49 protein-coding genes, 1 tRNA gene and 1 pseudogene (1 of these 51 running past the window's edge) are annotated in these 57,671 nt (G+C 49.3%); 32 read left to right on the top strand and 19 right to left on the bottom strand.

The window, feature by feature from the left end; translation table 11 throughout:
- From FDX04_RS14130 to tkt, 4 genes are all read right to left on the bottom strand, one after another.
- On the bottom strand, positions 1–208 hold the 5' end (the start) of the coding sequence (locus FDX04_RS14130) for a zinc-binding dehydrogenase (protein ID WP_137371095.1). Its footprint begins 1,070 nt before the window's first position; only the first 208 of its 1,278 coding nucleotides appear in the window; it begins with the start codon at positions 206–208; the stop codon falls past the left edge of the window.
- Positions 209–229: 21 nt separating this feature from the next.
- Positions 230–1,609, bottom strand: coding sequence for a PTS mannitol transporter subunit IICB (locus tag FDX04_RS14125; protein ID WP_137360717.1), 1,380 nt, complete (start codon positions 1,607–1,609; stop codon positions 230–232).
- A gap of 27 nt (positions 1,610–1,636) precedes the next feature.
- The gene (cmtB, locus tag FDX04_RS14120) at positions 1,637–2,080 is read right to left on the bottom strand and encodes a PTS mannitol transporter subunit IIA (protein WP_137371094.1); all 444 of its coding nucleotides are present in this window, start codon (positions 2,078–2,080) and stop codon (positions 1,637–1,639) included.
- Between the two features lie 316 nt (positions 2,081–2,396).
- Positions 2,397–4,388, bottom strand: coding sequence for a transketolase (gene tkt / locus FDX04_RS14115; protein ID WP_137360718.1), 1,992 nt, complete (start codon positions 4,386–4,388; stop codon positions 2,397–2,399).
- A gap of 279 nt (positions 4,389–4,667) precedes the next feature.
- Between tkt and FDX04_RS14105 the strand changes: the two genes are divergently transcribed.
- The 7 genes from FDX04_RS14105 to FDX04_RS14075 all read left to right on the top strand — a co-directional run bounded on the left by FDX04_RS14105 (position 4,668) and on the right by FDX04_RS14075 (position 20,913).
- Positions 4,668–5,426: a M48 family metallopeptidase gene (locus FDX04_RS14105; protein WP_137360719.1), complete on the top strand. Its 759-nt coding sequence runs from the start codon at positions 4,668–4,670 to the stop codon at positions 5,424–5,426.
- A 310-nt stretch (positions 5,427–5,736) separates the two neighbouring features.
- Positions 5,737–6,306, top strand: coding sequence for a fimbrial protein (locus FDX04_RS14100; RefSeq protein ID WP_137360720.1), 570 nt, complete (start codon positions 5,737–5,739; stop codon positions 6,304–6,306).
- 128 nt (positions 6,307–6,434) lie between these two features.
- On the top strand, positions 6,435–7,091 hold the full coding sequence (locus tag FDX04_RS14095; protein ID WP_249935539.1) for a molecular chaperone: 657 nt from the start codon (positions 6,435–6,437) through the stop codon (positions 7,089–7,091).
- A gap of 28 nt (positions 7,092–7,119) precedes the next feature.
- Positions 7,120–9,693, top strand: coding sequence for a fimbria/pilus outer membrane usher protein (locus tag FDX04_RS14090; protein ID WP_137360722.1), 2,574 nt, complete (start codon positions 7,120–7,122; stop codon positions 9,691–9,693).
- Positions 9,690–10,694, top strand: coding sequence for a fimbrial protein (locus tag FDX04_RS14085; protein ID WP_137371093.1), 1,005 nt, complete (start codon positions 9,690–9,692; stop codon positions 10,692–10,694). The genes FDX04_RS14090 and FDX04_RS14085 overlap by 4 nt, the downstream gene beginning before the upstream one ends.
- 18 nt (positions 10,695–10,712) lie before the next feature.
- A complete protein-coding gene (locus tag FDX04_RS14080; protein ID WP_137360724.1) occupies positions 10,713–12,446 on the top strand; it encodes a ShlB/FhaC/HecB family hemolysin secretion/activation protein in 1,734 nt (577 codons plus the stop codon).
- A 13-nt stretch (positions 12,447–12,459) separates the two neighbouring features.
- Complete coding sequence (locus FDX04_RS14075; protein ID WP_137371092.1) at positions 12,460–20,913, top strand: hemagglutinin repeat-containing protein; 8,454 nt, start codon at positions 12,460–12,462, stop codon at positions 20,911–20,913.
- 116 nt (positions 20,914–21,029) lie between these two features.
- Here the strand turns inward: FDX04_RS14075 and speB are convergent, their stop codons facing one another.
- The 4 genes from speB to FDX04_RS24615 form a co-directional block, all read right to left on the bottom strand.
- Positions 21,030–21,950 (bottom strand): agmatinase, encoded by a 921-nt coding sequence (gene speB / locus FDX04_RS14070; RefSeq protein WP_137360726.1) that lies wholly within the window; start codon positions 21,948–21,950, stop codon positions 21,030–21,032.
- 142 nt (positions 21,951–22,092) lie between these two features.
- Positions 22,093–24,069, bottom strand: coding sequence for a biosynthetic arginine decarboxylase (gene speA / locus FDX04_RS14065; RefSeq protein ID WP_072014782.1), 1,977 nt, complete (start codon positions 24,067–24,069; stop codon positions 22,093–22,095).
- Positions 24,070–24,077: 8 nt separating this feature from the next.
- On the bottom strand, positions 24,078–24,209 hold the full coding sequence (gene yqgB, locus FDX04_RS14060) for an acid stress response protein YqgB (RefSeq protein ID WP_137360737.1): 132 nt from the start codon (positions 24,207–24,209) through the stop codon (positions 24,078–24,080).
- 91 nt (positions 24,210–24,300) lie between these two features.
- Positions 24,301–24,438 carry a hypothetical protein gene (locus tag FDX04_RS24615; protein ID WP_286364578.1) on the bottom strand — a complete coding sequence of 46 codons (138 nt, stop codon included), beginning with the start codon at positions 24,436–24,438 and terminating at the stop codon, positions 24,301–24,303.
- A 419-nt stretch (positions 24,439–24,857) separates the two neighbouring features.
- Between FDX04_RS24615 and metK the strand changes: the two genes are divergently transcribed.
- The 8 genes from metK to ruvX all read left to right on the top strand — a co-directional run bounded on the left by metK (position 24,858) and on the right by ruvX (position 32,041).
- A complete protein-coding gene (gene metK / locus FDX04_RS14055) occupies positions 24,858–26,012 on the top strand; it encodes a methionine adenosyltransferase (RefSeq protein ID WP_006686850.1) in 1,155 nt (384 codons plus the stop codon).
- 399 nt (positions 26,013–26,411) lie between these two features.
- On the top strand, positions 26,412–27,806 hold the full coding sequence (galP, locus tag FDX04_RS14050) for a galactose/proton symporter (RefSeq protein ID WP_003027074.1): 1,395 nt from the start codon (positions 26,412–26,414) through the stop codon (positions 27,804–27,806).
- A gap of 78 nt (positions 27,807–27,884) precedes the next feature.
- Complete coding sequence (locus FDX04_RS14045; protein WP_137371091.1) at positions 27,885–28,382, top strand: SprT family zinc-dependent metalloprotease; 498 nt, start codon at positions 27,885–27,887, stop codon at positions 28,380–28,382.
- Between the two features lie 94 nt (positions 28,383–28,476).
- Entirely contained in the window at positions 28,477–29,184 is a 708-nt protein-coding gene (endA, locus tag FDX04_RS14040; RefSeq protein WP_042310937.1) for a deoxyribonuclease I, read from the top strand.
- A 74-nt stretch (positions 29,185–29,258) separates the two neighbouring features.
- A complete protein-coding gene (gene rsmE, locus FDX04_RS14035) occupies positions 29,259–29,990 on the top strand; it encodes a 16S rRNA (uracil(1498)-N(3))-methyltransferase (RefSeq protein WP_042310938.1) in 732 nt (243 codons plus the stop codon).
- 12 nt (positions 29,991–30,002) lie between these two features.
- Positions 30,003–30,950 (top strand): glutathione synthase, encoded by a 948-nt coding sequence (gshB, locus tag FDX04_RS14030; RefSeq protein WP_038633598.1) that lies wholly within the window; start codon positions 30,003–30,005, stop codon positions 30,948–30,950.
- A gap of 111 nt (positions 30,951–31,061) precedes the next feature.
- Positions 31,062–31,625 (top strand): YqgE/AlgH family protein, encoded by a 564-nt coding sequence (locus FDX04_RS14025; RefSeq protein ID WP_032940453.1) that lies wholly within the window; start codon positions 31,062–31,064, stop codon positions 31,623–31,625.
- On the top strand, positions 31,625–32,041 hold the full coding sequence (gene ruvX, locus FDX04_RS14020) for a Holliday junction resolvase RuvX (protein WP_038633601.1): 417 nt from the start codon (positions 31,625–31,627) through the stop codon (positions 32,039–32,041). Before FDX04_RS14025 ends, ruvX begins: the two co-directional genes overlap by 1 nt.
- Here ruvX and FDX04_RS14015 read toward each other — a convergent pair.
- Complete coding sequence (locus tag FDX04_RS14015) at positions 32,038–33,018, bottom strand: type IV pilus twitching motility protein PilT (protein ID WP_137371090.1); 981 nt, start codon at positions 33,016–33,018, stop codon at positions 32,038–32,040. The genes ruvX and FDX04_RS14015 overlap by 4 nt on opposite strands.
- A 17-nt stretch (positions 33,019–33,035) precedes the next feature.
- Between FDX04_RS14015 and FDX04_RS14010 the strand changes: the two genes are divergently transcribed.
- From FDX04_RS14010 to hemW, 5 genes are read left to right on the top strand one after another with little or no spacing between them, the layout of a single operon-like run.
- Positions 33,036–33,740, top strand: coding sequence for a YggS family pyridoxal phosphate-dependent enzyme (locus FDX04_RS14010; RefSeq protein ID WP_061382437.1), 705 nt, complete (start codon positions 33,036–33,038; stop codon positions 33,738–33,740).
- 18 nt (positions 33,741–33,758) lie between these two features.
- Positions 33,759–34,325 (top strand): YggT family protein, encoded by a 567-nt coding sequence (locus tag FDX04_RS14005; protein WP_038633609.1) that lies wholly within the window; start codon positions 33,759–33,761, stop codon positions 34,323–34,325.
- Positions 34,322–34,612: a DUF167 family protein YggU gene (gene yggU / locus FDX04_RS14000; RefSeq protein ID WP_042310947.1), complete on the top strand. Its 291-nt coding sequence runs from the start codon at positions 34,322–34,324 to the stop codon at positions 34,610–34,612. Before FDX04_RS14005 ends, yggU begins: the two co-directional genes overlap by 4 nt.
- Positions 34,613–34,619: 7 nt before the next feature.
- A complete protein-coding gene (locus FDX04_RS13995; protein ID WP_038633614.1) occupies positions 34,620–35,213 on the top strand; it encodes an XTP/dITP diphosphatase in 594 nt (197 codons plus the stop codon).
- Entirely contained in the window at positions 35,206–36,342 is a 1,137-nt protein-coding gene (gene hemW, locus FDX04_RS13990; RefSeq protein WP_137360729.1) for a radical SAM family heme chaperone HemW, read from the top strand. Before FDX04_RS13995 ends, hemW begins: the two co-directional genes overlap by 8 nt.
- A 116-nt stretch (positions 36,343–36,458) precedes the next feature.
- On the opposite strand, the gene ansB is transcribed toward hemW, so the two are convergent.
- From ansB to trmB, 4 genes are all read right to left on the bottom strand, one after another.
- Positions 36,459–37,505 (bottom strand): L-asparaginase 2, encoded by a 1,047-nt coding sequence (ansB, locus tag FDX04_RS13985; RefSeq protein WP_137371089.1) that lies wholly within the window; start codon positions 37,503–37,505, stop codon positions 36,459–36,461.
- A 188-nt stretch (positions 37,506–37,693) separates the two neighbouring features.
- Positions 37,694–38,413 (bottom strand): DUF2884 domain-containing protein, encoded by a 720-nt coding sequence (locus FDX04_RS13980; RefSeq protein ID WP_137371088.1) that lies wholly within the window; start codon positions 38,411–38,413, stop codon positions 37,694–37,696.
- 49 nt (positions 38,414–38,462) lie between these two features.
- Positions 38,463–38,789: a YggL family protein gene (locus FDX04_RS13975; protein ID WP_006686835.1), complete on the bottom strand. Its 327-nt coding sequence runs from the start codon at positions 38,787–38,789 to the stop codon at positions 38,463–38,465.
- Positions 38,789–39,508 (bottom strand): tRNA (guanosine(46)-N7)-methyltransferase TrmB, encoded by a 720-nt coding sequence (trmB, locus tag FDX04_RS13970; RefSeq protein ID WP_061382440.1) that lies wholly within the window; start codon positions 39,506–39,508, stop codon positions 38,789–38,791. The genes FDX04_RS13975 and trmB overlap by 1 nt, the downstream gene beginning before the upstream one ends.
- A gap of 160 nt (positions 39,509–39,668) precedes the next feature.
- On the opposite strand from trmB, the gene mutY reads away from it, so the two are divergent.
- The 4 genes from mutY (at position 39,669) to FDX04_RS13950 (ending at position 43,657) form a co-directional block, all read left to right on the top strand.
- Entirely contained in the window at positions 39,669–40,721 is a 1,053-nt protein-coding gene (gene mutY, locus FDX04_RS13965) for an A/G-specific adenine glycosylase (protein WP_137360732.1), read from the top strand.
- Positions 40,722–40,748: 27 nt separating this feature from the next.
- Positions 40,749–41,018: an oxidative damage protection protein gene (locus tag FDX04_RS13960; RefSeq protein WP_003027126.1), complete on the top strand. Its 270-nt coding sequence runs from the start codon at positions 40,749–40,751 to the stop codon at positions 41,016–41,018.
- A gap of 86 nt (positions 41,019–41,104) precedes the next feature.
- Positions 41,105–42,190 carry a membrane-bound lytic murein transglycosylase MltC gene (mltC, locus tag FDX04_RS13955; RefSeq protein WP_094301040.1) on the top strand — a complete coding sequence of 362 codons (1,086 nt, stop codon included), beginning with the start codon at positions 41,105–41,107 and terminating at the stop codon, positions 42,188–42,190.
- 210 nt (positions 42,191–42,400) lie between these two features.
- Positions 42,401–43,657, top strand: a complete 1,257-nt coding sequence (locus FDX04_RS13950) for a nucleoside permease (protein ID WP_137360733.1) — start codon at positions 42,401–42,403, stop codon at positions 43,655–43,657.
- Between the two features lie 57 nt (positions 43,658–43,714).
- Here FDX04_RS13950 and FDX04_RS13945 read toward each other — a convergent pair whose 3' ends face one another.
- Positions 43,715–45,850: an ornithine decarboxylase gene (locus FDX04_RS13945; protein ID WP_137360734.1), complete on the bottom strand. Its 2,136-nt coding sequence runs from the start codon at positions 45,848–45,850 to the stop codon at positions 43,715–43,717.
- Between the two features lie 467 nt (positions 45,851–46,317).
- Here FDX04_RS13945 and FDX04_RS13935 point away from each other — a divergent pair, with 467 nt between their 5' ends.
- The 3 genes and pseudogenes from FDX04_RS13935 to FDX04_RS13925 all read left to right on the top strand — a co-directional run bounded on the left by FDX04_RS13935 (position 46,318) and on the right by FDX04_RS13925 (position 48,626).
- Positions 46,318–47,025 carry a DUF554 domain-containing protein gene (locus FDX04_RS13935; protein ID WP_137360736.1) on the top strand — a complete coding sequence of 236 codons (708 nt, stop codon included), beginning with the start codon at positions 46,318–46,320 and terminating at the stop codon, positions 47,023–47,025.
- A 105-nt stretch (positions 47,026–47,130) separates the two neighbouring features.
- Positions 47,131–47,206: transfer RNA gene (locus tag FDX04_RS13930), tRNA-Phe, on the top strand.
- A gap of 164 nt (positions 47,207–47,370) precedes the next feature.
- Positions 47,371–48,626, top strand: a pseudogene (locus FDX04_RS13925) (tyrosine-type recombinase/integrase).
- A 224-nt stretch (positions 48,627–48,850) separates the two neighbouring features.
- Here the strand turns inward: FDX04_RS13925 and FDX04_RS13920 are convergent.
- On the bottom strand, positions 48,851–49,735 hold the full coding sequence (locus FDX04_RS13920; RefSeq protein WP_137371087.1) for an integrase domain-containing protein: 885 nt from the start codon (positions 49,733–49,735) through the stop codon (positions 48,851–48,853).
- A gap of 445 nt (positions 49,736–50,180) precedes the next feature.
- Between FDX04_RS13920 and FDX04_RS24205 the strand changes: the two genes are divergently transcribed.
- Positions 50,181–50,321: a hypothetical protein gene (locus FDX04_RS24205; RefSeq protein WP_170975164.1), complete on the top strand. Its 141-nt coding sequence runs from the start codon at positions 50,181–50,183 to the stop codon at positions 50,319–50,321.
- Positions 50,322–50,680: 359 nt separating this feature from the next.
- On the opposite strand, the gene FDX04_RS13910 is transcribed toward FDX04_RS24205, so the two are convergent.
- The gene (locus FDX04_RS13910; RefSeq protein WP_065356620.1) at positions 50,681–50,896 is read right to left on the bottom strand and encodes a helix-turn-helix transcriptional regulator; all 216 of its coding nucleotides are present in this window, start codon (positions 50,894–50,896) and stop codon (positions 50,681–50,683) included.
- The gene (locus FDX04_RS13905; protein ID WP_137361728.1) at positions 50,893–51,354 is read right to left on the bottom strand and encodes a hypothetical protein; all 462 of its coding nucleotides are present in this window, start codon (positions 51,352–51,354) and stop codon (positions 50,893–50,895) included. The genes FDX04_RS13910 and FDX04_RS13905 overlap by 4 nt, the downstream gene beginning before the upstream one ends.
- Positions 51,355–51,736: 382 nt before the next feature.
- Here FDX04_RS13905 and FDX04_RS13900 point away from each other — a divergent pair, with 382 nt between their 5' ends.
- Both FDX04_RS13900 and FDX04_RS13895 read left to right on the top strand, forming a co-directional pair.
- Complete coding sequence (locus FDX04_RS13900) at positions 51,737–52,282, top strand: hypothetical protein (RefSeq protein ID WP_065356618.1); 546 nt, start codon at positions 51,737–51,739, stop codon at positions 52,280–52,282.
- 12 nt (positions 52,283–52,294) lie between these two features.
- Entirely contained in the window at positions 52,295–52,564 is a 270-nt protein-coding gene (locus FDX04_RS13895; RefSeq protein ID WP_065356617.1) for a hypothetical protein, read from the top strand.
- A gap of 129 nt (positions 52,565–52,693) precedes the next feature.
- Here FDX04_RS13895 and FDX04_RS13890 read toward each other — a convergent pair whose 3' ends face one another.
- On the bottom strand, positions 52,694–54,916 hold the full coding sequence (locus FDX04_RS13890; protein WP_065356616.1) for a S8 family peptidase: 2,223 nt from the start codon (positions 54,914–54,916) through the stop codon (positions 52,694–52,696).
- Positions 54,917–54,946: 30 nt separating this feature from the next.
- Positions 54,947–56,068 (bottom strand): AAA family ATPase, encoded by a 1,122-nt coding sequence (locus FDX04_RS13885; protein ID WP_065356680.1) that lies wholly within the window; start codon positions 56,066–56,068, stop codon positions 54,947–54,949.
- Positions 56,069–56,587: 519 nt separating this feature from the next.
- On the opposite strand from FDX04_RS13885, the gene FDX04_RS13880 reads away from it, so the two are divergent.
- On the top strand, positions 56,588–57,301 hold the full coding sequence (locus FDX04_RS13880; protein ID WP_137361727.1) for a DUF5710 domain-containing protein: 714 nt from the start codon (positions 56,588–56,590) through the stop codon (positions 57,299–57,301).
- A 177-nt stretch (positions 57,302–57,478) separates the two neighbouring features.
- On the top strand, positions 57,479–57,671 hold a 193-nt coding region (locus tag FDX04_RS24325; RefSeq protein WP_137371086.1), incomplete at its 3' end, for a hypothetical protein.

Below are 57,671 nucleotides of genomic sequence, written 5' to 3'. Positions count from 1 at the left end.
ACTCATGGCCGGTAATAACCGGATGATTTTCCAGGTCATCCGGAACACGTTTATGATCGCTACCCAAAGCAGCCGCTTTCCAGGTTGATAAACAAACGCTATCTGAGATTACACTTACTAGTAATTCATTATCTGTAATTGCAGGAAGTTCAAATTCACGGATACGAATATCCTGCTTGCCATATATGGCAGCGACTTTCGTTTTCATATTCACTCCAAAAAAAGAAGGTTAGTTCGCAGTGATGCGTTTAAATAAATCATCCAGTAGCGGGTCACCAATATAGTTCTTAATCAGCACTAATGGTTTTTCACTTACGCGTTTAACACGACCTTCAAGACTGGCATGGGTGACAATAATATCGGCATCTTGTGGAACGTTTTCGATGGCATAATGCGCCACATTAATATTCAATCCCGCTTTTTCCAGACGCTTGCGGAATGTGGTGGCTCCCATAGCGCTGGAACCCATTCCAGCATCACAGACAAAAGCGACACGCTTTATATTTTTATAAGAGAATTTACCTTCCTGCTTCATTGCCTTGACGGTTCTGGCAGATTCAGCGAAGTCATCTTCATTTTCTGTTGCGACATTCTTTTCCATTTTCAGGATTAAAGAAGTGATAACAAAGGTGACAATCGTTCCCGCTGTGACGCCAGCAATAGTCGCGAGGAAAGAACCTTTTGGCGTTAATGCCAGGTAAGCGAATATTGATCCTGGACTAGGTCCCGCAACCAACCCACCGTCCAGCAGATGGAATATCCACGTCCCGGTCATTCCCCCAGCGATCATGGCAATCAAGGTCAGGGGTTTCATCAGAACATAGGGGAAATACAGTTCATGAATACCCCCCAGGAAGTGGATAATCATGGCCCCTGGCGCAGATTTCTTACTCATCCCTTTACCAAAGATGGCAAAGCCAAGTAGCAAACCCAATCCCGGCCCTGGGTTGGAGGCCACCATGAAAAATATCGATTTTCCCGTTTCTGAAGCTTGTTGCATGCCGAGCGGATAATACACGCCCTGATCGATGGCATTGTTCAGAAAGAGGATTTTCGCAGGCTCGTTAATCACGGATAGCAGCGGCAAATACCCCGCATGAACCAAAGCTTCAATACACTCCTTCACAAAATTGTTAGCCACAAGAACCGCCGGGCCAATGACTTCAAACCCCAGCAAGCATAAGAGCATTCCCGCAATACCAAGGGAGAAGTTATTGATAACCATCTCGAAACCTGCAGGAATGCGTTTTTCCAGCAGACGATCGATATGCTTAATCACCCAGCCGCCAAGCGGCCCCATCACCATAGCGCCAAGGAACATCGGAATATCCGCGCCCACAATCACGCCGATAGAACCAATCCCACCCATTACTGCGCCACGTTTCCCTCCCACCAAATGTCCCCCTGTGGAGCCAATCATGACGGGTAGTAAATAGGTAATCATCGGACCGACAATTTTGGCGAAATGCTCGTTCGGCATCCAACCGGTAGGAATAAACAATGCAGTTATAAAACCCCAGGCAATAAAAGCGCCGATGTTGGGAATGACCATCGCAGTCAAAAACCCACCAAAAGCCTGGACTTTGGCACGAGCAGACTTGTTTTCCATAATAATGTCCTGAAAGGATGCTGTGAATTATGCGTGGGCGATAATATCCGCCAGTTGTTTTTCTGATTTAGCCGTTAATAAAGCGGTTAATGCTTCCTCTTCACACAATAATTCGCTTAAGGCCTGGATAGCGCCAATGTGTGAATCGGCATTCGCTGCCGATAACCCGATTAATAATTTTATACCGTCGTCATCATCGGCAAACTTTACTTCCTGTTTGAGAAGCGTTAATGACATCCCGGTTTTTAACGCACCACATTCTGGTCGAGCGTGCGGCATCGCAACGCCAGGAGCCAAAATATAATAAGGACCATTGCTGATTGTTGAATCCTTAATGGCCTGAACATAATCTGAATTAACATAATGGTTAGCCAGCAAGGATGACATAGAAAAATCTATTGCCTCCTGCCAGTTCCTTGCTGAATTTTTTATTGAGATAGATGACCCTGGAAAGTAATCAATTAGCCGCATACATTTTCCTTATTTTATTTTTAGGGTACGAGTTAGCGTTAAAAATAAAATACTCGTGCGGCAAAGCGAAATCAATCGAGGGAGAAAAGCCATGCAGCGTAAACTGTATTTTTATAAATCCTTTAAAAACAAAAAGTTATTTATAGATAAATAAAAAGCAACAGCAATTATGTGATCTGAGCTGCATATTCACAACACCACTAAATGTCATATTTGTGATAAAGATCTACAATTAATCATTGCGAATAAATAAATAAACATATTATTGCTAAAAAAACGGGCCGCCTAAGCGACCCGTTTTCATCTGTAACCGTAATTACAGCAGTTCTTTTGCTTTCGCGACAACGTTGTCGACGGTGAAGCCGAACTCTTCGAACAGCAGCTCTGCCGGAGCAGATTCACCGAAGGTAGTCATACCAACGATAGCGCCGTTCAGACCCACGTATTTGAACCAGTAGTCAGCGATACCCGCTTCCACGGCAACACGTGCAGAGACAGCTTTCGGCAGTACGGACTCACGGTAAGCGGCATCCTGCTTGTCGAATGCGTCGGTGGACGGCATGGAAACCACGCGCGCCTTCACGCCTTCAGCAGTCAGTTTGTCCCACGCAGCCACAGCCAGCTCAACTTCAGAACCAGTCGCGATGAAGATCAGTTCTGGCTGACCAGCGCAATCTTTCAGCACGTAGCCGCCGCGAGCGATGTTCGCCAGCTGCTCTTCGGTACGTTCCTGCTGTGCCAGGTTCTGACGGGAGAGGATCAGGGCGGTCGGGCCGTCCTGACGCTCAACACCGTATTTCCACGCCACGGCGGATTCAACCTGGTCACACGGACGCCATGTGCTCATGTTCGGCGTCACGCGCAAAGAAGCCACCTGCTCTACCGGCTGGTGAGTCGGGCCGTCTTCGCCCAGACCGATGGAGTCGTGGGTGTAGACCATCACCTGACGCTGTTTCATCAGCGCAGCCATACGCACCGCGTTACGGGCATATTCTACGAACATCAGGAAGGTAGAGGTGTACGGCAGGAAACCACCGTGCAGGGAGATACCGTTAGCGATAGCGGTCATACCGAATTCACGCACACCGTAATGGATGTAGTTACCAGCGGTATCTTCGTTGATCGCTTTAGAACCAGACCACAGAGTCAGGTTAGAAGGTGCCAGGTCAGCAGAGCCGCCAAGGAATTCCGGCAGCAGAGGACCGAATGCTTCAATCGCGTTCTGAGACGCTTTACGGCTGGCGATCTTGGATGGGTTCGCCTGCAGCTTAGCAATGAACTCGTTCGCTTTCGCGTCGAAATCAGCCGGCATGTCACCTTTCATACGACGGGTGAACTCAGCCGCTTCCTGCGGGAAGGCTTTCGCATATGCAGCGAACTTCTCGTTCCACGCAGCTTCTTTTGCCTGGCCTGCTTCTTTCGCATCCCACTGAGCATAGATTTCAGACGGGATTTCGAACGGCGCGTATTTCCAGCCCAGCTGTTCACGGGTCAGTGCGATTTCAGCATCGCCCAACGGCGCACCGTGAGAGTCGTGAGTACCCGCTTTGTTCGGAGAACCGAAACCGATAATAGTTTTGCACATCAGCAGAGACGGTTTGTCGGTCACTGCGCGCGCTTCTTCAACTGCGCGTTTAATGGCGTCAGCATCGTGACCATCAACGCCACGAACCACGTGCCAGCCGTAAGCTTCGAAACGCTTAGCGGTGTCATCGGTGAACCAGCCTTCAACGTGACCATCGATAGAGATGCCGTTGTCATCGTAGAACGCAACCAGTTTGCCCAGCTTCAGCGTACCGGCCAGAGAACATACCTCGTGAGAGATACCTTCCATCATGCAGCCGTCGCCCATGAAAGCGTAGGTGAAGTGGTCAACGATGTCGTGACCTGGGCGGTTAAACTGCGCCGCCAGCGTTTTTTCAGCGATAGCCATACCGACTGCGTTCGCAATACCCTGACCCAGAGGACCGGTCGTGGTTTCAACACCCGCAGTGTAACCCACTTCCGGGTGACCCGGGGTTTTGGAATGCAACTGACGGAAGTTCTGCAGCTCGGACATCGGCAGGTCATAACCGGTGAGGTGCAGCAGGCTATAAATCAGCATGGAGCCGTGGCCGTTAGACAGCACGAAGCGGTCACGGTCAGCCCAGGACGGGTTAGTCGGGTTGTGGTTCAGGAAATCACGCCACAGGACTTCGGCAATGTCAGCCATACCCATCGGGGCACCCGGGTGACCGGATTTGGCTTTCTGTACTGCGTCCATGCTCAGCGCACGAATAGCATTGGCAAGCTCTTTACGTGAGGACATTTTGACTCCAGATCGGATAATGAAGGCCACGCCCTAAACGACTTGACGACAGCGCGTTTTGGGCTACGCCGGAAAAAAGTGCCAACAATGTAACCCAAGCCGCGTGTCATGTACATGGAGCATCCTTTTACCGCTTCAGAAATCTCTGGATCATGCACGCATGTTGCGCAATCTTCTCGCCCGCTTATTGTTCTTTTCTTTATACTTATGCCGAGCGTCGGTTTACCTGCAAACGACGCATTTTTTAGAATAATCCTGACTTTGTGCGGAAGAGAAAAAATGAAAATTCGCGCTTTACTGCTTGCTACGAGCATGGCGACGGCATTGACCGGCTGCCAGAACATGGACTCAAACGGACTGCTTTCCTCTGGCGCAGAGGCTTTTCAGGCCTACAGCCTGAGCGATGCTCAGGTGAAAGCGCTGAGCGATCAGGCCTGTAAGGATATGGACAGCAAAGCTACCATCGCCCCGGCTGGCAGCGAGTATGCAACGCGTCTTGGCAAAATTGCCTCCGCGCTTGGCGATAACATTAACGGCCAGCCGGTGAACTACAAAGTCTATATGGCGAAAGACGTGAATGCCTTTGCCATGGCGAACGGCTGTATCCGGGTATACAGCGGCCTGATGGATATGATGACGGATAACGAAGTCGAAGCGGTGATCGGCCACGAAATGGGCCACGTCGCGTTGGGTCACGTGAAAAAAGGCATGCAGGTTGCGCTGGGCACGAACGCCGTGCGTGCAGCGGCGGCCTCCGCTGGCGGCATTGTCGGCAGCCTGTCGCAGTCGCAATTGGGCGATCTTGGCGAGAAACTGGTGAACTCGCAGTTCTCCCAGCGTCAGGAATCCGAAGCGGATGATTACTCGTATGATTTGTTGCGCAAACGCGGGATCAATCCGTCAGGTCTGGCAACCAGCTTTGAGAAACTGGCAAAACTGGAAGCCGGACGTCAAAGCTCCATGTTTGACGATCACCCGGCATCCGCAGAACGTGCGCAGCATATTCGCGATCGCATGAGCGCGGATGGAATTAAGTAACCACAGTATCAAAGCCGGATGAGCTAATATCATCCGGCAGATAAGGATACCCTCAATATTTCATTCACCAAGTACCAATTTTCAAAAAAAACAGCCACAATAATAATAAAATACATCACAAAAATACCTAGTGAATGAACATTTCAAATTCAAATAAAATATCTAATACATATATTTAAAGAAAAACTAAAACCTCATTTAGCATAAATTAATATCCTAAATACCCTTTCCTTTTATATAATGTCTATTGTGATTGTAATATTTAGTTACACACGGACACTTTAGAACAGCAAGGAAAGGAATAATTACCATGAACAATATTTGCAAAGCCTCACTGCTGGCTGTCTTGATCAGCGCTGGCAATGTTGCTGCGGCAGAGGATGGAACCATTACTTTTACAGGTAAGATTAGCGATGCAACCTGTGAAATTACCGGTGGTGATGCCACATCTGGAGAATCAACTACTCCTGATTTTACCGTAACATTACCGTCTGTCAGTGTCACTGCGCTGGATACTGACGGAATGCGCGCGGGAGATACACCATTTCATATTACGCTCAGCGGCGCCAACTGTACAGATGGTAAAGTTGCAAGCGTTTATTTTGAACTGGCACAAAGCACATACCTTGACACAACTACGGGTAACCTGAAAAACAGTACCGCAAAAGAAAGCGGTGGCGCAGATAAAGTACAAGTCGGTCTGCTGGATTCCGATAAATCAATTCTGAACCTGACAACTGCGAATAATTCCGCAAAAACTGCAACGATCTCAGGAAATACGGCCCGTTTTGATTACTGGGCACAATATGTCGCAACAGGTGGTGCGTCAACTGCAGGTGTTGTTAACTCAGAAGTTGTGTACTCCATTAAATATCAATAATAAATATGACGGGATCGCCATCCCGTCATCTCTGCTTTAGGGTTAAAAAGATGCGCAATAACTTGTTGAAAATTATTCCTTTATGTATCTTTTCCTGGCTAAGCAGCGCTGACGCCACGATACAAATAATGACAACCCGTGTCGCATTTAACGCAGCGGAAAAAGAGCAAACCGTTCGAATTAATAACTTGGGAAAAACACCAGAACTCGTCCAGGTTTGGCTTTCCAGCACGGATAAAACCGACGGTATGGAGAAAGAGACATTACCTTTCTTCATTAATCCTCCCGCCTCACGAATCAATGCGCAAAAGGGAAAAATATTCCGTATTTTTCAAACTAAAGAGGCTGTGAGTAAATATCCGCAAGACAGGGAGTCACTGTTATGGCTGAACGTACTCGATATTCCCCCTGACGAACAGGAAGAGGTCAGTAAAAACCAGTTAAAGATGGCTTTTCGGACAATGATTAAATTCTTTTATCGACCAGCCAATCTCAAAGGTAATCCTCAAGAAGCTGCGGATAAATTGCACTGGGAATTAAGAAAAGTAGCAAAAGGTTATGATGTCATCGGTACAAATAACTCCCCCTACCATGTCAGCATGACCAATGTATGGCTGACAGATGGTCAAGGTAGAGACATAGAAATTGACGGAAAAATGATCCTTCCCTACAGCACCCTGACCTATCATTTTCCACAAGTAGTTTCTATTAGTGGTAATGGTTTTTTTAAATATAACTACATAACTGATCTCGGCGCATACATAAAAAAAACATATACGTTCTAATATAGTTCAAAACCAGGATGGTTAAATAATGATTGTCAAGGACAGTCGCCGACTTAAACGGCTGGTCATTTTGCAGTGCGCAAGCCTGCTTCTCTATACCTCGGATATTTATGCTGCCAATGAGAAAAAGAATATCTCTTTTTCTCAGGGGTTCATGCATTTCTACGATAATGGCACCGATCTGTCACAATTTGATGGCGTAGAAAAAATCATTCCCGGAGAATATAGACTTGAAGTCTATAACAATCTAAAAAAAATCGACACCTGGCCTGTTCGTTTCATTGCCGCTAAAAATGCCCAAGGCGTAAACGCCTGTATGACGCCAGAAATGATCATTCGATTTGACGTCGATACAGATAAGCTTCCCAAAAACTGGCAGACACAATCTTGTCTGATTCTTCCTGAATTAATCCCCGGTGCGACGGTCAGCTATAACCAGGAAGATGAACAACTTGACGTCACCATCCCGCAGGCCATGCTCCTCAATACACCCGTAGGTTACATCAGTCCAGAATTGTGGGACGACGGTGTTCCCGCATTAATGGCCGCTTATTCTTTGAGCGCATCCAGTACGCATTACCGCGAACCACAACAAGAAAATACCAATTACGGTTATGGCAACCTGTTGACGTCTTTAAGTTTAGGATCATGGCGTTTTACCACGTATGACAGTGCTCATTCAGGTAACAACGGTCAAGCGGATGATTTCCAGCATATTCAAGCCTACGCTGAGCGGGGGATCGCGCCTTTACAGTCTCAAATCACCCTTGGCGATCTCAGTACCACGGGGGATTTTTTTGATACCACTGGAATTCGCGGTATTCGTTTGGCGACAGACGACCGCATGTTGCCTGATTCTGTTCGCAGTTATGCCCCCATCGTTCGTGGTATGGCAAACAGCAATGCCACCGTCACGATTAAGCAGTCTGGCAATGTCATCTATGAACAGGTCGTTCCGCCAGGTGAGTTCGCCATCAGTGACCTCTATGCAACAGGTTATAACGGCGATCTGGAAGTCACGGTAAAAGAGACCAATGGTAAGCAAACTTCGTTCACCGTTCCCTACTCCAGTGTACCGCAGTTGCTTCGCGAAGGGTATTCGCGCTATTCACTCGCGGGTGGCGAAATTCGCAATTCCGACCTGAGAGACGACCCTACACTGCTGGAAGGGACATTTCAGTACGGCATCATGAACAATCTTACCGGCTATATTGGGGGGCAAAATGCCTTTGATGGCGACTATGCTGCACTGATGGGCGGTTTTGCCGTGAACACCCCCATAGGTGCACTTGGGTTGGACGTCACTCGTTCATTCACCCATTTTGACAATATGCCAAAGGCAGAAAATTGTGGTCAGTTCTGCAATATGAGCCTGCGCGTCAGCCTCTCCAGAAATCTGGCTGAGACTGGCACGAATTTCAGCCTCATTGGCTACCGCTATTCCAGTCAAAACTACTACTCTCTGGCTGATGCAGTCAGTCTTAAAAAAGCCATTGAAACAGGACAACAAGACGATTATCCAGAACGTTTTCGTGAAAGAGTAGAAGCTAATATTAATCAGGTCCTCCCTGACGGGTGGGGAAGTTTTTATATCAGTGGTTTTGTGGGCAACGTCTGGAACAGCGAGCGCTCCCAAAACGATCGTTCCAACTTCACTTTGGGTTATAACAACCAGATTGGCAGTACCAGTTGGGGTATCTCGTATGGTCGAACCAATAATGACGAAGGCGGTCACGAGGACACTCTTTATCTTAACGTCTCCATTCCCTTCGGGCGCAGTTACGAGAAAAAAGCCCGCCTGACGGCCAACTTTAGCTACAACAGCGATGAGGCGAACTTCCGCACGGCTCTGAACGGTTCAGCAGGAGAATATTCACAATTCGGTTTTGGCGGCTATTTCAGTCAATCCAATCGTCCTGAGACTAATTTTGGTATGAACCTCTCCTGGACAGGTGAGAGTGCAACAACGGGTATGACGTATAGTCAATCACGAGATTCATTCATGGGTGGAATAAATATGAGCGGTGGCCTGGTTGTGCATCAGGGCGGAATTAACTTTACACCGTCATTAAGCGACACTATCGGTATTATTGAAGCAAAAGGTGCAGAAGGCTCACACGTCTACCCAGATTCCAGAGCAGTTATTAAGAAAAACGGTTACGGAATTGTTAGTTATCTATCCCCTTACAAATATAACGATGTCTATCTTGATCCAAAAGGTACGGCAATGAGCGTCGATATTGAAGATGCACACCGTAAAATAGTCCCTCGTGCAGGTGCTGCTGTGTTGATAAAAATGCAAACACAGCGCAACAAACAAACATTGGTTTATTTTAAAAGCAGCACCACTGAATCCATACCATTCGGAGCATCTATTAATGACAAAGATATGAAGAATATCGGCATGGTTGGGCAAGGTGGTCTGGCGATGGTTGTATTAGATGAGGGCGATAATACCTTTACAATTAAATGGAAGAAAAACAAACAGAATAAACAGTGCACCGTGAACTATCAATTCACCGCAGCAGATCAACCAGAAGAATCCAAGGGTGAAATCAATGCTTTGATCATTCCATGTCTTAATCCAGGGGAAATGAAATGAGGAAAATAATCCAGCTAATTTTATCCATCAGCTTTATTACATTATTGATAAGCCCTGTAGTCAATGCAACTTCCTGCAAGCTCAATACTGCAGAGTCAATTTTAACTATTCCTGACAATATTACTTTAAACCCTGCAGATAAGGGAAGTGCAGGCACAGTATTATGGTCAAAGAGTTACAGCATGCCCGATCTGAAATATACCTGTGACCAGGGTATTCAAACTAACTGGCATTCAGAGTTTAGTCGTGAATATCTGGCAACATCTATTGATAAAGTTTATGCAACAGAAATTCAGGGCATCGGGATTCGTATTAAATGGCCAGTAACTGGAACATCTGGCAATTGGATCCCAGGTAATTCAGGCATATCAACACAGTGCAGTTCCGGATGCTCAATCACTGGCAGTAGTGTTCTCATTGAATTTGTACAAACAGGCACATTAAATCAGGGAGAAAGCTACATTCCCGCAGGAGAGATAGCTACAGCGAACGTAATACCAACCAATAATATTGGTGATAAATTACGGATCATGACAATCAACTTCGCTGCTGCAATAAAGGTTTTAACGCGCTCCTGTTCAATTTTCCCTTCGACCAACAGTCTTGATCTGGGATCATACAGCCTTGCTGATTTCCAAAATAGCGCAACAGCACAAGGCGAGAAAAAAGAATTTACTATTACCATGACGTGCCCAACAGCAAGCAGCGTAACGCTAACATTTAGTTCAACTATATCTCCTCCTTTCGGGGCCGGAACCGGCGTAATTGGCGTAGAACAAGGTGACGACTATGCAAAAAATTTCTCTATTAAGTTATTTGAGAAAAATGGCTATGTCGAGAATGCATTATCGCTAAATAAAACATTCACCTACGACATAACGACTTCACTAATGAAAACATATACCGCACAGATATATGTACCCGCAAGCGTGGATCGGAAATCAGGTTTAGGCGCAGGCAGCGTCGTTGGCGCAGTTCAATATACAATGACTATCAAATAATATACTTCAGAGAACAACATGCTTACTAATCATTATAAAAAATTATTCTTTGTGATTCCTTTTATCTCCTCGGCTTATGCTATTGATTTACCACCGATACAGCAAAATAAGCAAGAACTTGATCGTCTTGAAAGACAAAACAGCCAGGTATTAATCGAGGATGCTAAACGTACTGAAATGCTGTTACAGCAACAGCGTTCATTACGCAATAATGAAAAGTTTATCGTGGATGGTAACGACTCGTCATGGAAGTTCAAAATAGAAGAAATCAATATCCTTGATGATAATCGCTTTGAGGGTTCCCCTATCCGCCAGGCATTAATCGAGAGCTATACTGGTAAAGAACTAGGAAAATCTGAAATATTTAATTTAGTCAAAGAACTTACTAATTTTTATATTTCTCGCGGTTATGCCACAACACTTGTCAGCATAGAGCCTGGTAACATAAAACAGGGCAAGCTCACCCTACGAGTATTATGGGGAAAGATTAACGATTTCAAAGTCAATGGCAATGATCCAAGCTTTCGCGAAAGCACTCGCTTGTTTGCCGCCTACCCTTTTGCCAAGGGCAAAGTGCTCAACATGGAGGATATAGACCAGGCTATTGAGAATTTGGTTCGCGTATCCAGTCGCGATACCATTCATGTCGAACCTTCCGTCGTCAACGCCAGTTCAAACTTAAACCTGCTAACTCAGCCTGAGTTTCCGTTATCAATGTCGACAGGGATCAATAACTCAGGAAACAAAGCTGATGGATGGCAACAGTACTATGGCAGTGCCACCTTAAAAAATATTGCTGGGTTGAATGATATTTTCAATGGTTATTACTCATGGAATAACCTGAATAATAATGACGATAATCAGGATTCACTTTCTCTCAGTTATAGTATCCCACTTGGGTACTGGGGATTTGATTTTTCATATTATAAATCCAGCTATGACAAGATGATTGGCGGCTACTATGGTGGCTATGACAGCGACGGTCATTCTGAACGTACCTCATTTCGTATTAATAAAATGCTCTCACGTAATGCGACCGGGAAAACCAGCGCTTGGGTCAAGCTGGAAAAGCGCGACAACTACAACGGTATTGTTGGTCAACAGATTGACGTCAGCTCCAAAAGTTATACAGCGTTATCCTCCGGCCTGACCTATGTGGGCTCGTTAATGGGCGGTTGGTTTTATGGCGATATGGGATTTGCCGTCGGAACACCGTGGTTTGGTGCCGCCTGGAAAGATGACGCAGACCTGAACGGATTTGATGTCAATTATGTTACCTACAACGGTATTGTCAGTTGGTCTCGTCCGTTGTTCCAGACAGGTAGATTAGGCGCTAATTACGAGCTGAATATGGGTTTCCAGTATACGCCTGACACGCTGGTAAGTGACTATAAAATGACGCTCGGGGATGAATACACGGTGCGTGGTTTTAAAGATGATTCACTTATGGTGGATAGTGGCGCATGGATAGCAAATACGCTCAATCTTCCACTCACTATTAATTTCGCCAGTGTTTATCAACTGACGCCGTATTTAGGTTATGACTTTGGTTTTGCCAAAGATAACTGTCCTACAGGCGTTAATACCTGCAATAGCCAATTCATGATGGGCGCAGCTGTCGGGATTAAAGCCTCCGGAAGATTTTTCTCATCATCTGTTACTGCTGGCTGGCCCGTCAAAAAACCAGATTCAATGGATGGAAACACTATCGACAACACCGTTGTTTATTACAAATTAGAAGCAAGTTTCTAATTAAGGGAAATATATGAAAAACAAAAACGCGTCGAAACAAAAAATAACTGCAAAGACACTACACAAACACTTACGCCCGATCTATTTATCGTTGGCAGGAATATTATCACTGAACGCGGAGGCAGCAACAACCCCCGACTCCCGACAAGTTAATGGTCCGACAATGGGGCAAACGGCCAACGGTACGCCGATGGTCAATATAACCAACCCAAATGCAAAAGGCATTTCACTGAACAAATTCGATCAGTTCAATGTTGATCAGCAGGGTATGGTATTTAACAACAGTAAACAGGATGGCGTCACCAAAATTGGTGGTTATGCCATTAAAAATGCCCAATTACAGCAAGAGGCCAGTGCAATTATCAGTGAAGTTACTGGTGCGCAAGCGTCATATATCAATGGGACAATGGAGGTATTTGGTAAAAAGGCCGATATTATCGTCGCTAATGAAAACGGAATTAGCGTTAACGGTGCAACAACAATCAATGCCAACAGTCTGACGTTGAGTACCGGTAAGGTGCAGATGAAAGATGATGGTGACTATATGTTGGCCGTTGATAAAGGGAACATCGCCATTACCGGTCAGGGCGTGTCTACTGACGGTCTGAGTTATTTCGATGTTGTCAGCCGGAGTGCACAGCTACAAGGTGAAATCTCCGGAACTGCAGATATAAAAATCCTCGCGGGCACAAATGATTATGACCTGGAGAAACGTAGCTACACTGCACGCAGCACTGGTGATAATAATACCCCAACCGTAGCAATTGACGGCAGCACATTAGGTTCAATGTATGGTGGAAGGATCCAGCTTATCAGTACAGAGTCTGGAGCGGGGGTTCGCCATGCTGGTGGCATTATCGCCAGTAATGATATCGAAATTAACGCTAATGGCGACCTGTCTCTAACAACCCTGCACAGCGATAAGGCCATTATGCTGGCAGGCAACAATGTTACGTTGAATAAAGACAGTAGCGGCAAAGGTGGTACTGAAGCGCAAGGTAATATCATTATTAATGCCTTGGCGGGAGCGACGGTCAGTAACGACCTGCTTTCACATTCAGGGACTATTCGTATTGACGCCTCCTCTCTGGTACAGAATGCAGCCGCATTAATTACGGAAAGCACCAGCAAGACTTCCGTCCCCTCCATTCAAATCAATGTAGCAGGAGAATATACCCTCACCGGCTCACTAAAAGCCCTGGATGCTAATGGTAATACCATCAGTGGCGGCGTAGTTACTCTGAAGAACGGTGATTTTGTCGTGCTGGTCAATGGTAAAGAAACGGCATTCAGCAGCATTGTTTCTGATGCAGAAGTCGTCAGCCATAGTGGTGACATCGCAGTCACTGCAAAAAGCATGAGCAATAATAGCGGCGTGATCATGGCGAAAAAAGGTACGCTGCAGATCAATCTGACTGACGTTTTCGAAAACAGTGGTTCCATTAACGCCAGTGGTGATATCACCCTTACTTCTGGCTCAATGAAAAATAATGGCATCCTTTATACATCAGGTAATCAGACACTAACGGTTTCGACCCTTGAAAATAATGGTCGCTTGTTTGCTGATAAACAACTGGTCATGCGGGCAAGCGCACTCAACAATAAAGGTAATATCGGCACCAGCAGCGGTGACATAAATATCGCTGTCGCCGGTAACCTCAACAACAGTGGTAATATCAGTGGCGATGACGCATCTTTACTACTAGCCATAGACGGCAATGTCGACAACAACGGTAATATTGTCAGTAATAAAAAAGACGTTACCTTATCAGTGAAAGGAAAGTCGGTTAAAAACAGTGGCAAAATTGAAGGTCGCAATATCGGAATCATACAATCTGATAGCAATGCTGAACTCACCAACACTGGCAGTATGAATGCCAAAACACAGTTACAAATTAAGACCGCAAAACTAAGTAATAACGGGGGGCAGTTGAGTAGTGCAGGCGAAATCGCCCTCGCCGTCAGCAAGCAGGTGAACAACTCTGCAGCAGGGGAAATTATCGCAGAAGGTGCACTGAACATCCAAACCGAAGCGGGCGGCACGCTGCAAAACGATGGTGGTGGTTGGATCCAAGGAGCCTCTGTCACCGTTGATGGCCTTACATCACTGACAAACTCAGGCGATGCCGCTATTTTAGCCACAGGGGATTTAACATTACGAAACCTCGAAACGCTGAGCAATGACAGTGCGACAATTCAGGCAGGAAATATCAATCTGGCTGATATTGGGACACTAAGCAACACTGCTGGCGGGACGCTGTATGCCAGTGATAATCTTTCGCTATCCAATATTGATATTCTCAATAACAATAGTGCCCTGATCATGTCTGATGGCCACCTTGCGCTGGATAATATTGGGACATTGACCAACAGCAGTGGCGCCAGCCTTTATAGCGAGGGTGCAACCCAGATTTCAAATATCACTACACTAAATAACCTCGGGGGCTCTGCAATCCAATCAAATACGCTGCTTGATATTAAGCAGGTAGAAACCCTAACTAACGCCGAAGAATCCCTCCTCTCTTCTGCGGGCGATATTCAGTTAGATAACATCACCACATTTAACAACAGCGCCTATGTTATCAGTGAAGGAAAAGTCTCCCTTTCGAACGGTAATTTATTTAAAAATGAAGGCATTGTACAAGCTGGTACCGATTTAATTATCAGTAACCTTCGCTCACTGATTAACCAGGGTAATGATCATCTCCTCATCGCATTGGGGAATCTTACTCTTCAGGATGTTGACTCGCTACTTAACACCGATCACGCAGTCATCACAGCCGGAATGAATACGGTCCTCAACGCCATCGGCATCGTCGCCAACACGGCAGCAGGCGTTATTCAGGCTCAGGAAGGTAAAGTAGAGATCAACACCGACACGCTTAATAACAGCGGCACAATGCCATCAGCTAACGGCGGTCAGGATGTATCAACCATTGTCGCTGGTGGCGACATCAACATTAATGCTGCCACAATCAATAACACTCAGCAGGCCGTAATTGTTTCCTCAGACGCGAACCTGACAATCAATGCCAGCGACATGCTGAATAATAGTGATAGTTCCGTACTGGTTGGTAATAATAAGACAACAATCACCGCAAAAAATACAAACAACACGAACGGTGCACTGATCGGTGGTAACGACATTGCCATCATTAGTGATACATTAAATAACAACAGTAGCGGTACGATCAGTGCAGAGAGTGCATTAACCCTGGCACTAACACACCTCGATAATAACAGTGGTGTTCTTGAGTCTGCACTGACGCTGGCGCTTGACGTCGTCGACAGTATTTACCTTGATGATTACAACAATGATATCCGTGCCGGAAAATCTCTTAATATTTCAACGCAGGGTGAGTTTACCAACAATGCCAACATAGAAGCCATTGGCGATCTCAGCATTGATGCAAATAAGACTTTCACAAATAATGAATCAATTATCACTGCAGGCAATCTTAATATCAATGCCGGAGATATCATTAATAACGAAAACAAGTTATTGTGGTCAATGGGGGATATGAGCCTTGAAGCCCGAAATGGTAAGTTTACTAATAATATGCTAGGTAACGTTCTCAGTATGGGCGATATATCTATCATAGCCCAGGAAATTTGGAACTACGCGGGAATTATACGCGCAGAAAAAGATATTAACATTGATGCTAAAACCATCAAAAATGAAAGTACCTATACAGGTGGTGATGTCACACAGACTCAAACCCAAGACGCCTCAGGGGAATATCACACCATTGACCATGTAACCACAAAAATTGATATTGAGACAACATTCCATATTCCAGTTTTGGTTTCTGACATCACATTAGATAAACTTGCTGAAATCAGTGCAGGTGGGAATATTAACATTAATCAGCGAGACATTTACGAGGACCATGATGTTACAAACGAAGGTGGATTAATTCAGGCTGGTAATGATATCACCATTACGGGTAATATCTACAACTCGCCTAAATACACCTCAGAGTCTATTTATGATTATCTGAATATTACCTTAGCAACGCCAATCACCATTGACTATTCATGGGGGGTCATCAAAGGAAAACACGGTACAGAATGGGAATTTAACTCACTATATCAATACTTTGATTTCATCTTCGGCAATGGTTCAGCTGCGTCCAAAAGTGGCAGCGATTCCCCACAGAAAGAGCGTTCCTATTATGCACTAGTTGATGCTTCAAATAATTCTACTCAGCTAAAAAGTATTATGAACAAAGTGTTCGGTGAAACCTGGTCTACTCAAAGCTTTGATACTCTCAGGGATACCTGGGCAACCATTAGTGGCAACAATGATGCTACATTGAAAGATGACATGATTTATTTTGTACCGCTAGAAAAAGGTGAAATTACTGCCGGACATAATTTCACCCAAAATGGCGGGACCATTAATAATGGTATTGCAAATGCAGGGGTAATAAATCAAGGTGCGGAAGTTACTAACGTTGATGTTGGTGAGTATAACGTTGACACCGTCATCGCTGGATATGACATTCATGTTAATACCCAGAACGTTGAAGAGTTAAAAATGGGAATTAGCCCATTACCTACGATCAAAGACCTAATTTCAATTCCCGGCATGTTTGAACTGTCCACAGACTTCAAAAAAGCCTCTGAGGCCGAGAAAAATGGAACCGAATACTCAGGCCCAAGCAACAATATTGTGCCAATATTTGAAACACGTCCAGACATGCTCGACCAGAGTAAATTCACTGGCTCTGAATACTTTTTTGAGCAGGTAGGATATAACCCGACCACGCCAGTCAATGTTATCGGTGACAACTACTTCACCTCTGAACTCATTCGTCGTGAAGTCAGCAGCGCCGTAGGCAGCTTCTTCTCCGTGAGGGATGGCCTGGAAGGTGATGCTCTGGTACAGGACCTGATGAATAATGCAGGGGTTGCGGCAACAGACAGTGAGCTGGGGCTGGTCGTGGGTCAACCATTGACCGACGAGCAAAAAGCGAATCTGGATCAGGATATTGTCTGGTACGTCAGCCAGAGCGTAAACGGGGTCGAAGTGATGGTGCCGGTTGTTTATCTCTGCCCGGAAACGCTCAAGCAAATTGAAACGGGTGAAGTTACCAGCGGATCAGCAGCAATCAGTGCTGGCAATAATGTTGATGTCGATGCAGACGCAATCAACAATATGAATGGTTCTATCCAATCCGGTGGTGACATGACGCTGGTATCACAAGGAGATATTAACAACGTCAGCAATGGCATGGACTCCGGGATATCCTCTGGCGGTGATATCACCATGACGACAACTGAGGGTGATATCAACAGCTCTGGTGCGGCAATTAAAGCTGATGGCGATATTGCCATGTCAGCTGAAAACGGCGACATCACGATGACCGCAAGTGTAGGTCGTAACGAAGATGGTTCTCAGCAAATCCATGCTAATGATGATGGCGTAACGGCAGGCGGTTCTGTCGCCATGAAAGCAAAATCCATCACTTCTAACGCTTCGGATATTACTGCAGGTAGCGATATCACACTGCAGGCCACCGACGGCGACGTCACCTTCAACGACCTTCATCAGGTTGAATCTAGCCGTACTATCGACAGTGATATTACGGGTGCAGGCAGTTATAAAACGGTCGACACCAAAAGTGCAACAGGTACTGCCATTGGTTCGAATGTGTCGGCGGGCGGTAATATGTCCATCGAAGCCAGCAACGATGTCGTTATGGAAGGCGGCACCTACACTGCTGAAACAGGCAGTATCAAAGCAGATAACAACGTCACAATAAAGACCTCCGAAGATGTCTCGGTGGAAGAAAAGAGCACGACTTCACGTCAGTTCATTGCTGAAGCATCTGCCAGTGGTGGTGGTCAAACAGTCGAAGCTGGGTATGGTGTAAATGATGGTACCTCGACCTCGACAACTTCAGGTGATTACACCAGCGGCGGTTCTCAAGGGGAGTCAGAGTCATCGGGTGGGCGTCCTGGTCGAGCCGCAATGGGAGATTCCGCGAACTTCAGGATCGGCATGGAAACCACCACCGATACTACAACCACTCAAACGAAGACCAACACCAATGCTGCGATTAACTTTACTGATTCCGGTTCCATTGAGTCAGGTAAAACCGCAGATATCGGTGGAGCGGATCTGAGCGCAGGCAACGATCTCAGTATTTCTGCAGAAGAAGTGACCAGCACCAAGTATCTCAACGAAACCAAAACATCGGAATCCCATAAAGAATCCTTTATGGGCATTTCCGGCGAAGCACACAGCACCATTGCCGACTCTATTGATAAGTTCGGCAACCTGGCTGAAAAAGCACAGGATGGTCAAGATATCAACGGTGGAACCACCACAGCAGAAGTACTGGGCGATGTCTCTAACGTATTGTTTAACGACCTGGCGGGTGGTTCGGTTTCTATCGGCGTGAAGACCACGACTAACAGTGCAACCAGTTCCTCTTCATCGGAAAATATCTCCAATATCAATGCTGGTAATGTAAAAATTAACTCGAAAAATGATACCACGCTGAATGGCGTCGATATTAAAGCCGATGATGTGGCGATTAACGCCGGTGGCAATGTCGATATTAACGCCGCTCAGGCCACGTCATCTTACAGTACGGAATCAACCACGCATCAGGCCGGTTTGACCTTAGATGCCGGCGTGGATACCAACAGTGCCAGCGCAGGTGTGTCGTTTGGTTATAATGGCAGTAAAGACAATGGCTCAGGTAATAGTACCAGCTATACCAATAGCTCAATCGAAGGCGCCAATGTGAAAATTAACGCCGGTGGTGATATGACCATGTCCGGTGCCAATATCGCTGCCGATAAAACCGACGTCAACGTTGGCGGCGACCTTATCATTAACTCAGTACAAGATACTGCCCACACAGAGGCCAGCAATGCTAACTGGGGTGCATCGGTCGGTGTAGGGATCTCGACAGCAGGTGGCGTTCTGCCTTCGGTTGCTGCAAATGGCGGCGGTGGTTCTGAAAGCTACGACTCAGCCACTACAGCGAAACAATCTGGCATCAGCACCACTGGCGAATTGAACGTGAAAACAGGTGGCGACCTGAATATGGAAGGTTCTCATCTGGTTTCTGGAGATGGAACAGGCGCGGTGGATGTTGCGGGTAATATCAATGTAAAAGATCTGGAGGATCACATTGAGCAAGATGGCACATACGGCGGCGCGGGTCTTGGGTTTGGCGTCGATGGTTTCATCCCAACGGCTAACCTGTATGTCGATACTGTTGATGAAATCCACTACAACGAGACGCAGAAATCAACCATTGCGGTGGATAATACCACCAGCAATGCCGTTAATGGCAATGTGAATACCGACAAAGAAAATATGTCGGTCGTCACCCGCGATGAAAAAGAAGCCGGGAACAACATTTCGTTCACCGTTGGCGATCCTGGTCTGAAGAAAAAAGGCAACGATGCTGTTGAGAGCCCAGCGACCACCAGAAATAAAGCTGACACACACAGTAAAAAAGCGAACGATGCTACAGTAACAGATAAAACACATTCTGAAACCGCAAGCAGCGAAGCGGTTCCGGCGGTGAAACCATCCAGTGTGGATGCTCTGATGCCAACGCCAAAAGCAACCGACAGCACGACGGTTAAAAATTCAACTCCGTCTGAAACAGCACACAGTGAAGATGTTCCGGCGGTGAAACCACCCAGTGCGGATGCTCTGACGCCAACGCCAAAAGCAACCGACAGCACGACGGTTAAAGATTCAACTCCGTCTGAAACAGCACACAGTGAAGATGTTCCGGCGGTGAAACCACCCAGTGCGGATGCTCTGACGCCAACGCCAAAAGCAACCGACAGCACGACGGTTAAAGATTCAACTCCGTCTGAAACAGCACACAGTGAAGATGTTCCGGCGGTGAAACCGTCCACTGCCAGCGATATCGTGCCGAAGCCGAAAGCGGCGGATAGTACAAAAACAGCTGATGTGACTGACGCTACAAGAACAACTGACAGCAAGCCCGCTCCGGCGAAAAAATGGGCCGTGCCTAATACCAACTATCCAGTTCTGTCTCCAGGGTCGGCAACGGGTAAATCGGGTATGAATATGCCAAACACCCCAGCGCATCGAAAATGGAATGGTGATATGACGAATGGTATAACCCCTTCCAGCAATACCAGTGGTCAAACACCGACGCTTTCGCCGGGTTCTGCTACCGGGAAATCGGGTATGGATATGCCAAAAACGCCAAAACATGTCACTACAGATAGCGATCAGACTAATGGTGTTATGCCTTCCAGCAATACCAGTGGTCAAACACCGACGCTTTCGCCGGGTTCTGCTACCGGGAAATCGGGTATGGATATGCCAAAAACACCTGAGCATAAAACGCTGAACGGGGCCATGATTCAGCGTGGCAACTGGAAGCAACTGCTATCTGATACACCCATCAATATCTACGCCACAGTCACCGTCGAGTTTAAAGATTCAGATTTTGTCTGATATTTAATCTCCCTTCTTTCGCATTAACCACGCGAAAAATGTAAAAAAGCCAGGCATGAATATTGCCTGGCTTTGATTTTTCAGCCCAACGGCTGGTTAACCCTACTTATAGCCCGTTACTCGCTTTTTTTCGCAGCCTGAATATACAGCATTTCTAACGCTAACGTTGCCGCCGCCAGTGCGGTGATCTCAGACTGATCGTAAGCCGGCGCCACTTCTACCACGTCCATACCCACGATATTCAGATCCTTCAGACCCCGTACCAGCTTGATCGCGCGATCGGAGGTCAGGCCGCCGATCACCGGCGTGCCGGTCCCTGGCGCAAACGCAGGATCCAGGCAGTCGATATCAAAGGTCAGGTACACCGGCATATCGCCGACGATCTGCTTAACCTGGGCGATGATGTCGTCCACGCTGCGATCGTTCACCTGGCAGGCGTCCAGCACGGTGAAACCATTGTCTTTATCGAACTCGGTACGGATACCAATCTGCACCGAGTGGTTCGGGTCGATCAGCCCTTCGTTCGGCGCAGTATAGAACATGGTGCCGTGGTCGAATTCGCAACCGTTAGCGTAGGTATCAGTGTGGGCATCGAAATGTACCAACGCCATTTTACCAAAGTGCTTAGCGTGCGCGCGCAGCAGCGGTAACGTGACGAAGTGGTCGCCACCAAAGGAGAGCATACGCTTACCCGCAGAAAGGAGTTTCTCTGCGTGTGCCTGCAGTTTCTCACTCATTTCACGGGCATCACCGAAAGCATAAACCAGATCGCCGCAGTCCACGACGTTCAGGCGCTCGCGCATATCGAAGTTCCACGGGAAGCGGTTATGCTCCCACGCCAGGTTAGTGGATACCTGACGGATCGCCGCCGGACCATGACGGCCGCCAGCACGACCGGAAGTCGCCATATCAAACGGCACGCCAGTAATCACCCAATCGGCGTCGCTGTCGTAGGGCATGAAATTCATCGGCAGACGCAAAAAACCAAAGGCGTTAGAAACCAGGGAGTTGTCGTATTGATGACCTAAGGTGCTCATGTACTGACCTCTTTAAAAATCGATGAAAAAAAATCCCCTCCGCGTCGTTAAGCCCGACGAGGAAGGGATTGATTTACGTGACTACTTGTTTTGGCGAATTATCGCCGTTAATTTGTACGGATTCAAGCGAACCCGCACAGCTTTACTCGTCTTCCAGATAGGTGTATCCGTACAGACCCGCTTCAAATTCTTCGAGGAACTGTTGTTGCAGCTCGGCGTCCAGATCGGTGTTTTTCACCTGATCACGGAACTGCGTCAGCAGCGTTTTCGGATCCAACTGCACGTACTGCAGCATATCCGCCACGGTATCACCTTCGTCAGACAATTCCACTTCCACGCTGCCATCAGGGAAGACAAACACGTCGACCGCTTCGGTATCGCCGAACAGGTTGTGCATGTTGCCGAGGATCTCCTGATACGCGCCAACCATAAAGAAGCCCAGCATCGGCGGGTTCTCCGGGTCGTATTCCGGCATCGGCATAGTGGTAGCAATACCATCCCCGTCAACGTAATGGTCGATAGCGCCATCAGAGTCACAGGTAATATCCAGCAGCACCGCGCGGCGCTCAGGCGCCTGGTTCAGCCCTTCCAGCGGCAGCACCGGGAACAGTTGATCGATCCCCCACGCATCCGGCATTGACTGGAACAGTGAGAAGTTGACGTAAATCTTATCCGCCATCCGCTCCTGCAGCTCGTCGATAATCGGGCGGTGCGCGCGGTTGCTCGGATCGAGTTGTTTTTGCACATTATGGCACATGTTCAGATAGAGCTGCTCCGCCCACGCGCGTTCCTGCAGACTAAAGGTGCCAGAGGAGTAGCCAACGTGAATATCGTGCAGGTCCATCTGGCTGTCGTGCAGCCATTCACGCAGCGAACGGCGCGTGCCCGGCTCGTGCATCTCTTGCCAGGTTTCCCACATGCTTTGCAGGGAGCGCGGCGCGTTGTCTGCCGGAGGCGTCGCTTCGGTAATTTCGCTACGCTCAACGCCAATGATATTGGAAACCAGCACGGTATGGTGCGCGGTAACGGCACGACCCGATTCAGTGATCACCGTCGGGTGCGGCAGACCATGTTCTTCACAAGCGTCGCCAATCGCCCAGATAATGTTGTTGGCGTATTCGTTCAGGCCGTAATTTACGGAGCAGTCGGATTGCGAACGGGTACCTTCATAGTCCACGCCCAGGCCGCCGCCCACGTCGAAGCACTGAATATTCACGCCCAGCTTGTGCAGCTCGACGTAGAAACGGGCCGACTCACGCACACCGGTGGCGATATCGCGAATGTTCGCCATCTGCGAGCCGAGGTGGAAGTGCAGCAGTTGAATGCTGTCCAGACGGCCGCGCTCGCGCAGAATTTCTACCAGTTGCAGTACCTGGTTTGCCGCCAGGCCGAATTTGGATTTTTCACCACCGGAGGACTGCCACTTGCCGGAACCCTGCGACGCCAGACGCGCACGCACGCCCAGACGCGGAACGACATTCAGGCGTTCAGCTTCATCCAGCACGATGGCGATTTCAGACATCTTCTCGATAACCAGATAGACCTTATGGCCCATCTTCTCGCCAATCAGCGCCAGACGGATGTATTCACGGTCTTTATAGCCGTTACAGACGATCACGCTACGGGTCATTCCGGCATGGGCCAGAACGGCCATCAGTTCAGCCTTGGAACCCGCTTCCAGTCCCAGCGGTTCGCCGGAGTGGATCAGTGATTCAATCACACGACGGTGTTGGTTAACCTTGATCGGGTAAACGAGGAAATAGTCACCGTTGTAGCCGTAGGATTCACGGGCGCGTTTGAACGCGGCGTTAATCGAACGCAGTCGGTGTTGCAGGATCTGCGGGAAGCAGAACAATGCAGGCAGACGCTGGCCCTGCGCTTCACGGGCTTTCACCAACTCAGCAAGGTCAACGCGCGCTTCTGGTACGTCCGGATCCGGGCACACGCTGATGTGACCCAGTTCATTGACGTCATAGTAGTTATTACCCCACCAGGCAATATTGTAAGTACGCAGCATCTTGCTGGCTTCCTCGGAACTCATTGCAACCTCCTGCATGGAGCGTAGTACACCGTGTTCGCCTGCTGACGAAGGCGAACCCAAAGAAATGTCGTCAGACATAGCGAACCTCAAATTTTATTAACAAGTGTAAAACAGTTGACTACTATCGCAATCCAAAGACGCGATAACAACCCAAATACAGGCAGAATTTCCAGCAGATAGTGCTGATGCTCCGACTGTGCGACCGGTTTCTTTTTCATATCATTGTAAACACGTAACCGAACGTACTGCTGACGGTTCGGCGAAACCACGAGAAAACTCTTGTTTACCAAGAGCGCCCTTGTTCAGTTCTTAGTGACCGTTACCGGCTCTTGAGTCCTGAGAAGCGCCGAGATGGGTATAACATCGGCAGGTATGCAAGATGCAGATTGCGAGGGACATATGTACACCAGAACGGTGCGACAGATTCAGCAGAATACAACGGTTCATTATCTCGTATCACCTCCACGGTTGCTCCTTACGGAACGAACCCACAAGCCAAAGCTAAAGTTTTAACCCGGCTGGAAGTGGCAACACGATGAAAATGTCGTGTGCTTTTTGTATGAGCCGCGCGCCGCGTTTTATACCGATAAGAAAGTCAAAAAGCAAAAGATAAATACGCACATTGCCAGCACCGTCAGGAAAAATTTCCAGTTACATTTTCAGTACAATGAGACCTTACTCAAAAAAAGCTGGAAATCAGGCGAAGAACTGTCCTAAAATAGCCGTCCAGATGTTAATCCATCTATACCGATTAACACTCAGACTGCCAGTGTCCGTCATCTGCAGACTCATGGTAGAATCTTCTACACATGGCTATCCCACTCGACAGTTTGAGCTAACCAAATTCTCCTTAGGTGAAATTAAATATGGCAAAACACCTTTTTACGTCCGAGTCCGTATCAGAAGGGCATCCTGACAAAATCGCTGACCAAATCTCTGATGCCGTGCTGGATGCAATCCTGGAACAGGATCCGAAAGCACGCGTTGCCTGCGAAACCTACGTCAAAACCGGTATGGTTTTAGTTGGCGGTGAGATCACCACCAGCGCATGGGTCGATATCGAAGAGATCACCCGTAACACGGTGCGCGAAATTGGCTATGTGCATTCCGACATGGGTTTTGACGCCAACTCTTGTGCGGTACTGAGCGCAATTGGTAAACAGTCTCCGGACATCAACCAGGGCGTTGACCGTGCCGATCCGCTGGAACAGGGCGCGGGCGACCAGGGCCTGATGTTTGGCTATGCCACCAACGAAACCGACGTGCTGATGCCAGCGCCAATTACCTATGCTCACCGTCTGGTGCAGCGTCAGGCTGAAGTGCGTAAAAACGGCACCTTATCCTGGCTGCGTCCGGATGCAAAAAGCCAGGTCACCTTCCAGTATGACGACGGCAAAATCGTCGGTATTGATGCGGTTGTTCTGTCAACTCAGCACTCTGAAGATATCGACCAGAAATCGCTGCAAGAAGCCGTTATGGAAGAGATCATCAAACCGGTGCTGCCGACTGAATGGCTGAATGCTTCGACCAAATTCTTCATCAACCCAACCGGTCGTTTCGTTATCGGCGGCCCAATGGGCGATTGCGGTCTGACGGGTCGTAAGATTATCGTTGATACCTACGGTGGCATGGCTCGTCACGGTGGCGGCGCATTCTCTGGTAAGGATCCGTCTAAAGTTGACCGTTCCGCAGCCTATGCGGCGCGCTACGTCGCGAAAAACATCGTTGCCGCTGGTCTGGCTGACCGTTGTGAGATTCAGGTTTCCTACGCCATCGGCGTGGCTGAACCGACCTCTATCATGGTTGAAACGTTCGGTACCGAAAAAGTGCCTTCAGAACAGCTGACCCTGCTGGTGCGTGAGTTCTTTGACCTGCGCCCGTATGGTCTGATTCAGATGCTGGATCTGTTGCACCCAATCTACAAAGAAACCGCAGCCTATGGTCACTTTGGTCGCGAACATTTCCCTTGGGAAAAAACCGACAAAGCGCAACTGCTGCGTGACGCTGCCGGGCTGAAGTAATTCACCCACGACTGAACGCGTATACTTCCTAAGACCAGCCCCGGCTGGTCTTTTTTTATGCCCATCTTCTCTTCCCCATTCCCATAACGGCCTGGCAATCCTCTTTTCGAACGAAAATGAAAGCGATTACATTAAGCAGTATTTAAGCCCACTTTGAATTAACATCTCCTGGCCATCTCTTGTGCATCATTGTTACATTATCTTTCAGTATTGTCTTAATTTCAGGCAACCAGCTTTATCGCATTCTTATAAAAAACGTTATTTTTCAATCGAATAAATAATAAACACCATGGATACCAGTGTAAGCGATTACACTAATGTGATGTAATTCGCATTTTTTTACCCCGCACTCACCTACCCTTAACATCAACAAAACTAGCTACCCAACCGGAGGGCATCATGCCTGACAATAAAAAAACGGGGCGTTCCAACAAAGCCATGACATTTTTTGTCTGCTTTCTTGCAGCCCTGGCTGGATTACTTTTTGGCCTGGATATCGGTGTTATTGCCGGTGCTTTACCGTTCATCACCGACGAGTTTCAAATTACCCCGCACACTCAGGAATGGGTGGTGAGCTCAATGATGTTTGGTGCGGCTGTAGGCGCTGTTGGCAGCGGCTGGCTCTCCTTCAAACTGGGGCGTAAAAAGAGCCTGATGATTGGCGCAATCCTGTTTGTTGCCGGTTCACTGTTCTCCGCCGCCGCGCCAAACGTTGAAGTGCTGCTGGTTTCCCGCGTGCTGCTGGGCCTGGCCGTTGGTGTTGCGTCTTATACTGCGCCGCTGTACCTGTCCGAAATCGCACCGGAAAAAATCCGTGGCAGTATGATCTCGATGTATCAGTTGATGATCACCATCGGGATCCTCGGCGCTTACCTCTCCGATACCGCATTCAGTTATAGCGGCGCATGGCGCTGGATGCTGGGCGTAATCATTATCCCTGCTCTGTTACTGCTGGTTGGCGTTATCTTCCTGCCGGACAGCCCACGTTGGTTTGCAGCTAAACGTCGTTTTGTCGATGCCGAGCGCGTTCTGTTGCGTCTGCGTGATACCAGCGCCGAGGCCAAACGCGAGCTGGATGAAATTCGTGAGAGTCTGCAGGTTAAACAAAGTGGCTGGGCGCTGTTTAAAGAAAACAGCAACTTCCGTCGCGCAGTGTTCCTTGGCGTGCTGTTACAGGTGATGCAGCAGTTCACCGGGATGAACGTCATTATGTATTACGCGCCAAAAATCTTTGAACTGGCAGGTTATACCAACACCACCGAGCAGATGTGGGGAACGGTTATCGTTGGCCTGACCAACGTACTGGCAACCTTTATCGCCATTGGCCTGGTTGACCGCTGGGGCCGTAAACCTACGCTGATTCTTGGCTTTATCGTCATGGCGGTGGGTATGGGCGTGCTGGGCACTATGATGCATGTGGGTATCCACTCCGCTGCCGCCCAGTACTTTGCCGTGCTGATGCTGCTGATGTTTATCGTTGGCTTCGCGATGAGCGCCGGTCCGCTGATTTGGGTGCTGTGTTCTGAAATTCAGCCGCTGAAAGGCCGCGATTTCGGCATCACCTGCTCTACCGCAACCAACTGGATTGCTAACATGATCGTTGGCGCAACCTTCCTGACGATGCTGAACTCGCTGGGCAGCGCTAACACCTTCTGGGTCTACGGCGGTCTGAACGTACTGTTCATCTTCCTGACTCTGTGGCTAATCCCGGAAACGAAAAACGTCTCTCTGGAACACATTGAACGTAACCTGATGAAAGGTCGTAAACTGCGCGAAATTGGCGCACACGACTAATCACTCAAAGCTTCCTCCCCGGGCGGGAGGAAGCCTTCCTCTTGCAGTCCCTTCCCTGTCGCACTATCCTCTGGCGTTATGAAAACCTCCCGACTTCCCATCGCCATCCAGCAAGCCGTTATGCGCAGCCTGCGGGAAAAACTCGCCCAGGCCAATCTCAAGCTGGAATGTTATTACCCGGAGCCAAAGCTTGTTTACCAACAGCGCGGAACCGCCGCAGGTACGGCGTGGCTACAAACTTACGAAATCCGCCTAAACCCGGTGTTGCTGATGGAAAACGTCGATGCGTTCGTTAACGAAGTGGTCCCCCATGAACTAGCACATTTGCTGGTGTGGAAGCACTTTGGCCGCGTCCCGCCGCACGGAAAAGAGTGGAAATGGATGATGGAGAGTGTGCTGGGCGTCCCGGCCCGACGCACGCATCAGTTTGAACTGCAATCCGTGCAGCGTAAAACCTTTGCTTACCGCTGTAAGTGCCAGGAACATCACTTGACCGTTCGCCGCCATAACCGTGTTGTTCGCGGTGAAGCCACCTACCGCTGCGTCCATTGCGGCGAACCACTGGTTGCAGAATAATATTCAGAATTATCAGGAACCTTTCTGATCTAGCTGATTGCATACAAGAACAACTTTCGCTACGTTGCGGGCTCGTTTTGACACGGAGTTCGTGATGTACCGTAATCTTTCTTTTGCCGCGGCCATGTTAGCCGCTGCGTTTTCTGGCCCGGTGTTAGCCGAAGGTATCAACAGTTTTTCTCAGGCGAAAGCAGCAGGCGTCAAAGTTAACGCCGATGCGCCGGGCGATTTCTACTGTGGTTGCAAAATTAACTGGCAAGGTAAAAAAGGGGTCGTTGACCTTGAATCCTGCGGCTATAAAGTGCGAAAAAACGAAAACCGCGCCAGTCGTATCGAATGGGAGCACGTTGTTCCCGCCTGGCAGTTTGGCCATCAGCGCCAGTGCTGGCAGGACGGAGGGCGTAAAAACTGCGCCAAAGATCCGGTCTATCGCCAGATGGAAAGCGATATGCATAACCTGCAGCCTGCAGTGGGTGAAGTGAATGGCGATCGCGCAAACTTTATGTACAGCCAGTGGAACGGTGGTGAAGGACAGTATGGACAGTGCGCCATGAAGGTTGATTTCAAAGAGAAAGTTGCCGAGCCGCCAGCCCGCGCCCGCGGCGCTATCGCACGCACCTATTTTTACATGCGTGACCAGTACGACCTGACGCTCTCCCGCCAACAAACCCAGCTTTTTAATGCCTGGAACAAGCAATATCCGGTCACCGACTGGGAGTGTGAGCGTGACGAACGCATTGCGAAGGTACAGGGGAACCATAACCCCTATGTGCAACGCGCTTGCCAGGCGCAAAAGAGCTAACCTACACTAGCGGCAATATTTTTAACCATGCCCTGGCCTTTCGCAGTCCAGGGCCATGACGCGGATGTTTAACTATGCGCATTCCTCGCATTTATCACCCTGAGCCACTCGTTTCCGGCAGCCAAATTTCACTGTGTGAAGATGCCGCCAACCATATCGGCCGTGTGCTGCGTATGGGACCTGGCCAGGCGCTACAGCTGTTTGACGGTAGCAACCAGGTGTTTGACGCCGAAATCACTCACGCAAGCAAGAAAAGCGTGGACGTGAAGGTGCTTAACGCCGAACTCGACGATCGTGAATCGCCGTTGCACATCCACCTGGGCCAGGTGATGTCGCGCGGCGAAAAAATGGAATTTACTATCCAGAAATCGATCGAACTGGGTGTAAGCCTCATTACGCCACTTTTTTCTGAGCGCTGCGGCGTTAAACTGGATAGTGAACGCCTGAACAAAAAGCTCCAGCAGTGGCAGAAAATCGCCATTGCCGCCTGCGAACAGTGCGGTCGTAACCGGGTGCCTGAAATTCGCCCGGCAATGGATCTGGAAGCATGGTGCGCGGAACAGGACGAAGGGTTGAAACTGAACCTGCATCCTCGCGCCAGCGCCAGCATCAATACGCTGCCGCTGCCGGTAGAGCGCATCCGCTTGCTGATTGGCCCGGAGGGTGGACTGTCGGCAGATGAAATTGCCATGACCGCACGTTATCAGTTTACTGATATTCTGTTAGGACCTCGCGTTCTGCGTACTGAGACAACTGCGCTCACCGCCATTACCGCGCTACAGGTGCGTTTTGGCGATCTGGGCTAACGGAGAAGAACAATGATCAAGCTCGGCATCGTGATGGATCCCATCGCAAGCATCAACATCAAGAAGGATTCCAGCTTCGCAATGCTGCTGGAAGCACAACGTCGTGGTTACGAAATTCACTATATGGAGATGGCCGATCTTTATCTGATCAACGGTGAAGCCCGCGCCCGTACGCGGACCCTGAGCGTAGAGCAGAACTACGACAAATGGTATGAGTTCAAGGGTGAGCAGGATCTCCCGCTGGCCGATCTGGACGTGATTCTGATGCGTAAGGATCCGCCATTTGATACCGAGTTCATTTACGCGACCTATATTCTGGAACGCGCAGAAGAAAAAGGGACGTTAATCGTCAACAAACCGCAGAGCCTGCGCGATTGCAACGAAAAACTGTTCACCGCATGGTTTGCCGACCTGACGCCAGAAACGCTAGTCACACGTAACAAAGCGCAGCTGAAAGCCTTCTGGCAAAAACATAGCGACATCATTCTCAAGCCGCTGGACGGCATGGGCGGCGCGTCTATTTTCCGCGTGAAAGAAGGTGACCCGAACCTCGGAGTCATTGCCGAAACGCTGACCGAACATGGTACCCGCTACTGCATGGCGCAGAACTATTTGCCAGCGATTAAAGACGGCGACAAACGCGTACTGGTTGTGGATGGCGAACCCGTTCCGTACTGCCTGGCGCGTATTCCGCAGGGTGGTGAAACCCGTGGCAACCTGGCCGCCGGTGGCCGTGGCGAGCCGCGTCCATTAACCGACAGCGACTGGGAAATTGCCCGCCGCATTGGGCCAACGCTGAAAGCGAAGGGATTAATTTTTGTCGGTCTGGATATCATTGGCGATCGCCTGACGGAAATTAACGTCACCAGTCCAACCTGTATTCGTGAGATTGAAGCAGAATTCCCGGTTTCGATTACCGGTATGTTGATGGATGCCATTGAGGCACGTTTGCAAAAATAAAAGAACTCGCCGGTAGAAGGGATCCTACCAATACTCATAGTGACAGCGCTCGTATTTGTACGCATACTGGGCGCTGTTGCTTTTTTGAACCAGGAAACAGAACCTCTGACAATGAATTTACAGCATCACTTTCTTATTGCCATGCCTGCTCTCCAGGATCCGATTTTCCGCCGTTCCGTGGTGTATATCTGTGAACACAATGAGAACGGAGCAATGGGGATTATCATCAATAAGCCTCTGGAAAACTTACAAATTGAAGGGATTCTGGAAAAGCTGAAAATTACCCCTGAAGCGCGCGATCCGGCTATTCGTCTGGATAAACCGGTGATGCTCGGCGGACCGCTGGCGGAAGACCGTGGATTTATTCTGCATACCCCGCCGTCACGCTTTGCATCCAGTATCCGCATTTCAGATAACACCATCATCACCACCTCCCGCGATGTATTAGAAACCTTAGGTACGCAGGAGCAACCCTCTGAGGTGCTGGTTGCGTTAGGCTATTCATCATGGGAAAAAGGCCAGCTGGAACAAGAACTGCTGGATAACGCCTGGCTTACGGCCCCCGCCGATCTCAACATCTTGTTTAAAACGCCGATTGCCGACCGCTGGCGTGATGCGGCAAAACTTATCGGGATAGATATTCTTACCATGCCTGGCGTGGCGGGACATGCCTGATGAGCGGAACATTACTCTCTTTCGACTTTGGTACAAAAAGCATTGGCGTCGCAATTGGTCAGCGCATTACCGGTACCGCGAGACCCTTGCCCGCGATCAAAGCACAGGACGGTACGCCGGACTGGAATCTGATTGAACGTCTGCTGAAAGAATGGCAGCCGGACGAAATCATTGTCGGCTTACCGCTCAATATGGATGGCACCGAACAACCCCTTACCGCACGCGCACGCAAGTTTGCTAACCGTATTCATGGTCGTTTTGGCGTTACCGTGACGTTGCATGATGAGCGTTTGAGCACCGTCGAAGCCCGTTCCGGTCTGTTTGAGCAAGGCGGGTACCGGGCACTGAATAAAGGTAAAGTGGACTCCGCTTCTGCCGTTATTATACTCGAAAGCTATTTCGAGCAGGGCTACTAAAGCCGTCCCTGCGCCTGGCGCTGCTGCTGGCTCTGCGTAAACGTCTGCATGCCTGTCTGTTGCCCGGTTTGCATTATGCCGGGTAGCTGATGCGTTTTCCCTTCACGGATCAGGTTACCGACAGCGGGCGTGTTGACGAGCAGTTCGAATAGCGCCACGCGCCCTCCCTGCTTATCTTGTTCCAGCTTTTGCGCAAGCACTGCCCGCAGGCTGTCTGCCAGCTGATTACGCACCGGATCTTTCTCCTGTGCAGGAAAGGTATCCACCAGCCGCGCAATGGCCTGCGCCGCCCCTCGCGTGTGTAATGTTGCCAGCACCAGATGCCCGGTTTCCGCAGCCGTTAACGCCAGACGAATGGTTTCCACGTCGCGCAGCTCGCCCAGCAGAATGACGTCAGGATCTTCGCGCAGCGCGCCGCGCAAACCGGCGGCGAAAGAAGCGCAGTGTACGCCCACCTCCCGTTGTTGAATAAGACAACGCTGGCTGGTGTAGCGATATTCAATGGGATCTTCCAGCGTCAAAATATGTCCCGCAACGTGCTGGTTAAGATATGCCACCATCGCCGCCAGGGTCGTTGATTTACCGCTGCCGGTAGCACCGGTCACCAGAATTAATCCATTTTCACTGTGCAGTAGCTCAGGTAAGGCGGCGGGAGTCTGGAGATCATCTAAACATGGGCAATCAAGCGGCAACAGCCTTAGCGCCAGAGAGATTCCCTGCTGATGAACAAATGCGCTCGCGCGCAGACGCCGTGAGTTCGTCAGCGTAATGGCAAAATCCAGCTGCCCCTGTTTCTGCCACTGTACCTGTTGTTGATCGCTGAGCCAGCACATCAGCAACGTCTCTACGTCAGGCGCAGTAAACGGTGCGATTTCGACTTTTCCGCGTATGCGCCACCGCGCAGGCCATGCATTGCACAGGTGTAGATCCGACACGTTATGCTTTACACTAAGGGCCACTATTTCTTCCATATTCATATGAACATCCTCGGAAAATGAACGATATCGCGCATAACCTGGCACATGTCCGGGACAAAATCTCAGCCGCTGCGACGCGTTGCGGGCGGTCTTCAGAAGAAGTTACATTGCTTGCAGTCAGTAAAACCAAACCTGCGAGCGCCATCGAAGAAGCCATTACCGCAGGGCAGCGTGCCTTCGGTGAAAACTATGTGCAGGAAGGGGTGGATAAAATCCGCTATTTCCAGGAACAAGGCGTCAACGATCTGCAGTGGCACTTTATCGGCCCGCTGCAGTCCAACAAAAGCCGTCTGGTCGCTGAACATTTTGACTGGTGTCATACCATTGATCGTCTGCGCATCGCCACCCGTCTGAGCGAGCAGCGCCCGGCAGAACTGCCGCCGCTGAATGTGCTGATCCAAATTAATATCAGCGATGAGAACAGTAAGTCAGGAATTCTGCTTTCAGAGCTTGATGCACTGGCCGCTGAAGTCGCCGCATTGCCGCGTATTAACCTGCGTGGTCTGATGGCAATTCCGGCGCCTGAGTCAGATTATGTAAGGCAGTTTGAAGTTGCACAGCAAATGGCTGTAGCATTTACCGGGTTGAAAACACGCTACCCAGGCATCGACACCCTCTCACTGGGGATGTCTGATGATATGGATGCCGCAATTGCGGCGGGTAGCACGATGGTGCGCATTGGCACCGCCATTTTTGGTGCTCGTGATTACACTAAAAAATAAGGAAAACTAAGGAACACCATGAATACGTTGACCTTCCTGCTCTCAACGGTAATTGAGCTGTATACCATGGCGCTGCTGCTACGCGTGTGGATGCAATGGTCTCGCTGCGATTTTTACAACCCGTTCTCGCAGTTTATAGTGAAAATCACTCAGCCTGTTATTGGGCCGTTACGCCGTGTGATTCCCCCGATGGGGCCGATTGACAGCGCCTCGGCATTAGTTGCGCTCGTTCTCAGCTTTATCAAGGCAATCGTGCTGTTTAAGGTGGTCACGTTCCAGCCGATTATCTGGATCGCCGCCGTACTGATTGTCCTCAAGACCATCGGGCTGCTGATTTTCTGGGTACTGCTGGTGATGGCAATTATGAGCTGGGTCAGCCAGGGCCGTAGCCCTGTGGAATATGTACTGATCCAACTGGCAGACCCGCTGCTGCGTCCTATCCGTCGTATACTCCCGGGCATGGGCGGCATCGATTTCTCGCCGATGATTCTGGTTCTGCTGCTCTATGTGATTAACATGGGTATCGCGGAAGTGTTACAGGCGACAGGCAATATGCTGCTGCCGGGGCTGTGGATGGCGCTATGAGTGCCGTTACACCCTGCGACGACGGTCTGGTTTTACGGCTCTACATTCAGCCTAAAGCCAGCCGTGACAGTATTGTGGGTTTACATGGCGACGAAGTTAAAGTCGCCATTACCGCCCCGCCGGTGGATGGGCAAGCGAATAGCCATCTGGTGAAGTTTCTCGGCAAACAGTTCCGTGTGGCAAAGAGCCAGGTCATCATTGAGAAGGGCGAGCTTGGCCGTCACAAACAGGTTAAAATCATTCATCCGCAACAGATCCCGCCCGAAATTGCGGCGCTAACTGATTAGGTATCCCATGCAAAAAGTTGTCCTCGCGACCGGCAATGCCGGTAAAGTGCGTGAACTCGCCTCTCTTCTGAGTGATTTCGGTCTTGATGTCGTTGCCCAAACGGATCTGGGTGTTGATTCTGCAGAAGAGACCGGGCTGACGTTTATTGAGAATGCCATTCTGAAGGCGCGTCATGCAGCGCAAATTACCGGACTGCCGGCCATTGCTGATGACTCCGGTCTGGCGGTGAACGCCCTTGGCGGCGCGCCAGGCATCTATTCGGCCCGCTATTCCGGCGAAGATGCGACCGATAGGCAGAACCTGGAAAAACTGCTTCATACCCTGCAGGATGTTCCTGATGACAAGCGCCAGGCACAGTTCCACTGCGTGCTGGTGTATATGCGCCACGCAGACGATCCAACACCGGTAGTGTGCCACGGAAGCTGGCCGGGTATTATTACCCGTGAACCTGCCGGAAACGGTGGCTTTGGCTACGACCCGATATTCTTTGTGCCGACTGAAGGGAAAACGGCGGCTGAACTGACCCGTGAAGAGAAAAGTGCGATTTCTCACCGCGGACAGGCGCTGAAGCTGCTGCTGGATGCCCTGCGTAATGGTTAAGCTTCCGCCGCTAAGTCTTTATATTCACATCCCGTGGTGCGTGCAAAAATGCCCGTACTGCGACTTCAACTCGCATGCGCTGAAGGGCGACGTCCCTCATGACGACTATGTGCAGCATCTGCTGAGCGATCTGGATACTGAGGTGGCCCACGCCCAGGGACGTGAAGTAAAGACCATTTTTATCGGTGGTGGTACGCCGAGCCTGCTTTCTGGCCCGGCAATGCAAACGCTGCTCGACGGCGTGCGCGCACGTCTGAACCTGGCCGCGGATGCAGAAATCACGATGGAGGCGAATCCTGGTACGGTGGAAGCCGATCGCTTCGTTGATTATCAACGCGCAGGCGTAAACCGAATCTCCATTGGCGTACAGAGCTTTAGCGCCGCCAAACTTAAGCGTCTGGGACGTATTCACGGGCCGGAAGAAGCCAAACGTGCAGCACACCTGGCGAGCGGTCTGGGGCTACGTAGCTTTAATCTCGATCTGATGCACGGCCTGCCGGATCAGTCGCTGGAAGAAGCGTTGAGCGATTTGCAGCAGGCCATCGCGCTCAACCCGCCGCATCTTTCCTGGTATCAGTTGACCATCGAACCCAACACGCTATTTGGTTCACGTCCGCCGGTTCTACCGGACGATGACGCACTGTGGGATATTTTTGAGCAAGGCCACCAGTTGTTGACTGCAGCGGGGTATCAGCAGTACGAAACCTCAGCCTATGCGAAGCCGGGCTATCAGTGTCAGCACAATCTCAATTACTGGCGTTTTGGCGACTATCTTGGCATTGGCTGTGGCGCGCACGGCAAAGTTACGTTCCCGGACGGACGCATTTTGCGCACCACCAAAACGCGGCATCCACGCGGATACATGCAAGGACGTTACCAGGAAAGCCAGCGTGATGTTGCCGAAGCCGACAAGCCGTTCGAGTTCTTTATGAATCGTTTCCGGTTACTGGAGGCCGCGCCGCGTGCAGAATTCACGCAATACACTGGGCTTGCCGAAGACGTTATTCGTCGACAGATTGATGCAGCTATCGCCCAGGGTTACCTGAGTGAATGCGATGAATACTGGCAGATTACCCAACACGGTAAGCTGTTTTTGAATTCGCTGCTGGAGCTGTTTCTGGCGGAGTAATACGGTAACGATGTAGGCCGGATAAGGCCTTGAGCCGCCATCCGGCAAATTGCCTGATGGCGCTGCGCTTATCAGGCCTACAGGGTTAGGGCGATAAGCGCAGCCACCTGCATCGATTAATACTGATTAAACATTTCCTGGATCTGCTTAGGATCCTTGGTTTGCGTCAGCGCAAGCTGCAGCAGAACACGCGCTTTTTGCGGGTTCAGAGAACCTGAAGCCACAAAGCCGTATTTCGCATCATCAACTTCAGCATCCTGCGTGGTGGATCCCGTTGGCACACGGGATGAACGCACGACAACGGTACCTTTATGCGCGGCAGTGGCCAGCGTATCGAATACCGTTTTATACAAGTTGCCGTTACCTACACCCGCACTGACGATACCCGCATAACCCGCGTCGACCAGCGCTTTGGCTGGCAGATCCGAGGCGTTAGCGTAGTTGTAAACAATCCCCACTTTCGGCAGTTCGGTCAGCTTAGAAACATCGAACGGAGTAGACGTGGTGTGCTTACGCGCAGGCGTACGCTGGTAGTCAATCTTGCCGTTATGGATGTAGCCCAGCGGGCCATAGTTAACGGATTTGAAGGTGGCCACATCGGTAGTGTTGGTTTTGGTCACGTCGCGACCATCCATCACGGTGTCGTTCATCACCACCAGCACGCCACGGTTGGCAGAGGCTTTGTCTGCAGCCGTCACCACTGCGTTATACAGGTTGAACGGACCATCGGCGCTCATCCCTGTAGACGGACGCATTGCGCCAACCAGCACTACCGGCTTGTTGCACTTGACGGTCAGGTCGAGGAAATAGGCGGTTTCTTCCATGGTATCCGTACCATGTGTCACCACGAAACCGTCGGTTTTATCACACTCGGTGTTAATCTTTTTCGCCAGCGTTAACCAGACGTCGTCATTCATATCCTGAGAGCCGATGTTCACCACCTGCTCGCCTTTAACAACCGCGATGTCTTTCAACTGAGGTACGGCTTCAACCAGATTCTCTACGCCTACCTTGCCTGCCGTGTAGTTAGATTTTGTCGCGGAATCACCACCGCCGGCAATGGTCCCGCCGGTTGCTAAAATAGTGATGTTTGGCAGTGCAAGCGCCGCGCCGCTGAAACCCATAATCAGTGCGGCAAGTGCCGTTTTCTTGAAAAACTCCATGTTATTTCTCCAGTTACTTGAATTTGCAGCATTATGTCTATCTTACAGATGAATAATGTGACGGCATCCAATTAACCAGATTTATATCTCCATCAAATTGCCATTCTTAGAGATGGATATCAAAAAAACAGAAAGATACAAAATAAAACGGCACAAAATGTTTCTGTGCCGTTAAAAAGAGGTGAAAATTATTTCAGCGTGCTAACCAGCGTTTTACGATCGTTTTCCAGCGTCACGACGCGGGCGCAAACATCTTTGCCAAACTGCTGGAAGTCTTGTTCCTGATTCTTCCATTCGTTCTGAATTGACGTTTGCAAACCACCGAGGCTCCCGAGCACGCCCTGCAGCGGGTTACCGCCGCCTTTGAGCACAGCTTTAGCGCCCATCTCGTTGATGCTGTCCTGCAAAATGCCGCCCATCGCCTGATTCACTAATTGCTGCCCGTCGGCGCGGACCTGGTCAATCGCCTTATAGTGGAAGGTCAGCCCATCAGTACGATGTTCGATGATGCGGTTCATCTGCGCTTTCAATTGCGCATCCAGCTTGGTTAAGCGGCCACGCATGTTGCTGCTTTCACCGACCTCTTTGGCGATGATTTTGTCCAGCGCCACGCGACCTTTCTCTACGCGCGTTCTGGCACCTTCGTCAATCCACGGCAGGCTGCTACGCAACGCCGCCTGATAATCTTTAGCCTGCTCACGCTGTGCGGCGTTGAGGTTGTACTGCTTACCGTTAAAGGTGACATCACCGGTCTGGGTAATGACCAGATCGCCGTTTTCGCCTTTTACCTGCACCGTTTGTGGGCTCAAAATCACATCGTCACGTGGGGTGACGCTGCACTTGTAATCGGCATGTGCGGCCATCGCCGTGAACGTGAGGACTGCCGCCAGCAGCGTTTTGCGCATCATATCTTTCCCTCAATACAAATCGGGCCGGCATTTGCCGACCCTGTGCTACTTAGTCCCACCAAATATCGAAAAGTTCGCTGGTACGCACTTCTTCAAGTTTGTGCTCTTCCAGCCACTTACGCACGATAGCCTGATGTTCTTCGGTGCATTTGCCGATTTCCTGCAGACAGATCAGACCTTCCCAGGCCAGATAGCCGCTGCCGTCAAAGGCCAGTTTGTTCGGTTCGATAACCTCATTGATAAAGTCATCAACGATTTTATCGACCTGCTCTCCAGATGTACCTTCCGGGAAACGCCATGCAACCGAAAATCCTATTTCCTGGAATTCGTCGATGTGCATTTTTTTACGCAGACGACGGCTACGGTTCTTTGCCATTATTTCACCCTCTCGAACATTAAGTCCCATACGCCGTGGCCAAGACGATGACCACGTTGTTCAAATTTGGTTACCGGGCGCGATTGTGGGCGCGGTACATAATCGTTACTCTCTGACTGGTTTTTATACCCGTCAATCGAGGACATCACTTCCAGCATGTGCTCCGCATACGCTTCCCAGTCGGTTGCCATATGGAACACACCGCCCAGCTTCAGCTTACTTAAGATATGCTCAGCAAACGGTACCTGAACGATACGGCGTTTATTATGACGTGCTTTATGCCATGGGTCAGGGAAAAACAGCTGAACCATAGATAAAGAATTGTCAGGAATCATTTTATGCAGGACTTCAACGGCATCATGGCACATGACGCGCAGGTTCTCGACGCCCTCTTCATGGGCGGAAGCCAGACACGCGCCAACGCCCGGCGAGTGTACCTCAATGCCGAGGAAATTTTGTTCCGGACGCTCTTTCGCCATTGCTACCAAAGACGCTCCCATACCGAAACCGATTTCCAGCGTGACTGGCGCATCGCGACCAAACAGTGCAGCGAAATCCACAGGCTCTTCGCTGAACTCAACGCCCATCACCGGCCAGTAGTTTTCCAGCGCGTGTTCCTGCCCTTTCGTCAGTCGCCCCTGGCGACGAACAAAACTACGAATCCGGCGCAGCGGGCGGCCGTTTTCATCAAATTCCGGTGAAATGACGTCGTTCTTCATAAAAGTTTAGTCTGCTGTGTTTGAGTTCTGAAAACGGGCATTATCCAAAGTTAGTTGCCGGATGCAAGTAAAGGAAGAAAGTGAGCAGCGGAAAGTTCCGGTTTACACCCCGTTGCCGCTGTGCTGCAATCTTGCCCCCGGCAATAATGAAACGGTAATCATGCAAGCCTCTCAATTTTCAGCTCAGGTTTTGAGCTGGTACGACAAATACGGGCGCAAGACGCTGCCCTGGCAAATTGACAAGACGCCTTACAAAGTATGGCTCTCTGAGGTGATGCTGCAACAAACTCAGGTTGCCACTGTTATCCCCTATTTTGAGCGCTTTATGACGCGCTTCCCGACGGTAACGGATTTGGCCCATGCGCCGCTGGATGAAGTCCTGCATTTATGGACCGGGCTGGGCTATTACGCCCGTGCGCGTAATTTACATAAAGCCGCGCAGCAGGTTGTGTCGCTGCATGGCGGTACTTTTCCGCAAACCTTTGATGAGGTAGCCGCCCTACCAGGTGTTGGGCGTTCCACCGCAGGCGCGATCCTTTCACTCTCTCTGGGTCAGCATTTTCCGATTCTCGACGGTAACGTCAAACGCGTGCTGGCTCGCTGTTATGCTGTAAGCGGCTGGCCGGGGAAAAAAGAGGTCGAAAAAAGACTGTGGGAGCTGAGCGAGCAGGTTACGCCTGCCCACGGCGTTGAGCGGTTTAACCAGGCGATGATGGATTTAGGCGCTATGGTTTGTACACGTTCAAAGCCTAAATGTTCGCTATGTCCGCTAGAGAATGGCTGTGTAGCGGCCGCCAATGCAAGCTGGGCGCTGTATCCTGGTAAAAAACCCAAACAGACGTTACCGGAACGTACGGGCTATTTTTTACTGCTGCAGCATGATGACGAAGTGCTGCTCGCGCAGCGACCGCCCAGCGGCTTATGGGGTGGTTTATACTGTTTTCCGCAGTTTGACGACGAAGATGGACTGCGCAACTGGCTGGCGCAACGACAAATTAACGCAGATAATCTGACCCAACTTAATGCGTTTCGCCATACCTTTAGCCATTTCCACTTAGATATTGTGCCTATGTGGCTTCCCGTGTCTTCATTCAGTTCATGCATGGATGAAGGCAATGCGCTCTGGTATAACTTAGCGCAACCGCCATCTGTTGGACTGGCGGCTCCCGTGGAGCGTTTGTTACAGCAATTACATGCCGGTACACAGGTTTAACGTAGCGGTCGATAGAGAGGATTTTTTATGAGCAGAACGATTTTTTGCACTTTCCTGCAACGCGAAGCAGAAGGCCAGGATTTTCAGCTGTACCCGGGCGATCTGGGAAAACGCATTTATAACGAGATTTCTAAAGAAGCATGGGCGCAATGGCAGCATAAACAGACCATGCTGATTAACGAGAAAAAACTCAATATGATGAACGTCGAACACCGTAAGTTACTGGAACAGGAGATGATTAACTTCCTGTTTGAAGGTAAGGATGTGCATATTGAAGGCTATACGCCAGAGTCATAAGAACCGTTGCCGGATGGCGCTGCGCTGATCCGGCCGACGATTTAATCTGGTCCTTGCAAATAACAAACACAACACGCACTCCCGGAATGATGAAAAAATTTCTCGCGCTTGCCGTTATTGCGCCGTTGCTCATCTCCTGTTCCAGCTCGACCAAAAAAGGCGATTCCTATAACGAAGCCTGGGTCAAGGATACCAACGGTTTTGACATTCTGATGGGGCAATTTGCCCATAACATTGAGAATCTGTGGGGATTTAAGGAAGTGCTGATTGCGGGTCCGAAGGATTACGTAAAGTATACCGATCAGTACCAAACCCGCAGCCACATCAACTTTGATGACGGTACGATAACCGTCGAGACCATTGCCGGGACAGATCCTGCCGGGCATCTGCGTCGGGCAATTATCAAGACGTTGCTGATGGGCGATGATCCGGGTTCTATCGATCTCTATTCTGATGTCGACGACATTAAGATTTCCAAAGAGCCGTTCCTGTACGGACAGGTGGTCGATAATACCGGCCAGCCAATTCGTTGGGAGGGACGTGCAACCAACTTTGCCAACTACCTGCTGCAAACACGACTTAAAAGCCGCAGCAATGGTCTGCGTATCATTTATAGCGTAACGATCAATCTGGTACCAAACCACCTTGATAAGCGCGCGCATAAATACATCGGCATGGTGCGTCAGGCATCGCGTAAGTATGGCGTCGACGAGTCGCTGATTCTGGCCATCATGCAAACCGAATCCTCGTTTAACCCGTATGCGGTCAGCCATGCCGATGCGCTGGGACTGATGCAGGTGGTACAGCACAGTGCCGGTAAAGATGTGTTCCGCTCGCAAGGGCGCTCAGGCACACCTAGCCGCAGTTTCCTGTTTGACCCGGCCAGCAACATTGATACCGGCACGGCTTATCTGGCCATGCTCAACAATGTCTATTTGGGCGGTATTGATAATCCAACCTCGCGTCGCTATGCGGTGATCACCGCGTATAACGGCGGTGCTGGCAGCGTGCTGCGCGTGTTCTCGAATGATAAAATTCAGGCCGCGAATATCATTAACAGCATGTCCCCGGGAGACGTTTATCAAACTCTGACCACCCGACACCCATCAGCTGAATCACGCCGATACCTTTACAAGGTCAATTCCGCACAAAAATCATATCGACGTCGCTAATGTATCCCTCTTCTGCCCCCTAAAACGGGGGCCAGAAGAGCCAAAAGTGTTAACCACATCACTCTTTTGCCTTGCAATTAGAAATTGTTTGCAAATATTTGTCACAGGTAACAAAAAAAGAGTGCTTCTCATTGATAGAATCACATCATATAGCCACGGCAAATGTGCCTTTTAAAACATTCATCCGCATTACGGTGTGAGGAAATTAACATGAATCTTAAGCTGCAGCTGAAAGTTCTCTCGTTTCTGCAGTTCTGCTTATGGGGTAGTTGGCTGACTACTCTCGGCTCCTATATGTTTGTCACCCTTAAATTCGATGGTGCATCCATTGGCGCGGTGTATAGCTCGCTGGGGATCGCCGCCGTGTTTATGCCGACGCTGTTAGGGATCGTGGCCGACAAATGGATCAGTGCGAAGTGGGTTTACGCCCTTTGCCATCTGGTCGGCGCAGGGACGCTGTTCGCCGCAGCCGAAGTCACCACGCCAGGCGCCATGTTCTTTGTGATCTTGCTTAACTCTCTCGCCTATATGCCAACGCTGGGGTTAATTAACACCATCTCCTACTATCGCCTGCAATCAGCCGGAATGGATATCGTAACTGACTTCCCGCCAATCCGTATCTGGGGCACCATCGGCTTTATTCTGGCAATGTGGGCAGTAAGCTTCTCCGGCTTTGAACTGAGCCATATGCAGTTGTATATCGGTGCGACATTGTCCCTGATATTGGTACTGTTCACCCTGACGCTGCCGCATATTCCGGTCGCCAATCAGCAGAAAAACCAGAGCTGGTCGTCTATGCTGGGTCTGGATGCCTTTGCGCTGTTTAAAAACAAGCGCATGGCGATTTTCTTCATCTTCTCAATGATGCTGGGCGCGGAGCTGCAGATTACCAATATGTTTGGTAATACCTTCCTGCACAGCTTCGACAACAACCCGCTGTTCTCTGGTAGCTTTATCGTTGAACACGCATCGGTGATGATGTCGATTTCACAGATTTCTGAGACCCTGTTTATCCTGACCATCCCGTTCTTCTTAAGCCGTTACGGTATTAAGAACGTGATGCTGATCAGTATCGTCGCGTGGATGCTGCGCTTCGGTCTGTTTGCCTACGGCGATCCGACGCCGTTCGGTACCGTACTGCTGGTTCTGTCGATGATTGTTTACGGCTGCGCCTTCGACTTCTTCAACATCTCTGGCTCCGTGTTCGTGGAGAAAGAAGTTCGCCCTGAAATTCGTGCCAGCGCACAGGGTATGTTCCTGATGATGACCAACGGCTTCGGTTGTATTCTGGGCGGTCTGGTGAGCGGCAAAGTGGTTGAACACTACACGCTGAACGGTATTACCGACTGGCAGACCGTGTGGCTGATCTTCGCAGGTTACTCGCTGGTTCTGGCATTTGCCTTCGTTGCGCTGTTTAAATACAAACACGTTCGCACTCCGACAGGCGCCCAGACTATCGCGCACTAATCTTTATTGATGAAAGAAGGTCACCAGATGGTGACCTTCTTTTTGTCCAGCTGGCGCTTACTTCACAACATATCCATACAGACGCTTAATACCGTCTGCATCCGTCTCACTGTAAACACCTTGCAGCTCCGGCGAGAAGCCAGGCAGCAGGTTTACCCCCTCTTCCAGCGCCAGGAAGTATTGTTGCACCGCCCCTCCCCACACTTCGCCTGGCACCACGCACAGCACGCCCGGAGGATAAGGCAGCGCACCTTCCGCCGCAATGCGGCCAGCGGCATCACAAATACGCACCAGTTCAACATCACCACGAATAAAAGCGCTGTTGGCATCCTGCGGATTCATCGCCACGGCAGGCAGACTCTCCTGGCGGAACATCGCTTTTTGCAGATCTTTCACATCAAAGCTGACGTACAGTGAGTGCATCTCCTGGCACAGTTCACGCAGCGTGTAATCCCGGTAGCGCACCGGATACTTGTTGAAGATAGTTGGCAGCACTTCAGCCAGCGGCGTGTCGTTCTCAATGTGCTGTTCAAACTGCGCCAGCATCGCCACCAGTTGCGCCATTTTCTCTGCACTTTCAGCCGGGGTCAGCAGGAACAGAATCGAGTTGAGATCGCATTTCTCCGGCACAATGCCGTTTTCACGTAGGTAATGGGCCAGAATCGTCGCCGGAATACCAAACTCAGTATATTGCCCGGTTTGCGCATCAATGCCCGGGGTGGTTAACAACAGTTTGCAGGGATCGACAAAATACTGGTCGCGCGCGTAACCGGAAAAACCATGCCACTTCGCACCAGGCTCAAAGCTAAAGAAACGACGCTCGCTGGCAATTACCGCCGTGGGATAGGTTTCCCACGGTTTGCCATCAACCAACGGGGGAATAAACGGCTGAATCATCTTACAGCGGGTAAGTATCGCTTTACGGGCCTCGATTCCCAACGCCACGCATTCCGCCCATAGCCGACGACCGCTCTCGCCTTCATGGATTTTGGCGTTCACATCCAGCGCCGCAAACAGCGGGTAAAACGGGCTGGTGGAAGCATGCAGCATAAACGCGTTGTTCAGCCGCTTATGCGGGCAGAACCGCGCCTGGCCGCGAATGTGGTTATCCTTTTTGTGGATCTGCGAGGTTTGCGAGAACCCGGCCTGTTGTTTGTGTACTGACTGCGTCACAAAGATCCCCGGATCGTTAGCATTAAGCTCCAACAGCAACGGTGAGCCATCGGCCATCATCGGGATAAATTGCTCGTAGCCGACCCATGCAGAATCAAACAGGATGTAATCACACAGGCTACCGATCTTGTCGATCACCTGCCGGGCGTTGTAGATCGTGCCGTCATAAGTACCGAGTTGAATGATAGCCAAACGGAACGGACGCGGCTGGTCAGCCTTTTGTGGCGCAACTTCACGGATCTGCTGACGCAGGTACTGCTCATCAAAGCAGTGCTCATCAATGCCGCCGATAAAGCCAAACGGATTACGCGCCGCTTCCAGATAAACTGGCGTGGCGCCCGCCTGGATTAGCGCGCCGTGGTGGTTCGACTTATGGTTATTACGGTCAAAAAGCACCAGATCCCCACGCGTCAGTAGCGCATTGGTGACCACTTTATTGGCCGCAGAGGTTCCGTTCAGCACAAAGTAGGTTTTATCCGCGTGGAAAACTTTCGCGGCAAATTTCTGCGCATGTTTCGCTGACCCTTCATGAATCAGCAGATCGCCAAGCTTAACGTCAGCGTTGCACATGTCCGCGCGAAACAGATTCTCACCAAAGAACTCGTAGAAATGCCGCCCCGCTGGATGCTTCTTAAAAAACTCACCGTGTTGGTGCCCCGGGCAGGCAAACGTGCTGTTTCCCATTTCGACATACTGGGTCAGTGTGTCGTAGAACGGCGGCAGTAGGTCGTCTTCATACTGACAGGCAGCAGACTCCAGTTCCAGCCACTCCTGAGCCTGACCGCGAATGACCGCATTGACTCCCGCTGGCACCTCCACATCGGACTCCGTGAACAGAAACACGGGTAAATGAAAACCTGTGCGTTTAAGCAAAGCAAGGATCCCGCTGCGACTGTCCGCAACGGTAATGACGACTGCCGCAACGTCAGTAAAATCGGTACTGTCCAGCGAGACCACCTGACGATGGCTGGACAGACGAGACACCAGTTCACCACTGGCGGCAATTTTCATTGATTTCATAAGCGCAATAACCCGTTTCGGGAAAACCAAAAGTTCCGGCAAAGCCGCATTGCTTTGCCCACGAAATGACAGGTCAAACTGGTTACCAGCCCCGACCGCCAGACATCAGTAAAAGCAGATAGCCTCTGATCTTACTGTTATCCTGCAGTGAGCGTGCGCTGACCTCACCGCATGGTGGAAGCGGGAAGATATGTTGCAGGAAGGGGCAAGCGTCGCGCAAAAAGGCGATATTGAAGGCGATGTAGGAGGGGTAATTTCATCCCAGGCAGCCCCATTCAGACAGGAGAAAATTCGCGCAATCATGGCACCTTTCACTTACAGGCGCAAGATAAAATCCGGCGCTAAAACCTCACAGATAAACAAACATTTTGTCTGAAATTAGCGGCATAATAATGCAATCTGAAACATAATTTCACCCAGTCAATTGCCTTTAGTATCAAGACGATAATGGGTATGCAGGAGCAAACGTGGTAATCGGACCCTTTATTAATGGCGGCGCCATTTTATTTGGCGGCGTTCTCGGCGCACTACTCAGCCAGCATTTACCGGAGCGCATTCGGGTCTCGATGACCTCCATATTCGGGTTGTGCTCTTTGGGAATTGGTATCTTGCTGGTTATCAAATGCGCCAACCTGCCGGTAATGGTTCTGGCTACGCTGGTTGGTGCATTAATTGGCGAGTTCTGTCATCTGGAGAAAGGGATCAATACCGCAGTTGCCAAAGCGCAGCAGCTTTTCACCCGGTCAGATGCCAACACCACGCACGAATCCTTCATCCAGAGCTATGTGGCCATCATCGTGCTATTTTGCGCCAGTGGTACTGGGATCTTCGGGGCGATACATGAAGGCATGACCGGCGATCCAAATATTTTAATCGCGAAGTCGTTTCTTGATTTCTTCACGGCCATCATCTTCGCCTGTTCGCTGGGGATTGCGGTATCTGCCATTTGCGTGCCGATGCTGGCAATTCAGTTAACGCTTGCCACCTGTGCGGCACTGATTTTACCCCTGACGACGCCAGCTATGATGGCCGATTTCAGCGCCGTAGGTGGACTGCTGTTGTTGGCAACCGGTTTACGTATTTGTGGAATCAAAATGTTTGCGGTTGTGAATATGCTTCCTGCCCTGCTGCTGGCAATGCCGCTTTCCGCCGCGTGGACGGCGTTTTTTGCCTGAGAATGCGTGCAATAGCAGCAATGTGATGATAGATTGTGCAGTCTGCATTGATTTGAAGAAATTTCGTTGACGAAGCGAAGTGAATCAGGTTTAATGCGCCTCGTTGCCCGGATAGCTCAGTCGGTAGAGCAGGGGATTGAAAATCCCCGTGTCCTTGGTTCGATTCCGAGTCCGGGCACCAAAATTTAGTTTCATGGCGTTCTTATAAGTCCTGAAACGTTAGAAAATCAGTAAGTTAAAGAAACCTGATGGTACTGAAAAGTTCCGTCAGGTTTTTTGACATCCAGAGTTTTTGGGGGCTTAATTGGGGGCCTGTTGGTTCGATAAACTCTGGAGCCCCCTGCCATGCCACTCACCGATACCGCCATCCGCAATGCAAAGCCTATTGATAAACCTTACAAGCTCAGCGACGCGCAGGGTCTTTACCTGCTGATTAAACCCAACGGCTCTAAGCTCTGGCAGCTCAAGTACCGCTTTGGCGGCAAGGAGAAGAAGCTGGCGTTTGGCGCTTACCCGACCGTTACGCTGGCGAATGCGCGTAAGCTGCGTGAAGAGGCTCGCACCGTACTCAGCGCAGGCGACGATCCGGGGGTGAAAAAGCAGCAGGAAAAGCAGGCGAAGAAAAGCGGTAATACATTTGAAGAAATCGCCCGTAAATGGGTGGCAGGCAATATCCGCTGGACTGAGGCACACGCCGCCAAAGCCCTGCGCTCACTGGAGCTGCACGTATTCCCGCTGATTGGCAAAATCCCCGTTGCCGACCTGAAAACCGCCGATCTGCTGATCCCGCTGCGGGTGGCGGAGAGAAAGGGCAATCTGGAGACCGCCGCACGGATCCAACAGCGCACCACGGCGATCATGCGCTATGCAGTGCAGGAGAGCCTGATCGCCAGCAACCCGGCTAACGATCTGACTGGCGCCATCGCGCCGCCGCCGAAAAACCACTACCCCGCCCTGCCGCTGGAGAAAATGCCGGAGTTACTGGAGCGCTTCGAGAGCTATTCCGGCAGGCTGTTAACCCGTCTGGCGGTACAGCTTAACCTGCTGATCTTTATTCGCTCCAGCGAACTGCGCTTTGCCCGCTGGGCGGAGATCGATCTGGATGGCGCAATGTGGACTATCCCCGCTGAGCGTGAGCCTATTCCGGGTGTGCGCTATTCAGAACGCGGCGCAAAGATGAAAACGCCGCATCTGGTGCCGCTGTCAAAACAGGCGGTGACGGTGCTGAAACAGCTAAAGCTGCTGTCCGGCAACAGTGAATTGCTGTTTCCCGGTGACCACGATCCGCGTAAACCGATGAGCGAAAACACCATCAACAAGGCGCTGCGGGTGATGGGCTATGACACAAAGGTGGACGTGTGCGGTCACGGCTTCCGCACGATGGCCTGTAGCGCGCTGATTGAGTCCGGGCGCTGGTCGAAAGATGCGGTTGAGCGGCAGATGAGCCATCAGGAACGTAACAACGTTCGCGCCGCGTATATCCACAAGGCAGAGCACCTCGACGAACGCAGATGATGCAGTGGTGGTCGGACTATCTCGACGCCTGTCGGCAGAAGTTTGTTGCGCCATATCGGTATGACAGGCAGGTTCAGGTGACCTGAGCCATTCAGCGAGTCACTCAGGAAAGCAGATCTCAGCGGATCTGCTTTTTTATTTGCGCCAGCCCCAAATCCATTGAGCTGCGCCAGATCTTCCCGGATAAACGCAGATCTTCGCCAGTTACAGCCCTTTCAGCCCTTTGGCCTTTTCCGGTCTGGCGCTGTTACCCTTAACGTTCCTTTACCCTTCGGCCTTTTGCTTTTCATGATTGCACCAGAACAGGAAATTATTCCTCTTCTTCCCGTCGCCCGTAAACCTGCACCACATACCGCCCGCGTCCGTCGCCGTGGCCTAGATCCATTGAGGTCAGCGCCAGCGCTTCTTTATCGCTAAATCCCTGTGCCAGATAGTGGCGGAGCGCGTCCTGCGCCCAGGCATAGCGCAACGAGTGTGGGGTGTAATCGCCCGTCAGGCCAGCCTTTGCAATCTCCCCTCGCCAGTAATTCATCGCTTTCTGAAGATTAGGCTGATCGATCAGCCTACCGTCACGTTGCTCTGCGACAGATAAGGCATTATCCAGCGCTTTTTTGACTGCGCCAGCATCCTGTATCACCGTCTCTCGAGGACGCTTGCCTTTGGTGCCAAATACCACGGTCAACCGGGTTTCGCCGCGTTCCAGCGCCTGTTTCCACGTTTTCAATGACTGACAGCATTGTACCGCTTCCTGCGAGCGTAGCCCCATCAGCCTCGCCAGTTCCAGCGTTACCGCCAGCCCTGCGTCTTTGTCGTGGGCGGTTTCCAGTACCTGCTGATAATACTCCGGCGTGATGGCCCGGTTGGTACCGTTGCGGAATGCGCCCGCCAGCCCCAATGATTTATTGGTCAGCCGCTCATGCTCTGCCACCTGCTTGCGTCCGGCCTGTTGCAGCACGCCACGCAGCGCAGCCATTTCGTTTTGCAGCGTCCGTTTACCGATCTCCTGCGCCAGACGCGCCTGAATATAGCATTCGATATGGCGAACCTTGATCTGCTCCACACTCTGGATCTGGATATTCAGCGAGCGTAAATGGCGGCTGAACCGCTGCACAATGTGAATACGGTCATCCACCGTTTTAAAACTGCCGCCCGCTTTTTTCGCCAGCGCCTTCATTTCACCGCCTAATTTGCCCATAGCTACCCCTTGCCGCTCAATAAAAAGCACAATCTGGCCCCGGCGTATGCTTTGTGGCTGCGCCAGAACGATACCTTCACGCCGGGGTGGCAGGTTGTTGAGGTGTAGGGAGTTTCAGACTGTACGCGGTACAGGCTGCCTGCGTGAGCAGGAAATTCTCCGGGGCGTCATGCCCCCCTCGGTATCGATCTTTTTCTCCTTTTCTGAACCGACTGCGGCCTGAAACAGGCGTGTCAGTGTGGGGGATTGAGGGCGCAGGCCAGATTTTCCGTGGCTTGCGTCGGCGTGGTGGAACGGCGTCACTTGCGCCCGCGTTGCAGGACTCAAGTGACGCCCGGTCAGGTGTCGTGCTCTGAAAGAGCCCATTCTGGTGCAGGCTTACGGCCACGCGGCAGCAAAGCCGGACGTCTTTGCAGGCCGCAGCCCGTAAAAGTTGAGGACGCTGATGTGGCAGCAAGTGGTACAGGGTTTACCGGAAAGTTTCCGGCGTAGTGCAGCATTGACCAGAGATCTGGCGCAGATAAAAAGCGCTGATAATCAGCAGGTACAGATGAGCCGGGAAATCGTCAGACTTCCGGTCGGGTAGAAACGTAGCCAACGAACTGGCACAGTTAAAGAATATATCGAGTATAACTTCGGGCCTCCGCCGCGATGTTCTGCGACCCGGTGTTTGCAGAGGTCTGCACCGGTAAAGGGATCAACCGTCCTGATAACAGGTGCTTCTTTCAGGTTGCGAAGCAAAGGGCGCTGTCAACGACAGCATAGGGCAGAAGGGAGATTACACCCGGTTTGCACGGATGAAAAGGGGAAACCTTTTTTCTGGAAATTGAGTTGTTTGTGGATTTTTTCGTCATTTTGTGAATGACGGACTGCCGCGCTTCGCTTGCCTTCTCCCGATCTTCCGCCAGCATAAGCTGACAGAAGAGAAGATCGGGAGAGTCTGTTTTAACGTGGTCTGAGATAACGGGAAGGCCAGATTTGCTCTGGCGCAATACCCAACGCTTCGGCGATCAGCCTTTCCCCTTTGGGCCAATGGCGATTAAGGGCGTTTGCCAGTGTGGAAGACGCCAGCCCTGATTTGCGGGAAACGGCCGAAAGCGACGTCCCCCGCTTTTTCAGCGCCGCGATAATGTCGGCGGAATGCCAGTCCGGTTGCATCATGCCGCCACCCTGTCAATAAACTTCACACCGTCGGCGGTACGCAGCCAGCGCGGGGCTTTCATTTCTGCCGCGAAGTAGTTGATCAGGTCATACAACAACCAACTCAGGAATTTCTCCGTTTCTGAGGAAAACCCCTGCCCCGCCAGCGTCTGCGTCAGGGCAAGGCAATAGCTACAAAGCTCTGTGCATTCAGGCCCAAACTGGGGGGAGTTTGCCGGGAGGGTATCAACGGTCAGACTTTCAACAAGATGGGGCGGGACGGGTTCTAACAGCGTGGGCTGGAGCAGTGTCAGAGCGGCGTTGAGTCTGCCGCAGAGCGCCATTTTTAACGCGATATCTTTACTTTCAATCAGGCTTTCGACGAAGTTTTCGCAGTGGCTGGCAAGGACGGTGAAGTCCGTGGCGGCATTGAAGGGAACAGCTAGTAACGGGTGTGACTGGATTGGGGTAGTAGCCATAAGTGGCAGCCTCACTGATTAGGTTTTGTAAACCTCACCAGACCGCTGCTAAACGGGGTGGTGAGACGTAACAGGGTTAGCAGACCGGCATCAGTGAAACCGGCGAGCGCGAACGCTCCCCCGTTACGCCCCACCATAATATGGGACTGTTACGGACGTAAAAAAACCGCACTACGGAAAATGGCGGCTGTCCGCACTGATTGTCAGGCTGCTAAACCCGGCACCTGAACTTGCAGGCGCTTGTAAACGATACCGCGATTAGCTCACTGCGGCAAGGCCATTTTTTTGAAGTCAGATCGCAGAAATGAACAAACCACATCAGTAAGCTTATACAAAATCATGGTATGCTCAAAAATGTATTCTGATTTTCTCAGAAAGGAAAATGGACGTGGAAAAAATCCAAAACGATATTGATACACTTTTAGTTTTTATGAACGATGATTTAGAAAACCAAGGGATGACAATTAAGCAAGCATACTTTGACTTTACCGAAGGAGCTGGTGATTTTGTTTCTTTTACCAAAAAGAACGACTGGAATAAAGATGACCTCTACAAAATTATTAGGATATGTATAACACGTTCTCTTATTATGAACGATTATGGAAATACTTTTTGCGCGATCAAAATTACAGAAGAGGGCCAGAGCAGAGCGATTTCCGTAAAGCATGGTAAAAAACGCGCCTATGAACTCGGAGCAAGTATGCAAATAGCAACACTCAACGTCAATGGTCCTGCTCAGGTTGGGAATGGAAACACTCAGAATTTCAACATGGTGTTCCACGAACTGGAGCAAAAAATTGATGCCTCAGAGGCTTCTGATGAAGAGAAAAAAGAAGCCAAAAGCCGACTCGCTAAATTACTCGAGCATCCTCTGGTTTCAGCAATTGCAGGCGGTATAGCTGGTGGTATTTCTGGCATAGCCGGATAAAGTGACAAACACATGGACGAATTAAGAAAAAATATCAGTCTGCATTGTACATTCTGTCATTCTACACAGTTCGCCATTCCCTATGACGGTTATGAACCCCATCATGGTAGCTTTGTCGTTTGTGCACAATGTGGGCGTGAAAATGATTTCACGTCTTTATTGCTCGTCGTTAAATCTAAAGGAATGGATATGGCTAAAGAGTATGCTGAAAAAGTTATTGAAGATATGAAAAAAGAGTTAATTAAATCCTTCAAAGGCAGTAAATTTATAAAAATAAAATAAACTGTTAACATCCTCTAATGATTAACACATTATTCATTTCTGGAGAACTATTTTCAATAACCATATGCAACTATTAAAAAGCCCCCAAGGGGGCTTGTCGTTAAAATAGTTTATTCTACCGCTCTGGTTTTATACATTAAGAGGCAACGATACTTGCGGTTGTAAAGGAATCAAAATCTGATTATATGCTCTTAATATTTCATTATATAAATCAGCATGTTTAGAGGCTTTAACCGTTATAATTAATGCGTACTTGATTTTCTCCGGTTTTGAAGCCATGCCACCGCAATCTCTTGCATTATAATGAATATCGAACACTGGATTTTTAAGAGAAGATCCTCGCATATTTTTACTATTATGCAAAACCGTCTCCCATTTTCCCATATCAGAACGACGCTCACTCTCCGTAGCATATTTTTTCAACTCAAAAAAGCCCTTACTATCGGCGTTTGTTTGCCCTTCTGATTTGCTTTTATCTTCATTAGGACGGAAAGAAACTTCTAAACCGGCTTTAGTATAAGATGCTGAATCTTGCGGATCTGTTGCCGAGGCATAACAGAAAGTAGCTGAGAGAGATATACTTCCATTTAACGTACCATTCGGTAATGGCAATGGAGCCCTGAGATATTTTCCGGGCTTAAGCTCCCCCTGATAAACGATTCGCGCAACACCATCAGGGCTAGTAATTATATCATTTAGATTTTCAGGTATCTTACCCCAACCTACTTCAGTAACATGATGACCATTAGTATTTGCAGCATGCACTAACAACGCTTTAATTGCCAGTGGAGACAACTCTTGCCCCATAATGGAACGAATACCAACAGCACTTCTCAAAGCATAAGGTGCAGAAAAACTGGTTCCCATTTGCGGCGTAATAACAGGAGAGCTACCTTCTGCAATCACATGGAAATATCCATCAATATCCCCGCCAAATGCTGTCAGATCGGGTTTTATTATCCCTGGACTTCTACCTGGTCCAAATGCACTGTATTCTGCACGTTGCCAGTTTTTTTCGTCTTGTGAGTTGGCGGCACCAATCGCCACGGCATTTACACAATCTGAAGGGACTTGAATTCTTGCATTGCCTGATTCTCGATCTCGTCCACCATTATTTCCTGCCGCGACAGTCATAAATGTTTCGCCATCACTTAACAAATCATCAATAACTGCCGTCCAAGCATGTACTTCAGTATCTTCAATGGGTAAGTCTGGCCCAAGGCTTAAGTTTAAGAATTGATATTGACGAGACAGCAGAACCTCTTCAATAAATCCTAATGTCCTATATAATTCAAGAGGATCTTCGTCCTCAACATTCTTATCTAATATTCGAAGATTATCGACATATGAATATGGCCTCTGAACGGCATTTTTAGGGGATATCGGACCAAATAAAAATGCCGATGTTACTGCCAGGCCATGTGCCAATCCCCCCTCGTCATCCTCTGCGTTATCATCTAAAACACGGTAAGATTTAATCCATTTATTTAAAGGGTGAACAGCGGGTAAACCGCCATCTAATATCGCAACCTTTGGTTCGGAAGATATCGGCTCAGCGATCGGCAATACACATGGTATATTTATGCTGGACACACGTTGCATAGGCCTCATTCCACGTAGTTGAGGAACAGGCCTAATGACTCTAATAAAAGAAAATTCAGATAACTTGCCCAGTTGCTCTTCAGAACATTTTACAGGAGTAAACCATAATCCGCCTGCAACAAAGGTTAATTTGGTGTATACCTCAACGTTAAGAGAGTCGGCATATTTTAAAAAAGACTGCTGAACAACATCACGACCATTATCAGGAAGAAGGTGAATACCTACCTCATAAAACCCGCCATTTTCTGTTTTGCTGCTAATGATCCTCTCTTGAGAAAGATAAGGGGTAATTTCTTCAAAACGAGCAAAATCTATTGCTTCATCCGTTCCTGATAAAAATGACTCAGCCAAATCAGGCAATGCTCTGAAAGCATTTCTTTTTCCAGCAACAAAGATTTCCGTAGTCGAACTCTCAGTTACCTGCGCTTTCTTTTTCCATTTTTCAGGCTTAATTCTTACGGTTCTACTACCCACAGACGATAACCCAGCTTCACGTAAGAAACTTACAGGGTAGTATGAACGGGCGATGAAACTAGGATTGAGTGTGAATTTTGCGATCGCAAAATCATTAGGACAAGCCATATTAGGTAATGAATCTAATGATTTTGAAGTAATCTCTATTTGAGGAATAAGCCGTTCTTGAGCCTCACGTAATGTATACACTTCTTTAGGCATCGGAGGTCGGCGAGGTCCCTTAACGTCATAGGTTAATAACTCTCCGCGACCGATTAGGAAATTATTTTTGTTCATTAATCAATCCTTTCGTCTAAGTTAAAATTATTACGCTGAGGCCAAACGTTTTCTGATGGTATCTCGGCTAACGCCAGTCAATCCAGAGACCACATGTTGTGATAATTTTTTAGTCTTTGATAATGAGACTGCCATATCTATACGTTTAGGTCGGGGCATTTGTTCTATTTTATTTTTCACAAAATCTTCAATTATCTCGGCATCCGAGGCTGTGCCCAAAGCAATACTACGCCTAATTCTATTTATTGATCTCTCGATATCGCTGAAAGACTCACCCTCGAAAATCATTGCCAGAATGTCAGCCCAAATTGCAAAAATAGCAAAATCAGCCCCCATAAATCTTTTCACTGCCTCATGAATGGCAGCTCGGTCTGGAGTTTGAAATTCCACAACCAGATCAAATCTCCGCCACAAAGCAGGATCGATCAAATCAGCATAGTTTGTTGCAGCTAAAAGCAAACCCGTCGAAGGCCATTGGTCAACTTCTTGCAGAATCACGGTGACTAAACGTTTCAACTCCCCGATATCGGCATCATCGCTTCTTCTCTTAGCAATAGCGTCAATTTCATCTAACAACAGAACACAAGGGGATTTTTTTGCAAAATCGAGTGCTGCTCGTAAGTTATTGCCACTTTTCCCCAGAAGGCTACTCATGACAGCAGTTAGATCCAAGACATAGAAAGGAACATTCAATTTTTGAGCAAGCCACTGAGCAGTCATGGTCTTACCTACACCCGGAGGACCTACAAATATTGCCGACTTCGTGGGACTCAGACCTAGCTTATTAAGCTTTTGAACATTTTTTCGTTCAAGGATTATTTGATCCAAATTATCTTCAATTGCTTGAGAGAGCATTGGTTTTTCTAAGTTTTTCTGTTCATCAAATACTTTCAGCAGATTCATTCGAGAATCTTCATCTACGGGTACTACTGGTGGCACGCCTTGCGCCGTAGAAAACTTTCGCAATGCCGGAGCCGAGCGATGAGGCTTATTACGCAAATACAGATCAAGTTGTTCGGCTAGCAGCGGTGCAGTATCACGATACTTCCGTACTAAACGAGCAACATATAGACGAACATCATCATACTGTTCAGTTAACACCAGTCGAACAAGCTGGGCTAAATCCGCTTGAATTCCACTCAATTCGTCCATCATAAAAACAACCTTTTGATTTTATTTGAAATTTTACATTAATTTAATGGGCTAAAATCATTATCTCATCTTTCAAATGTAATGAAAAGGGGACATTTACCAGTACACATGCCACTAGACTCGAAAAACTACTGTTTATATATCCAATACAATCACATATCGCTTAAACAAATTTTGAAAACGAGAACGGTATCTTTAATGTCTCACCTCACCTGAGATCATTCAGCCTGTAGCACTGGCCGCAACGCCTTACAGGCAATGATTTCGATACACCACTATAGAATATGACTGGAAGTAAAGGTTGCTGGAGAACAACAGCGAAATCGCTACGCTCTTAGAGGCATGGCCATAGGGCAAAAATTAGCTGCCTGCTGGCTACCCCCGGAGAAAATGCTTCCACATAAGCCCAAAATAACAGCTCGTTAATCGACAATACAATTCAGTTGAGTCACTTATCAATTGACTACTCTGGTCTCAGAGAACATTATTTTAGTGACAAGGAATCAGAAGGTTATGTGTATGAGCCACTTAATGCTAAACGTACCATTCAATGAGAAAGATGAAGTAAAGCGGAAAGGTGCCCGATGGAATCCGGAGCTAAAAAAATGGTATGTACCAGACGGCAAATCCAGCTTGCAATTTATTCCATGGATTCAGGAATTGAAAGATAGCACAAAATATCAATTATATAATGAATACTATTTCATTGGCGAAAACGAACGCCTGTGTTGGAAATGTGGAGAGCCAATTAGTCTCTATGCATTCTGCCTGCCTCGAGGACATAAATACCTGAATGTCGATTACCTTGATCCAGATGATGAGGCTGTAACGGAAAACTCTAATGAATGGCAGTATTACGACAGCACTCTTTTCCGTTATGAAAACGATGGCACATGTTATTCATGGTCTGAGAGCCCATGCTTTTCTGGTATATCAAACATTACTGACGTCGATTCTCGTTCACTGAGCCAGATAAGGCACTTTGCTCCCACCTGGCGTCCCGGATACAGTAAAACTGCCGGATATAGCTATTATGCTAATCATTGCCCGCACTGTGCACGATTACAGGGTGATTTTATGATTTTCAGTGAGCCCGGAGGGGCCTTCCTACCTGATTCATCCCAACAGGCAGCAAAAATCAAATTATACAAAATAGATGAACCTGTTTTTTTAAGTGGCGGTAACTGTTTTACTACCTGCGATTTTTATGAGGATATGACTCATATGCCTTAGTTGGGCTGTATTGAGCCAGATATAACCGCCACACAAACGCTGAAGTTTGTTATTGAAGATTATCCTGAACAATCATTTACTAAAAGTTAGCGTGCTCAGGAGGAAGCCCCTTCTTCTGTTGTTCATAAGTAACCCCACACATAACGAAGCCCCTATTCGCTAAAATGCCGATTTTTCGTGATAACCCTCACAAAAATAAAGCTATTTTTTATGGGGGCTTTAGTGGGGGCGCTGTTTGAGAGAAAAGCCAACAAAACCAATAACAAACAGCACTTTAATCGTGGATATGATTCCGAGTCCGGCACCACTTTTAAAGAACCCGCCCAAAAGGCGGGTTTTTGCTTGTGCACAGAAAACCCCCAGCTAGGCT

Source organism: Citrobacter sp. wls615 (assembly GCF_005281355.1).
Taxonomy (GTDB): Bacteria; Pseudomonadota; Gammaproteobacteria; order Enterobacterales; family Enterobacteriaceae; genus Citrobacter; species Citrobacter werkmanii.
This window is presented reverse-complemented; position numbering and strand designations above follow the sequence as displayed.

Coding starts and splice junctions, on each gene's coding strand:
- FDX04_RS13905 (WP_137361728.1), bottom strand. CDS start 51,354: ATGGCTACTACCCCAATCCAGTCACACCCGTTACTAGCTGTTCCCTTC.
- FDX04_RS13950 (WP_137360733.1), top strand. CDS start 42,401: ATGAATCTTAAGCTGCAGCTGAAAGTTCTCTCGTTTCTGCAGTTCTGC.
- yqgB (WP_137360737.1), bottom strand. CDS start 24,209: ATGAAAAAGAAACCGGTCGCACAGTCGGAGCATCAGCACTATCTGCTG.
- FDX04_RS13900 (WP_065356618.1), top strand. CDS start 51,737: ATGGACGTGGAAAAAATCCAAAACGATATTGATACACTTTTAGTTTTT.
- speB (WP_137360726.1), bottom strand. CDS start 21,950: ATGAGCACCTTAGGTCATCAATACGACAACTCCCTGGTTTCTAACGCC.
- metK (WP_006686850.1), top strand. CDS start 24,858: ATGGCAAAACACCTTTTTACGTCCGAGTCCGTATCAGAAGGGCATCCT.
- FDX04_RS14005 (WP_038633609.1), top strand. CDS start 33,759: ATGAATACGTTGACCTTCCTGCTCTCAACGGTAATTGAGCTGTATACC.
- mutY (WP_137360732.1), top strand. CDS start 39,669: ATGCAAGCCTCTCAATTTTCAGCTCAGGTTTTGAGCTGGTACGACAAA.
- FDX04_RS14100 (WP_137360720.1), top strand. CDS start 5,737: ATGAACAATATTTGCAAAGCCTCACTGCTGGCTGTCTTGATCAGCGCT.
- FDX04_RS13980 (WP_137371088.1), bottom strand. CDS start 38,413: ATGATGCGCAAAACGCTGCTGGCGGCAGTCCTCACGTTCACGGCGATG.
- FDX04_RS13910 (WP_065356620.1), bottom strand. CDS start 50,896: ATGATGCAACCGGACTGGCATTCCGCCGACATTATCGCGGCGCTGAAA.
- endA (WP_042310937.1), top strand. CDS start 28,477: ATGTACCGTAATCTTTCTTTTGCCGCGGCCATGTTAGCCGCTGCGTTT.
- rsmE (WP_042310938.1), top strand. CDS start 29,259: ATGCGCATTCCTCGCATTTATCACCCTGAGCCACTCGTTTCCGGCAGC.
- ansB (WP_137371089.1), bottom strand. CDS start 37,505: ATGGAGTTTTTCAAGAAAACGGCACTTGCCGCACTGATTATGGGTTTC.
- tkt (WP_137360718.1), bottom strand. CDS start 4,388: ATGTCCTCACGTAAAGAGCTTGCCAATGCTATTCGTGCGCTGAGCATG.
- FDX04_RS24615 (WP_286364578.1), bottom strand. CDS start 24,438: ATGAACCGTTGTATTCTGCTGAATCTGTCGCACCGTTCTGGTGTACAT.
- speA (WP_072014782.1), bottom strand. CDS start 24,069: ATGTCTGACGACATTTCTTTGGGTTCGCCTTCGTCAGCAGGCGAACAC.
- FDX04_RS14010 (WP_061382437.1), top strand. CDS start 33,036: ATGAACGATATCGCGCATAACCTGGCACATGTCCGGGACAAAATCTCA.
- FDX04_RS13920 (WP_137371087.1), bottom strand. CDS start 49,735: ATGGGCAAATTAGGCGGTGAAATGAAGGCGCTGGCGAAAAAAGCGGGC.
- ruvX (WP_038633601.1), top strand. CDS start 31,625: ATGAGCGGAACATTACTCTCTTTCGACTTTGGTACAAAAAGCATTGGC.
- FDX04_RS13895 (WP_065356617.1), top strand. CDS start 52,295: ATGGACGAATTAAGAAAAAATATCAGTCTGCATTGTACATTCTGTCAT.
- FDX04_RS14090 (WP_137360722.1), top strand. CDS start 7,120: ATGATTGTCAAGGACAGTCGCCGACTTAAACGGCTGGTCATTTTGCAG.
- FDX04_RS14045 (WP_137371091.1), top strand. CDS start 27,885: ATGAAAACCTCCCGACTTCCCATCGCCATCCAGCAAGCCGTTATGCGC.
- FDX04_RS13960 (WP_003027126.1), top strand. CDS start 40,749: ATGAGCAGAACGATTTTTTGCACTTTCCTGCAACGCGAAGCAGAAGGC.
- cmtB (WP_137371094.1), bottom strand. CDS start 2,080: ATGCGGCTAATTGATTACTTTCCAGGGTCATCTATCTCAATAAAAAAT.
- hemW (WP_137360729.1), top strand. CDS start 35,206: ATGGTTAAGCTTCCGCCGCTAAGTCTTTATATTCACATCCCGTGGTGC.
- galP (WP_003027074.1), top strand. CDS start 26,412: ATGCCTGACAATAAAAAAACGGGGCGTTCCAACAAAGCCATGACATTT.
- FDX04_RS13880 (WP_137361727.1), top strand. CDS start 56,588: ATGAGCCACTTAATGCTAAACGTACCATTCAATGAGAAAGATGAAGTA.
- FDX04_RS13945 (WP_137360734.1), bottom strand. CDS start 45,850: ATGAAATCAATGAAAATTGCCGCCAGTGGTGAACTGGTGTCTCGTCTG.
- FDX04_RS13890 (WP_065356616.1), bottom strand. CDS start 54,916: ATGAACAAAAATAATTTCCTAATCGGTCGCGGAGAGTTATTAACCTAT.
- yggU (WP_042310947.1), top strand. CDS start 34,322: ATGAGTGCCGTTACACCCTGCGACGACGGTCTGGTTTTACGGCTCTAC.
- gshB (WP_038633598.1), top strand. CDS start 30,003: ATGATCAAGCTCGGCATCGTGATGGATCCCATCGCAAGCATCAACATC.
- FDX04_RS14075 (WP_137371092.1), top strand. CDS start 12,460: ATGAAAAACAAAAACGCGTCGAAACAAAAAATAACTGCAAAGACACTA.
- FDX04_RS14095 (WP_249935539.1), top strand. CDS start 6,435: ATGACAACCCGTGTCGCATTTAACGCAGCGGAAAAAGAGCAAACCGTT.
- FDX04_RS14025 (WP_032940453.1), top strand. CDS start 31,062: ATGAATTTACAGCATCACTTTCTTATTGCCATGCCTGCTCTCCAGGAT.
- FDX04_RS13995 (WP_038633614.1), top strand. CDS start 34,620: ATGCAAAAAGTTGTCCTCGCGACCGGCAATGCCGGTAAAGTGCGTGAA.
- FDX04_RS24205 (WP_170975164.1), top strand. CDS start 50,181: ATGTGGCAGCAAGTGGTACAGGGTTTACCGGAAAGTTTCCGGCGTAGT.
- trmB (WP_061382440.1), bottom strand. CDS start 39,508: ATGAAGAACGACGTCATTTCACCGGAATTTGATGAAAACGGCCGCCCG.
- FDX04_RS14105 (WP_137360719.1), top strand. CDS start 4,668: ATGAAAATTCGCGCTTTACTGCTTGCTACGAGCATGGCGACGGCATTG.
- mltC (WP_094301040.1), top strand. CDS start 41,105: ATGATGAAAAAATTTCTCGCGCTTGCCGTTATTGCGCCGTTGCTCATC.
- FDX04_RS14125 (WP_137360717.1), bottom strand. CDS start 1,609: ATGGAAAACAAGTCTGCTCGTGCCAAAGTCCAGGCTTTTGGTGGGTTT.
- FDX04_RS14080 (WP_137360724.1), top strand. CDS start 10,713: ATGCTTACTAATCATTATAAAAAATTATTCTTTGTGATTCCTTTTATC.
- FDX04_RS14085 (WP_137371093.1), top strand. CDS start 9,690: ATGAGGAAAATAATCCAGCTAATTTTATCCATCAGCTTTATTACATTA.
- FDX04_RS14015 (WP_137371090.1), bottom strand. CDS start 33,018: ATGAATATGGAAGAAATAGTGGCCCTTAGTGTAAAGCATAACGTGTCG.
- FDX04_RS13885 (WP_065356680.1), bottom strand. CDS start 56,068: ATGGACGAATTGAGTGGAATTCAAGCGGATTTAGCCCAGCTTGTTCGA.
- FDX04_RS13975 (WP_006686835.1), bottom strand. CDS start 38,789: ATGGCAAAGAACCGTAGCCGTCGTCTGCGTAAAAAAATGCACATCGAC.